Source organism: Arthrobacter sp. 05L421 (assembly GCF_056397785.1).
In genome coordinates this window covers 1-57,671 of the sequence record NZ_JBFTOC010000014.1, presented here as the reverse complement: position 1 = coordinate 57,671, position 57,671 = coordinate 1, and the positions used below count along the sequence as shown (strand labels likewise).

The window sequence follows — 57,671 nt, the reverse complement described above, 5'->3', positions numbered from 1 at the left end:
TCTCCCCCGGCGGTTCGCTGGGCGTCACGATCTTCGAGGAGATGACCACCCTGGCGCTCAGCACGGGCGCCATCAATCTCGGCCAGGGCTTTCCGGACGAGGACGGCCCCGTTGAGATCAAGGAGGCCGCCCAGGCCGCCATCGCCGCCGGAGCCAACCAGTATGCGCCCGGCAAGGGCATCCTGCCCCTCCGGGAGGCGATCGCAGTCCACCAGGAGCGGTTCTACGGGCTGACCCCCGATCCCCAGACCGAGGTCATCGTCACCACCGGCGCCACGGAGGCCATCGCCGCATCGCTGCTGGCGCTGGTCGGTCCCGGCGATGAGGTGCTCACGTTCGAACCGTTTTATGACTCCTACGGCGCCATCATCGGACTCGCCGGCGCCACGCACGTCACGGCCCCGCTCCTGGCACCGGACTTCATGCCGGACCTGGCCGCGCTCGAGGCCGCGTTCAGCAACCGCACCAAGGTTGTGCTGATCAACAATCCGCACAACCCAACCGGCGCCGTGTTCCCCCGCGAGGTGCTTTCGCGCGTCGTCGAACTTGCCGCGAAATACGACGCCGTCATCATCACCGACGAAGTGTATGAGCACCTGACCTTCGGTGTGCAGCACATCCCGCTGGCCACCCTGCCCGGTGCGGCCGAGCGCACGCTGACCATTTCCTCGGCCGGCAAGACGTTCTCCTTCACCGGCTGGAAGATCGGCTGGCTCTCCGGACCGGAGCACCTCGTGGCCGCCGCCCGGACGGTCAAGCAGTTCCTGAGCTACAGTTCCGGCACGCCGTTCCAGGCCGCGATCGCGGTGGGGCTGGGGCTCCCGGACGAGTTCTACGCCGGGATCGCCGACACGCTCCGGCACAAGCGCGACGTCCTCAGCGAGGGACTTCGCGCGGCCGGCCTCGACGTCCTGACGCCGCAGGGCACCTACTTCGTGAATGTGGACACCTCTCCGCTGGGGATCACCGATTCCGTGGAGCTGGCCCGCAGGCTCCCGGCGCTGGTGGGCGTCGCAGCGATCCCGGTGCCGGTCTTCTGCCACCCCGACGGCGCCGAGCGCACCCGTAGCCTGCTCCGCTTCGCTTTCTGCAAGCAGCTGCACGTCCTGGAGGAGGCCGCCGAGCGGCTGGCGACCTTGCGCGACAGGCTGTGAGCATGACCGGGCAGCAACCCGACGCCTCGCGGTTCCTGCGGACCACCGGGCAGCACGCCACGATCGAACCGGATCCCTTCACCGACGGCAGCTTTGTGCTGAGCATCGGCGGCGCTGAGCAGTCCCACGTCAACCTGGCCGATCCCGCGGACATCTTCTATGAATACCTGCGCAGGATCGGGCACGTGGTGGACCTCGCGGCGCCGTGGGGCGAGCCCATCAGCGCGCTGCACTTGGGCGCTGGCGCACTGACGCTGGCCCGCTACATCCAGGCCACCCGGCCCGGCTCGGTCCAGTATGCGGTGGAGCTGGAGCGGGAGCTGCTGGACTTCGTGCTGGCACAGCTGCCCCTGCCGGAGGGAACGCAGCTGCACCCTGTGATCGGCGATGCCCGCGACGCCCTCGGCGGGCTCCCGGCGGAACTGCGGTTCGACGTCGTGATCCTGGACATCTTCTCCGGGCCCGAGGCGCCGGAACACATCGCGTGCACAGAGTTCTACCAGGAGGCGGCGGCCAGGCTGACGCCGCGCGGGGTATTGATAGTCAACGTGGGCGACGAACCCGGGCTGACCCTGGTCCGAAGTCAGGTCGCGGCCATGCGCCGGGCCATGGCCGACGTCTCGGCCTTCGCCGAGGCCGGAATGTTCACCGGCCGGTACCCCGGGAACATCATCCTGACCGGGACGCAGGGCCCGTGGCCGGAGGTCTGGACGGCGGCGCTCACGGCGCGCGGCCCGCATCCGGCCAGGCTGCTGGCCGGCGTCGAACTGGACGTGCTGGCCGGCTAGTCCCCGACCTCTACGTCCGCGGCGTCCGCGGCTTCCACGCCTTCTGCAGCTTCCACGCCCGGCTCGGCGAACCACAGCCGGGTTTCGCCGTACTTTTTCTCGGCAAACCGTTCCATGCCCTCGGGCCATGCCGGCTCGGGGCTCCGGGAGGAGCGTTCCACCACCACGACGGCCCCCGAGCCCAGGTGCGGCACCAGCTTGGCCAGCACGGCAGCGAGTGCCGGCTCGTCCAGGGGGTAGGGCGGGTCCAGGAACACCAGGTCCCAGCGAAGGGCCTCGACGGTCCGGTCCAGGAAGGATTCGACCTTGGAGCGGTGCACGGAGACCACCTTGCGGCGCGTGACGGTGTTGACCAAGTCAGCGTTGCGCTGGCAGACAGCGGACGCCTTGGCATCGAATTCGACCAGGTCCACGGAGTCGGCGCCGCGGCTGCCGCTCTCCACCCCCAGCGAGCCGGATCCTGCGTACAGATCCAACACTCGGGCGCCGGCAATGACGTCGAAGGCGTCCAGCCGGGAGAACAGCGCTTCCTTGACCCGGTCCGTGGTGGGCCGTGTCAGGCTCCCGGGGACGCTGACCAGTGGGCTGCCGCCGGCCGCGCCGGAAATGATCCGGCTCATGGCCGAAGCCCTTGATGTGTGGTCCTAGCCGCGTTCAAGGAACGCCTCCTTCTCGGGGTTCAGGTATTCATCGATCGCGGCCGCGAGCCGGGGCTGGCCGGCCAATGTGGGATCGGCGGCCACGATCCGCTGGGCGTCCTGCCGGGCCCGGGCAATCACGTCCTCGTGTTCGAGGACGCGCAGCAGCTTCAGGGTGGAGCGCCCGCCGGACTGCGAGGCGCCCAGGATGTCGCCTTCGCGGCGGAGCTTGAGGTCCTCCTGGGACAGTTCGAAGCCGTCGGTGGTGGCGGCCACGGCATCGAGCCGGCGCCGGCTCGGATGGCCCGGCTCCAGGGTGGTGACCAGCAGGCAGGTCCCGGGCAGCCCGCCGCGGCCCACCCGGCCGCGCAGCTGGTGGAGCTGGGAGATGCCGAACCGGTCCGCGTCCAGGATCACCATGAGCGTGGCGTTGTGCACGTCCACGCCCACCTCAATCACGGTGGTGGAGACGAGCAGTTTGGTCTGATTGGCCGTGAAGGAGGCCATGGTCTCGGACTTCAGCGCCGGGTCCTGCCGGCCGTGCAGCGGCGCCACCGCCACCCCCGCGAGGGCCGGTTCGTCCTGCAAGAGTTCCACGACGCCGGTGACGGAGGCGAGTTCCCGCGAGCCGTTCTCGCCTTCGAGGTCCGCAGCGGACGGTGCGGCCTCGCCCGGGGTGAAGTCGCCGTCGTCGTCCGTGCCGATCTTGGGGCAGACCACGTAGACCTGATGGCCGGCGTCGATCTCCTCCCGCGAACGGGACCAGATGCGGGTGGCCCAGGCCGGGTGTTCCGCGAGGCCCACCACGTGCGTGGAGATCGGGGCGCGGCCGGCGGGGAGCTCATCCAGCACGGAGGTTTCGAGGTCTCCGAACACGGTCATGGCCACAGTCCGGGGAATCGGGGTGGCGGTCATGACCAGGAGGTGCGGCGGTTTGCTGGCCTTGGCCCGGAGGGCGTCGCGCTGTTCCACGCCGAAGCGGTGCTGTTCGTCCACCACAATCAGGCCGAGGTCATAGAAGGACACGTTGTCGCTGAGCAGGGCGTGGGTGCCGATCACGATGCCCGCCGTTCCGGAGGCCGCGTCCAGCATGGCCTGCTTCCGCGCCGCGGTGGGCATGGAGCCTGTGAGGAGGGTGACCTGGACGGCGTCGGGGCCCAACCCGCCGAGCATCCCGTCCCGGGAGAGCGGTCCGAGCGTGCGCCGGATGGATTCATAGTGCTGGGCGGCGAGAACTTCCGTGGGGGCCAGGAGGGCAGCTTGTCCCCCGGCGTCCACCACCTGCAGCATGGCGCGCAGGGCCACGATCGTTTTGCCGGAGCCCACCTCGCCCTGGAGCAGCCGGTTCAGGGGCGAGTCCTGGGCGAGCTCGTCGGAGAGCGTCTTGCCGACGGCGGCCTGGCCGGCGGTCAGCGTGAACGGCAACTGGCGGTCGAAGGCGGGCAGCAGCCCGTCCGGTGCCGGGCGGCGGGCTGTTGCTTCCTCGGCGCTGAGCTGGGCGCGGCGGCGGGCCAGGGCCGACTGGAGCACCAGGGCTTCCTGGTAGCGGAACCTGTCGCGGGCTCGCTGGAAGTCCGCCGGGGTTTGCGGGGCGTGGATCAGCCGGTAGGCGTCCGCGACCGGCAGGAACTTCTCCCGCGCCGCGATTTCCGCGGGCAGCGGGTCGCCGAGGGTTTCGAGATCCGCGGTGTCCAGCAGGGTCGAGATGACCTTCTGGATGGACCAGCTGGTGAGCTTGGCCGTGGCCGGGTAGACCGGGATCGGCATGGCGGCGAGCTTCTCCGGGTCGATGCCCGGGGTGTCGGGGTCCTCGTCGAGCAGCAGGAAATCAGGGTTGGTCAGGCCGAGGGATCCGCCGTAGCGGGTGACCTTGCCGGAAAACATGGCGCGCCGGCCCGGCTGCAGTTCCGCTTTGGCCCGGAACCCGTTGAAGAAGCTGACCTTGAGCGTGCCCGGCAGCGCTCCGCCGGCGTCGTCGGAGATCACGACGTCGGTGAGGGAACCGCGCCGGGCGCGCATGGATCGGGTGCTGTTGGAGACCACCCGGGCGATCAGGGTCACTTCCTCGTCCAGCGGGACCTCGCTGATGGGCGTCAGCTCGCCGCGGCTGAGGTAGCGGCGGGGGAAGTAGTTCAGGAGCCCGCCGACGGTGGTGATGCCAAGGTGTTTTTCGATGACAGCCGCCGAGCGTTTGCCGATGCGGCGCTCGAGGCCCAGTTCAAGTTCAGCGTGCATGTCCGTCGGGGTTTCGGGTTTCGGCGGCAACTGCGAGAGCATCGGAGGCAGCAGCGGTGGCGGCAACGGAGGCAGCAACGGTGGCGGCCTGTGGTTGCGGGTCGCGGGGCACTGCGAGCTCACTCACGGAAATGTCCGTGGGCTCACCCAGGGAACGAATCAGCGCGACCGCGGGTTCGGCATCCAGAACATGGACGTGAACGCGCCAGCGGTACTGCCCGGGGGCCTCCCCGGCCCCGCCGACCTGGCTCATGATCACGGAGTCGCCCATTTCGTCGAGCCGTTGGCGCAACATGGCGGCATCCAGGGGAGACAGGGAGATGGTGCACATGACTTCGACGCCTTCGTCGCGCGGCATGCCGACGTGGATGTGCGGGTCCTGGACGTCGTAGCCGTGCAGGCCATCCAGCAGTTCGCTTTGGAGCTCCTCGCCCAGCACAGCGGAGCGGAGGCAGTCCAGGATCAGGAGCATACCCACGCCGCCGGCGTCCACCACATGGGCAGCTTGCAGGGCATCGAGCTGATTCTCCGTGCGCACCACGGCGGCCAGGGCTGCCTCGACGGCGGCGTCCAGGGCCCGTCCGAGGGTCTGGTTGCTGTCATCGCCGTCGTGGGCAGAGTCCACGGCGGCCGCGGCACGGGCGGCGGCTTCCATGACGGAGAGCATGGTGCCGGGCACGGGATCACTCAGCGCGGACCAGGCCCGGATCTGGGCCCGGTTCAGGGCCGCGGCCAGCAGCGGTGAGCTGATCCTGGTGTGCCCGGCCAGCGGCTCGGCGGCGGCCGCGAGGAAGACGGCAAACAGGGTTCCGGAGTTGCCACGGGCTTGTTCCATGGCCACCTGGCCGGCCTGCGCCAGGACGGCGCCGACGTCGTGCGGGTCAGCGGCGGTGCTCGGATCCGTGTCTCCACCGACCACGGCGTCCGCGGCGTGCGCCGCGGCCCGGACGGTCAGGTAGAGGTTCGTGCCCGTGTCGCCGTCGGCAACCGGAAAGATGTTGATGGCGTTCAGGCGGTCGCTGTGGTTGCCGAGCGTGGTCTCCGCCTTGCTCAACCACCGCTTCATCGCTTGCGCGTTGGCGGCAATCTTAGTCTGCAAAGTGATCCCATCCCACAGCGTCAGCGGGACTGCCCGCGATCGTTACTCCCGTGCTCTCGGTTGGTGCAGGGGCTTCTACCGAGCCTATCGCAGTGAACCCGGGAGGGAGCTGAACCCCTGCGGGAAAAGTGGCCAGCAGTCCGTGGTCCTCGCCGCCGCCGAGAACCCAGGACATCGGGTCTGCGCCTAACAGCTCAGACGCCGGCAGCAGCGCAACGGCCAGCTCCTTCAGGGCGGCGGCGTCCAGGTTCAGCACGGCGTTGCTGGCGGCCGCCAAGCGGTTTCCGTCCCGGACCAGGCCGTCCGAGATGTCCATCATGGCCGACGCCCCGGCCTCACGCGCCAAAGGTCCCGCAGCGAGCGGCGGCTGCGGCCGGCACTGAATGTCCATCAGGGAGCGCTGCTCCGTGGTCAGGTCCCCCACGGGGACGTTCGACTCCAGCAGCGCCAGCCCGGCGGCAGCCCGGCCCACTGTTCCCGCCAGCGCCACGGCATCCCCCGGCCGGGCTCCGGAACGCAGCACGGCCTCCTTGCCGTCAAGGGTCCCCAGGATAGCCACGCTGACTGCCAGTTCGCGGCCGCGGCCGAGGTCGCCGCCGGCCACCGCGCAGGCCGGTGCCCCCAGCCCCCTAATCCCGGCCACGAGGCCATCCGCGAAATCTTCCACCCAGCGGACAAGGGTCTCCGGAGGCATCGTCAGGCTCACCACAAGGGACGTGGCCCGGGCGCCCATGGCATTGATGTCGCTGAGATTTTGCGCGGCGGCTTTCCAGCCGACGTCGTACCCGGTGGTCCTGTAGCCGTTGCTCCACTGGAGCCGGAAGTCCTGATCGGCCACCTGCGTGTCGATGCTCAACACAGTCCGACCGTCCGGCGCGGCGACAATGGCGGCGTCGTCCCCCGGCCCCAGCAGCAAGTACGTCGCCGCTTCCGGGCCGCCGGTGGGCCCAGTGCGCCCAGAGACAGCGAGCCGCGGGAAGATGCGCCCCAGCAGCTGGGACTCCGAGAGCCCGGCAACGGTCAACGCGGCGTCCGTCGGCAGGTGTTCGGGCACAGGAGATTCAGGCACAAGAGATTCAGGCACAGCCCTACGCTACCGCGAGGGGCTGACAGAGCCGGGCCGTGACTTCAGCTGCTGAATATTTCCTCCAGCCATTGTTCGCCCGTGGATCGCATATCGAACCGTTGCACGTATTCGGCAGCGGCCCTGGACTCTTCGGCATACGCTTCCGGGGAACTGTTGAGGGCCGAGACAAAGGCCCGGATCTGGTGCGGCTTCGAACTCGGTGGTGTAGGTGTCGACCTCACGCCGTGTCCATACGAAGTAGGCCGCATCTCTTGGGGCCGGCACTCAGCGAGCGCCTGGAGGACTTCATTTGCAAGTAAGGTCCCCGGCCGCGGAATCGGCGCCGAACCACATTCCGGCGGTGAAGGCGCTGTCATGGAGAACCAGTGCAGAGCCGCCCCCGTTAGCGATCTGGGCCGGTATGATGCTCAGCCGAAGGGTTCAAGTGCATGTGCTGGGCCCAGATGCTGCCGAAGGTCCTGGCCCGCGATCGCGTAGACAATCCGTCCGCCCACGGCGCCGTCGGTCGGCGGCGTTCCAAGGCAGCCGAGAATTTTGGCTTGACGGTCTTCTTCATCCTTGACGGCGGCCGCGAGCCCGGCTAGTGAAGGCTGAGCGCATTCTCTGTTGGATTCGAAGAATCATGAGCTGAACACCCCACGGGTATCGACCAGGAGCTTACCGGCCAGGACTTCGGGGGGCAGCGCACGGACGGCGTCATGGTCAACCAGCACCACCACCAGCGAGGAACGGCTGACGGCTTCCTCCAGTGGCACCAGCCGGACGTTGTCCTGTCCCTGAAGGCTCCCGGGCAGGCTGTCGATGTGTGGCTCGGCCACGTTAATCCGGATGCCTGTCATCGATTCGGCGATGGCCTGGGCAATTTCAATGGCGGGCGACTCGCGCAGGTCATCGATATTTGCCTTGAACGCGAGCCCAAGGAGAGCAACCTCGGCGTTCTTGGGCAGCTTGGCGAAAGCAGCATGCACCTGGTCAAGGACCCAGCGGGGCTTGTCGTCGTTGACGGTCCGGGCTGTCCTGATCAAACGCGACTCGGCAGGCGCCGCAGCGACGATGAACCAGGGATCAACCGCGATGCAGTGCCCACCGACGCCGGGGCCCGGTTGCAGGATGTCGACGCGCGGGTGGTGATTTGCCAGCCGGATCAGTTCCCAGACGTTGATGCCCAACTTTGCACTAATGACCGACAGTTCATTGGCGAACGCAATATTGACGTCGCGGTAGGAGTTTTCGACCAGTTTGGCCATTTCCGCGGTCACGTCATCGGTAATCAGTATTTCGCCGTGGCAAAACACCGAGTAGAGCTCTTTAGCAAGATCGGCGGCCCGGCGGGTGACCCCTCCAACAATCCTGTCGTTGGTCACAAGCTCAATCATGACTTTGCCCGGCAATACCCGCTCGGGGCAGTGGGCCAGGAGAATCGAAGGCCTGCCTTCGGCGCCGTCCAGCGACAAGTCCGGCCGGAGCGAGACGATGTACTCGCCCAGGTGGCGGGTTGCCCCCGGGGGTGAGGTTGATTCCAGGATGATCAGTTCGCCGCCCTGCAGTACCGGCGCGATCCCGCGCGCGGCCGCCTCGATGTAGCTCAGGTCGGCGCTCTTGTCAGCCGTGAACGGCGTCGGCACCGCCACAATGTACGCATCTGCGGCGGGCGTCTGGGTGGTTGCCTTGAGCCGGCCCTGGCTGACGGCTCCGGCGACGTGAATCCCGAGGTCCGGTTCAACAAAGGGGACGCGCCCATCGTTCACGGCGTCGACGGTCCGCTGATTGACGTCGACGCCGATCACGTCAAGGCCGTTGGTCGCCAGGATCGCGGCTGTAGGCAGCCCGATGTACCCAAGTCCAATGACGGCGATTCTCTGGAAGCTAGTCAATCTGTTGACCCCTATCAAAGCGTGATGAATTCACGTGGATTTTCGAAAATTTGGATCTCGCCGGCCCCTGCGGGTCCGTCGTCCGGCACGCCCGGGCCGTTCCCGTCGTCGGCGCGCATCTGGCAGTAGTTGAATCTGTCGGCGGAGTAAATGGAGCCCTTGGCCGCCGCGACGGACGTAAGGAAGGCCGTGTCCTCGCCGTGGCTCAGCGCCTTAAACGGGTGCGCCTCAAAGACCGCCCTGGGTGCGGTGATGGTGGATCCAGCCACCTGCCCGCTGAACCGGTGCTCCTGGTGCGCAGCACGGAGCACCGTGGCCCGGCTGGGCCGCAAGTGCGAGTAGTGGGACTGCTTCCCCACCACGTCCGCGCCGGAATAAGTGAGCGCATGCAGCAGATCAACCAGATAGTTGGGCGCGTAGTAGTCCTCGCCGTCCATCCTGGTCAGCACCACCCCCGTCGATGCTTCAACGCACCGGTTGAGGCACTCCCCGAGAGTCAGGGCGGCCGGGGCGGGAAGGACTTTGTATTTCGCCACGCCATAGGTGTGGGCCAGCTCAGCGAGCAGGCCCTCGGCGGCTGCGAAGCCGCGAGTCAGCAGGACGAGCTCCAAGTCGACGCCGTCCTGGCCGCCGACGGTCTGAAATATTTGCCTCAGCTGTTGCGGGCTTGTTGCGCTCACCAATGCACTGGCTGACGGCAGGCCGACCGGCCAGCATCGTTCCGGCGCGACCGCTTGAACAATGGCTTCTGCTCGGTGCGCGTACGTATGCTCGCCCCAAATCCGGCGCTGGGCCTTGTGGACCGCCCTTTCATTGAATTCGGCGTCGGACGTCAGCCTCCGCAGCAACCTCTCCGCCTCAGGCTTGGCCCCGGCAACCAGCACCTCGCCGTCCTCGAAGAAGCGCGATATCGCCGCGCTGGGCGTCGAGACCACCGGTGTTCCCGAGGCCGTGATCTCAAAGATCCGCCGGGCGCACATGCTGGGCGAATCGGTCACGGAATTTACATTCAAGAAGGCCTTGTACGCCCGGTAGGCGGTCAGCATCTGGGCGTAGCTCAATGACCCGACAACGTGTTGGTCAAACGGCTCAGGGAACTGATATTTCTTGTCGCCTCCCAGTTGGCGGGAGAAGATTTCCAGCTCGGCGCCGCCCGATCCCGCTTCAGCAATGGCTGCGCCCAGGAGCATGTCCATCTGGGCGCGGCGTTGCGGAAACTTGTGGGCAAAGTACATCCCCGCGAAAGCCACGCCACGCGAGTGCCATCCGAGGCCGGTCCGGACAGGGTTGTGAATGGCTGGCTGGGCTGCAAAAGGAAGGGTGTCTATCCGCGTGTGGCCCAAATCCCTCACGTAGTCAGGAATGCGGTCCGAATCACTGGTGAAGACGTGGTCGAACAGCTTGGCTGCGGGCAGAAAATCACCGTAATGGGGAGGATCTTCCTTATTCCAGAACACTGTAGGAATTCCCTGGGAACGGCACCAGTCCACCAGCCGGACCAGCTCGACACCTGGACCCGAAGAACCGGTGAGCTGATATTGCCAGGACCCGGAATTCCCGTTCCATGCAGATTCCACGAACAAGAAATCGATCCGAGTCTGGCCAAGTTGATCACGCCACTCTTCCCGGCGCAGTTCGACTAAATTCCACTCGAACCGCATAGCCGTGCGGGAGAAATCATCAAGAATCACGCCCGCGTTCAGGTCTGCGCGCCGCGGCCCCTGTACAGAACTGTAGTACGGCCTGAACTGCAACTGGCGGTCTCCGCCCCGCCCGGACCATTCGCCCGCTGAACCCCTGGCCCGCGGCCGTACAGCAGAGCTCAAATGCCGCAGAGCCTTTCGCGTGTCGCTGAGGATGCCCATCAGTCCGGGCTCCTACGGCAATTCGTTCCGTCTGCAGGCACTACTCGGTTCTCCTCAGCGATGCGCCCCTCCGGCCAAGGTGCCAAAGGAAATCCGTCACAGGGCCAAAAAGACCCTGGGCCCCCTACCTTCATCGAAGCTAGGAGGCTCAGGTAAAGGGAATGGCGGTCCAAGATGAACGAAGGCCAAACAACACCGGACCACTCTGCTGTTGGGAAAGTTTCTCCGCAGGGATCCGCCACCATTTCTTCCACTCGCCAGCGCGTGAAAGACTTTCAGCCGTGCCTCTTTCTGTCCCCGCGGTAAATACCGCCACCCGCCGGGTGCTCGCCTTCACCGCCGGGGGCGTCCTGCTGTGGCTGATCATCGCCGTTCAGCTGTTCATCAACGTGGATCCGCTCAGCGTGCACCGGACGGACGCCGTCATCATGCTGGGCGGCGCGGCCTCCGAACGTCTGCCAGTGGCCCGCCAGGTCCAGGCCGAATTTCACATCCCGGTTTTGGTGATCTCGCACACGGACACTTTCGGCAACCGTGAGGCGGATGAGGCTTGCAATTCAGCCGCCTTCCCCAACGCGGCTGTCATCTGCTTCCGCCCCCCGGACCTGGACACCCGCGGGGAGGCGCGGGCAATCTCCCGCCTGATCGAGGCCAATGGCTGGAAGTCCGTCACCGTGGTGACCTCCAGCTATCACGTCACCCGCGCGGGCCGTCTCATAGGACAGTGCACGACGGCGGAAGTCCAGATGGTTGCCTCGCATCCAAGTCTGGACTTGGGCCAATGGATCCGGCGCTTCGTCATCGAAACCGGAGGACTGATCGACGCTTCCTTGCGGCCGGAATGCGCCAATCATGGCGCATAAATGTAAGAATTGAACCTCGTCAGGTTGCAGCCGTCTGCCTGATCGACCATTCATTGAGCCGAGGAGGACGATACGTTGGAGAACCCTGCCGACGGCGCTCCCCCGCTGGTCGCGGCCCCGCGACACTTGCGCCGGCGCCGCCTGCACGAGGACATTCCAGATATGCTTCTGGTCCCGGATGCCGCGCCGCTTCCGCTGTCCGCGGTCCGCGCATCGCGTGAACCGACCACACAGCAGCAGGAAAGCGAACGGTCAGCGCCGGCCAAGCGGGCCGCAAATCTGGACCTCGACGACGCGGAAGTCGCCTACCGCCGCAAGCGCCTGGCGGCACTTATCGCCGTCGTCTTCGTCGCAGTCAGCGTCCCGGCTCTCGTAATCGCCTTGTTGCTGCTGGGCTGAACCTGCCCCGCTAGCCTTTACACACCACAACCAACCTTTTCTGGGGGATAGTCCATGCACAGCATCATGCCGATTTTCGGAACAAGGCCGGAAGCCATCAAGATGGCGCCGATCGTCAGTGCCCTGCAAGAGTCTCCGCACTTCCGCTGCATTGTGACAGTCACGGGCCAGCACCGCGAGATGCTGGACCAGGTCAACGAATTGTTCGGCATCGTTCCGGACCATGACCTCAACATCCTTCAGCAGCGCCAGTCGCTGTCCGCCATCATGACGCGCACCATCGACGGCTTGGAAACGCTCTTCGCCCAGTCGCGGCCCGACGCCGTGGTTGTCCAGGGCGACACCACCACGTCCACGGCTGCCGCCATCGCGGCGTTCTATCACGGCATCCCGGTGGTCCACGTCGAGGCCGGCCTGCGCAGCGGCGACCTGCTCTCCCCCTTTCCGGAGGAAGCCAACCGCAAGATCACCAGCCAGATCACCCGCCTACACCTGGCACCCACCTCCACCAGCAGGGAAAACCTGCTGAGGGAAGGCATCAGCCCCCAGGACATCGTGGTGACCGGCAACACGGTGATCGACGCCCTGCTCGCCACAGTGGACAAGCAGCTCCCCTTCACGGACCCCAGGCTGGAAGAACTTACCGCCAGTGGCCGACGGATCCTGCTGGTTACCACGCACCGTCGTGAGAACCAGGGCGAATCCATGCGCGGCGTGGGGCGGGCGCTGGCCCGGATCGCCGACGCCGAGCCGGACCTCGTGATCGTCCTGCCCGCCCACAAGAATCCCGTGGTGCGCGAGGCAGTGCTTCCCGCACTGGAGGGCAAGGCCAACGTCCTGGTGACCGAACCGCTTGCCTACGGCGAATTCACCCGGCTGCTGTCCGTTGCCCATGTGGTGCTGACGGACTCGGGCGGAGTCCAGGAGGAGGCCCCAAGCCTGGGCAAGCCGGTCCTGGTGATGCGGGAAAACACGGAACGGCCCGAAGCCCTTGAAGCCGGCACCGTGAAGCTGATCGGTACGGACGAAGAACGGATCGTCACCGAGGTGACCCGCCTGCTCCATAACCCCGGACATTTTGCCGCGATGGCAAACGCCGTCAACCCCTACGGGGACGGCAAGGCGGCCGCGCGGACCGTGGCAGCCATCGAGGAACTGGTGGGCGTGGGATCCCGGATTAGCGAGTTCACCGGCGGGTAAGCGCCAGTCGCAATATTGCGCCCACGGCAACGGGATGTCATCCGGGGAGTTAACACTGCGTTAACTGAGAGTGGCCACCACTATTCGGCGCCACGGTGCCCAAGCCCTTATGCTTGGACGCGGGGCAGCGCCCTCTGGCCGGTCCATACGGTTCCGGGGCGATCTCTAGCGATGCAATGGCTCACCGCTCCCGCCACCAGGATCGCTCGTAGAAGAGGAAAGACAAATGAGAGTTCAGGCAGTAATTCTTGCCGCCGGAATGGGAACGCGGCTTGCGCGCCCGCACCCGAAGCCCATGACGGAGCTTAGTGACGGACGCACCATCATGCACCAGCAGGTCCACAACCTGCAGAAGGCATTCGGCAAGGGGCTCCGGCTCACCGTTGCCGTCGGTTTCAAGCTCGAGATGATCCTCGAACACGTTCCGAACGCGTCGTTTGTGTACAACGAGAACTTTGATCAGACCAACACCTCCAAGAGCCTCCTGAAGGCGATCCGGAATTCGGCCAAGGGCGGCGTCCTCTGGATGAACGGCGACGTCGTGTTTGACCCCGACATTCTTCAGATGCTGGCGCCCTACATCAAGCGTGATGAATCCTTCATCACCGTTGATGTGTCCTCGGTTTCCGACGAGGAAGTCAAATACACCACTGACGCTGACGGCAACATCCTGGAGCTGTCCAAGACTGTCCCCGCCGACGTTGCCCAGGGCGAGGCTGTCGGCATCAACTACGTCAGCTCCAAAGACAAGAAGAAATTCCTCAAGCGACTCATCGAAGTCGACGACCAGGACTACTTCGAGGCCGCGATCGAGTTGACCATCAAGCAGGACGACGTCAAGTGGACCCCCGTGGACATCAGCGATTTCTACGCTGTGGAGGTCGACTTCCCGGACGACCTGGCCCGGGCCAACGCCAGCCTCTAAGGGCAACTCAGTAGTCCGAAGTTTGGCGGCTCAGGCGACTGACGCCGCCGCAAGCCGATCGAAACAGCAAGGGTTACATCAGCAAGTGCGACACCCGAACAACACGCCTGTATCACGGCGGAGGGCCCTCCGGTGGTCTCTGGCTAGTGCGGTAGGCGTCACTGTGCTGGGGGTTTCCGGATCAACGTCGGAATCCTTATCCAAATCCTCGGGCAACGCGCCGGCAATTCCGCAGCCGGCAGCACCGCTGTCAACACTGGAAGCCACCGTCATCTTAGGGTCCCGGTCCGCGCCTCGCCTGCCCTACCAGAGGCTGGCGCGCGGACCCGCCCTTGAGACGGAAGTCCGTGAGGACCTCTGCACCCGGGGCCGCGCTGTTAGCCGCCGACGAATCGGCCTGGCAACGTTCGGGCATCTGACGGACGCGCACGTTCTCGACGCAGCCAATCCCGGCAGGCTGTCCTTTCTGTGGCAATACTTTGACTTCGCGGACGGGTACCCTTCGTCCGGGAGGTTTAGGCCCCAGGATCTCCTAACGGTCCACGTTTTGGACGCGACGGTCCGCAAGCTCAACGCCGTCCGCTTCGGCCCCATCGGACAACGCGCTATTGACTGCTTAGTGACTACGGGCGATCTCACCAACACCTTTGCCCTCAGCGAACTGTCGGCCGCAGTCGGTGTTTTCAAGGGGGGATCCGTGACCTCACATCCCACCGCCGCCTACCGCGGCGTCCAGGATCACGGTCCGGCTCCTAGCGAGCTGTCGAAGAGCGTTTGGCATCCCGAGCCGGAAATTACCCTGGTCTCCCCGGATGATTGGAAGGCGCTTCACGGTTACCCTACCGTTCCCGGACTTCTCACGGCGGCCATCAAGCCGGTGAACGCGCAGGGTTCAGCTTTTCCGTGGTACATCGGCGTGGGAAATCACGATGAAGCCGGTCGGTCTCCTTCGGACCCGATTTCCTCCAAGGCGGAGTTCGTTGACACCCTTCGAGTCGGTGACCGGCTTCCGCTTAGGCTCCCGCAAGGCATGGACACCACTGACTTCTGGAAGGATGTCAATAGTTCCAATGGCGGCGAACGGCGCAGGCTTATCAAGTCAATGCCGTCCCGAACCGTGAGTGCCTCGAAACTACGCCGCCCGTTCACCAAGGCAGAGTTCATGGACGCCCTGCCGGCCGGTGAAACCAAGGTGCAGTTTGGATCCGGCCCTGACTCCGAGGCGACGCCGTACTACACCTTCGACCTCTCTCCTGACGTAGTCGGCGTCATGCTGAACACGGCGAGCCCGGACGGGAGCACTGTGGCCGTCCTGGATGCAGCCCAGGCCGACTGGCTTGAGGAACAACTCAAGGGTGTATCTGCGAAATCCTACGATTCCAAGGGCAGGCTTACCGCATCCACTGCCCATGACCGTCTCGTGGTGTTGTTCAGCCACCATCCGCTGTCCACCTTTGATAAGGAGGAGCAATCCTCCGACGGCGGCCGGCCGCCGTTGAATCGATCGGCACTCCTGGGGCTGCTGTCCCGCTACCCCAACGTGGTCGCCTGGATGAACGGCCACAGGCACAAGCACAAAGTGACCCCGCACCAAGCCAAATATGAATATGGTGGATTCTGGGAAATTACCACGGCTTCCCTCATCGACTATCCGCAGCAATCGAGAATTGTCGAGCTTATGGATAACGGCGACGGAACGCTGTCAATTGCGGCCACTTTGGTGGATCATTCGACGCCGGAGAGCGTGCGGCACGAGGGCGAGCAAACTGCCCAGTCCCTTGCGGCCCTGAGCCTTGAACTCGCCATGAACCGTCCAGGGCTGGACCGCATTGAGATGAGTGGCGGCATCAAGGACCAGAATGTTGACTTGATCCTCAAGAAGCCCTTCTAAGCTTCAGCCCACCTGGATCGGCCTGTCGCGGGACGCCGTGCCATTATTGACAGAGTGTCCATCGGGCGGCGCGGAGGCCGCACCCATCTACTTGTACCCAAAGACGGAACAACCGCCGGTTGGAAACAGACGAAAGAAGCGAATTCAAGAATGCCAGGTCGCAGAGAGAGCCAAGCCATAGCTTCGTTGAAGGCCGCTGCCAAGAGGAACCTGCGGCGCGTGTGGCGGGCGCTGCCGCCGCAGCATCAACAGCAGATCCGAAAGTTGGCCCATCCGGCCAATCTGGCAAAAGTCCAACGTGCGCTCAACGCGTCCCCGCTGGGCCTCTTGCAGCTACCACAGCTCTCCGTTGTGGTCCTAGTGGCAGACTACGCTTCCGATCCAGATAAGACGCTGAGAAGCCTGGTTGGCCAGAAACCCGCCTTGGAAATGATCGTCATTGATACATCGTCGGGCGGCGTGGGGAAGGGAGCAGTAGAGCCGTTCGTGAAGCGTGACCGCCGGGTAAAGTACCTCGCATTTTCCGGCGTCGGCGAGGAAGAAGCCCGCGCCCGCGCCGTGGCCTCTTCCCGGGCCCCGTACCTCATGTTCCTCACGGCGGGAGATGTGGTTGAAAAATACAGCTTGGACACCATGCTCCGCTCGCTGCGGGAGACCGGCTCGTCCTTCGCCGTCGGCATGACCGGAATCGTGAAGGGCAAAATTAGCTCCACGTCGCCGCGGCAGCAGAAAATCCACGCGAAACCCCGGCCCAGGGCCAGTTTTACGGACGTCCCGGAGATCCTCGTGGATGGCGCCCTTGCCAACAAACTATTCAGGCGTGACTTCTGGATTTCGGCTAGCGCCGACGTCCCAGTGGATCGCGAACACTGGCAGTACGAGGCCGTTGCAACCCTGTACACGCGCGCCAAGTCATTCGACGTTCTTAACCGCAAGGTCGTCAATACATCCTTGGACTCCGCTATCCGGCCCCCGTCCCGCGAGCTGATCTGCCAGCCGGGATACCTCGAAGACCGCCTGCACCGTCTCGAGTCCCTGGCCGCTGGAGTCCGCACGGTGTTGGCGCCCGATGACTATCGGAGTTTACTTTCCGAAGAACTGGGAAACGGGCTATTCCGGTACTACGAGGTGGTGCCCCGCACCGGCCCCGAGTACTGGGATTTGCTGCACGCCACCGTGCTGCGCCTTAGCGAAGGTCAGGAACTGGACTGGGATCTCATTCGGATCCACAACCGGCTGATCCTCTCCGCCGTCATCGCGAACAAGCGCGAGGACGTTGTCCGCATCTGCAATCACCGGAGCGACTACGCGTCCAGCTTCCCAACGCAGGTGACGGATTCCGGGATTCTCGCTCAGCCCCGGTATCTGGAGGAACTCTCAGCCTACGAACCCGGGCTCCTGTCCTGCCGCGATATTGACCTGCGCCTGGTCAGCAAGATGACCAGCTTCGACTGGCAGGACGACGGCCAGCTAGTAATCGGCGGTCACGCGTATATCTCCTCCGTGGACCCGAACAGCGGCAACCTCTCCATCCAGGCTTCCCTGGTCAACACCAGCTCCGGCGAGACTGTCCCCCTTGCTGTGGCGCGCCACTCGGACAAATCTATCGATTGGGAGTCCAACGACAACTGGACGTCCTACGCCGACGCGGGTTTCACTGCCACCATTGACCCGGCCGTGGTGCTTGAAGAGAAGGGGGCTGCAGTCCCCGCCAGCTGGCACGTTCTCCTGACCGTCAGTGCCGGCGGGCAAACGCTCTCAGCGCCTCTGACGCGCCGTGATCTCAACGGTGCAACTGGTCGGCTGCCCGTGGGGCCCATGCAGGACATCACAAGGTTGGCCGTGGAGATGCGCGTATCAACCACCGGCCTGACTTTGATTCCGGTCACACCACGGTATGTGGCTACATCCGTGGAGCTGGAGGGACGAACTCTGAAGCTCACCGTCGAGGCCCATGCGGCCCCTGTGGCCCCCAGGGTTTCCATGGAGAGCCGAAAGTTTGGCATCCGGAAGACTGCTACCTGCCAGGACGTGGCCGGGAACCGAGCCGTCTACACCATCGACATCCCGGCGCTCGCAACAGCAGCCGAGGCAACAGTCGAGTACGAGTGGCAGCTGCGTCTGGACAACGGACTTAATGCGCCTCAGCCAGTGGCGTGGCAGGGCGGCACCCACGAGCTCGAGGCCCAGTCCAACCAGACCCGAAGCCTCAGGGTGGGACTGACAGGTTACGGGTTCATCACCGTCCAGGAGCGCAAGAGCCGCATTAGTGCGTCCAAAGTCGAAGTTTCACCCGACAAACGCATCCTACGGATCGAAGGCACTGCAGATCTGCCGATGACCCCGGTCCCCCGCCTTGTCCTCGCCAGCGGGAAGGCCGTCATCCCTGCGACTAACGTCATCTTGACGGTCCGCACCAATGGGGGAAGCAACGTCTTCACTGCCGATTTCCTGTTGCCCCAGCGGCCCTGGGGCGGCGACGAGGTAATGCCGGAAACCGGGGCCTACAGCGTGCGTCACGTCCCGCCCGGGGTCGCCGACCACCTCGGGTACTGGATCCCGGCGTCGCCCGGACTACAGTCGCAGATGCCCGCGCGAATGGAAGCGGACCGGCTCGAAATCGGAGTCAGCCGCACGCCAGGGAACGGTGGGCTAACTATCCACCTTCGCCCGCCTTTCGCCGCTGATGAGATTGGCAGATTCGCCCAACAAACGCTGCGCACGCCGGCAACCCTGGCCGGAAGCGCGGAGCTCAAGGACGCCGTCCTGTTCATGTGCTTCGGTGGGCGCCGCGCCACCGACAGCCCCCGTCGCCTCCTGGAGGAATTCCAACGGCGGGGAACCCCGTGGCCCATGTACTGGGCGGTCGCGGACCACTCCGTGCCCATACCTGCCGGAACCTCACCGGTGTTGATTGGTTCCAGGTTGTGGTACCAGCTCTTGACCGAGACCCGGATCCTGATCAACAACAACAACTTCCCGTTCTACTTCCGCAAGCGCGAGGGGCAGGTCTACATCCAGACATGGCACGGCACTCCGCTTAAGAAGCTGGGCAACGACGTCGCCCGGACCAGCTTCTCCCTGTCCTACTGGAACCTCATGTGGCGGGAGGCGGAGTACTGGGATGCCCTCTTGGCGCAGAACGAATACGCCGCCGGGGTCCTTGCCAACTGCTTCGGGTTCGAGGGACGGGTTGTGGCCGAGGGCTATCCCCGTAACGACAGCCTCGCCCCCGAGCGGATGGAGCAGAACCGGGCCGGCATCCGCGCCAAGCTCGGAATCCCCGACGGCAAGACTGCGATCCTTTATGCCCCCACCTGGCGCGACAATGCAAAGAACGCCGCACGGCAGTACGAAATGGTCACCTACCTCGATTTCGAAAAGGCCCAGAAGCAGCTGGGCAGCGATTACGTGCTGCTCCTGCGCGGACACCACAACATAGCTGGCCAGCGGCAGACGGCGGCAAACAAGTTCGTCATCGATGTGACCGAGTACCCGGAAGTCAACGACCTCTACACGGCCGCGGACATCTTGGTGAACGACTACTCATCCGTCATGTTCGACTTCTGTGTCACGGGCAAGCCAATTATCTTCCTGACACCGGACATCGCGCAGTACCGGGACGAGACACGCGGCTTCTACTTCGATCTTGAAGAAATGGCACCGGGTCCCCTGCATAACACCACGGAGGAAGTCGTCCAGTCCATCAAGGATATTTCTGCCGCTTCCAGCCTTTACGCCCTCAAATACGAGGCATTCGTCAAGATGTTTGCCCCGCACTGCGACGGTGAGGCTACAAGCCGGGTCTTTGATGCGCTATGGCCGGACAAGGAAGCCATCGGCATCACCGCAAGCCCCGACTGACCGAGCGACCGGCACCTCCCGAGTATGCGATCGGCAGCCCCTCAGCTGCGTGGATCAAACCAGCCACAGCAAAGCGAGGTCCCCGCACACGCCTGACCAGGTGGATGTGTCCCAAACGCACTGACAGATTCCGCCGCCGCCAACGGGGACTCGGCAAGCAAAAATCAATCGATTTTGAGACAATCAACAAAACCACCAAACGGCCCCCGAATAATCAAACTAAAGTGTCACCAAGAAACTGGGCAGGTTAAGTCACTGAGCGTGCGGGTGATTTGGGAAGTCTTTTTAGGAACTGGGTCATAATTGACTTATGACACAAAAGTGCCTATAACATAATTTGTTATATTTTCACAAGAGTAATTTAGGAAGAATATGTCCTCTACATGGTCATTGGTTACCACAGTAAAAGCACCTGATGAATTAGTAGAAAGGTTCATTCACCATTACATAAGTCTCGGCGTTACAAAGATGTATATTTTTCTAGACTCACCAATTGATCAAAATATACATAACAAGTTAAATGATGATCGAGTTGTTTTCTTCTTATGTGATGATAAGTTCTGGAAAGAAAGGGAGCATTTTCACCCATTAAGATACAAAAAGGGTGAGCGCTCCGATTATGTCGAATATAGGCAGTATCATAATCTGCTTCACGCATCATCGATCTGCCGAACCGAGTGGCTGTTACATGTTGATATTGACGAGTTGCTCTTCCCAATGAATAGCATTGAAGAAGAGTTGTCTTACATTCCAATCAATGTATTCTCTGTTCTAATTCGTCCTCTAGAAGCTGTTTATTTGAACAAAGAACCGGAGTCACTCGCTGATACACTTGACACTAGATACTTCAAATCAAGAAGAAAGGTCGACTATAATTTCTGGAACGGGATCTATCCAGACGTAGGTATGAAAAATAAATCTGGATTCTTTGGTCATGTCACCGGAAAGAGTTTCATCAGAACATCCGAGAATATTTTCAGGCCGTCATGCCATTTGCCAGTTCCCATGAATGAAACTTTCTCACATGGGTTCGTGTTGAATTCAATGTTTATATTGCATTTTGAGGCAATGACAAGGCCACTGTTTGTGCAAAAGATGATCAATCGCGCAGGTAAGGTTTACAACACCCCGTTCCTAGATGAGGTGTCTAAGATCAGAACCAAGTACCTCACAGATCGTTATGTAGAGGGCGGCGAAGAATCCCTTCGTGAGGCGTATTTAGCGATGCACGTTTTTGATGAAGAAAAAATGTCGAAATGTCTACAGGCTGGATTTGTTGTTAACATTGATAACCAGCAGGTTACAAATGCGAATGTCATTAACTCTCATGGCGACATCTTGAGCTATTCCGTTCAGGAGGATATGGTTAAGGCGGTACCTGAAGCGGTGCTGGATAACGCTAGTTATATCCCCATCAGGATTACTGCCAGTTATGATAGCTCTGAATGTTTCATATCGTTCATTCAGAATGGCAAAGCCAGTTTTATCGGCTCGGATAGAGACGGTGTTCCGCGGAAGTCCAGGGGAAATATTGCTCAGGTCTTCGGACTAAGCAAAGACAAAAGCGCGCTTATATCTATTAAATTTGGCTTTAATGGCTTTAAGAATGAGGATAGCAAGAGCCCTCGCTTTCTCACTGCAAACAAATCAGGTTCAGTTGCGTTCGCTAGGGAAGTTATAAAAGATTGGGAGAAGTTTACTATTAGTTAGCCCTAGGTCTTTCATCCCTTTTTTACTTACTCCTTAAGGCGGCGGCCGACGCTGTCACCAGGATCGTCAACCTACCTGAATACCGCGTAATGTCCGCGACCGTTCTGGACGACGGCCGGCGCCGGGTCATTGACGAAACCGACCAGCTGCCTGGCTGCCCACCTGCAATGTCGTGGCGACGCGGCAGAAGGAGCGGCGCTTCCAGCGAATCCGGGGACATCCTGGCCGCCGGCGCCGTGGAATTGCTCTGATCCAAGTACCGCTGGTACTGCGAGGAACCCAAGTGTTCACGGCTCTCGCTCATTCGAATCGACCGCCCAGGTCCAGCGCCGTGCCCGCTCCACCTCCCGGCCCCGGCACCAACTCGTTGATTCGGTCGTCAGTTTCGCGGGCCGTGTCCGAGACCGCCGCCGCGTTTACGGTGACCTTGTGGATGGTCAGCGCCGCGCGACCGAACCCTGCCTCCTGACCTTGCCTGAGGTGGACGGGCTGAGCGCGAGGATGCTTGGCACCGACGAACACCGGCTTCGGTCCGTGCGGTACTTCCGTGATCCTGAATCCAGCACATGGATCAGGCACGAGCCGTGGATTACCACCCATCGTGGACCTGGACACCGGCCAGGCCCGGGCGTGTTCCATGGCAGGTACCACTGAGGCTTCGGCGACTGGCTCTTCGCCGCCCCCCTCGCCCGGCGGCTGGGCGTGGAGGTCGTAGCGATCGCCCCCCGCCGCGTTCAGGAAGGCATTGAGGATGTTGCTTCCCGGCACCGCCGTTGCGGTCGATCACTTCCACCTGGCCTCACTGGCCAGCCAGGCCGTGACCGTCACCCGGCAGGACCTGTCCAAACAGGTAAAAAGGCCGCCGCGGACGCGGGATCCACAAGGCCTGGGCGCACCGGCGGCTGCTCCTGCGCGCCGGCGACACGCTCTCTGAGCCGGTCGCACACCGTCTGGCCGAGGTCTTCGCCGCCGATGACGCGGCCGGCAAGCTCCAGGCGTTTGGACGGTCAAGGAGCAGTGCGGATACTCGCGGCTACCGGAACGCCGGGAACACAAATCGGCTCCCATGAGAAGTGCCGTCCGGATGGCGGCATGACTCTCACCCGGGAATCCGGCTCTTCACGCTCTTTCGTGTCCCGTTTGGTGACCGGCTGCCCCTCGAGATCGCGCGGCTCATACATCTACCCGTGAAGTGGTTTTCCAGGTCCTTTCGGCCAGTTTCCTGGCGGCTGTGAGGGTGGCCCGGGTGTGGCCGTGGCCGTCTTGGGTCATGAGCCTCACAGGTCACCAGTTTGGAGGCGTAATGCCGACATAGTTCGCGGCTTTCTTGGCGCTGTCGAGCCGGGATGAGTCACCGAACTAGGCACGGATGCACGGACCGGTTGCCGGGGCAACGCCAGGCGGGGAACGGATCAGGCGCCTCATCGCCGTAGAGACGCTCCCAACACTGGCATGTATGGGAGCTGAAGCGCTCCATCCTGGCCCGGCACTCCTGCAGGCAGCGAAGTACTCGGTGACTTCCACGGCCAGCGCGTCCAGGTCCACGTGGCCGTCCCAGAAGTCTCCCCCTCCCCCGGGCCGCGGCCTTGATCGCCGAGGCCTGGCGGGTGTGCTCGGCGACATCGCGGGTGTGCTCGGCGACCACAGCCGTCAGGGTCGTGGCGCCCACCGGTCAGCGGCGCCGGAACTGCGGCCAGCCGCTGCGAGAGTCTCGCCGGCCCGGCCAGCGTCGGGTCGACCGAGGAACGGCTCAGATGCTCTGTTCCGTCATTAAAAAACTCCCGCACCGCGATAGGGTGCCGTGCCGTGATTGCCGAGTCGATACCTGCCACTGCTCGCGCGATCCGGACAGGCTTATCCTCATCCCGCATGATAGTTCTCCTCCTCGCATCGAATACCTGCGATGGGACAACCCGTCGTTGCCGGCTCTCCGCGGTTCGTGGTGAATTCCACTGCGCGACGGATGATCAGACCGCTGTTCTGGCGGCGCTTCTGAGCATAATGCGGGTCGTGTAGTTCCGGCTATTGACGAATCCCCGTCCGGTTCGTTTCAGGTGCTTGATGGCGGTGTTGTTGGCCTCGACTTTTGCTGTGGTGGCGCCGGTGACGATGAGGACTTCGATTTCCTTCCACCAGCGGCAGACGGTGCGCCAGAGCCTGGTCGTCTCGGGCTGGGCGGCTTGTTCGACGAGTTCCCGGAGCCTGGTCTTCGCCGCGGCGGCGTCTTTGAGTGAGCCGGTGCGCAGCAGGGCGCGGAGCTGTTCCTTGACGTTCCAGGCCGCTTGCAGCTTGCCGGTCGGATCATCGAGGTCGAAGACTTGGCTGAGCCGGTCGCTGGCGCGGTCGGAGAGGGTGTCGCCGGCCCGGAGCAGCAGCCTCCGGTTGGCCCAGACCGGGTCGGCGGTGCGTCCGCGCCGGCCCTTGGTTTCCTGGGTCAGGCGCTGGCGGACTTCGGTGAGCATGTTGTTCCCGAGCAGGACCAGGTGGAAGGCGTCCACCGAGACGGCGGTGCGGGGCAGCCACATCCGCAGGGCTTTCCGGAACGCGGCCGACGGGTCAATCGCGACGACCTGGACACCGAGGCGCCACTCGAGCGGGCGCTTGAAGAGCCACTCCCCGACGCCCTTGTGGTCGCGGCCGTCGACCACGCCGAGGACCTGCCCGGTGTCCAGATCCACGATTGTGGTCATCCATGGCTCGAAGCGTGTCCAGGCCTTGGTGGCGGGGTCCTTGAAGAACCGGACGGAACGGAACCGGTGTTCGTCGATGCCCAGCATCCGTGGCCGCAGCTTGTCCACGTTCGGAAGCCTGGTGGCCGCCATGGTCAGGGCCCGCTGGACCAGCCACCACGAGACCCCGTGCGCGGCCGCGGTCTCGGTGGCGGCGCGGCCGGAATCAATGACAGCGGAGACGAGCATGTTCCGCAGCCGGACGATGGAGCGGGCCAGGCGCGGGACCTCGACGGTGGCTTCGAAGAACGTCCCGCGCGGGCATGCTGTTTCGTCGCAGAAATAGCGGCGCTTGGACCAGATGACTTCCACCGGCCCGGCGACGGGAATGTCGCGGACCCGCTGCCGGCGCCGTGAATGCCGGCGGGTGCCGATCACACCGCAGTCCGGGCACCCGGATTCGACGGTGCTCTCAACGTGGATCCGGCGCTGGCCGAAGCCCAGAATCTCCGTTTCAAGAACGCGGTAGTCGGGCAGGTTGAAGATGGCGGTGGCAGCGTCAGGGCACCGGGAAGTAAGCTCGGTCAAGGCTCGTAGTCCTGTCATCGATGAATGCGTCAAGAACATCCATCACAACAGGGCTACGGGCCCCACGCGTCTAAAGACACGAGCCCGAATTCACCACCAACCACGGAGAGCCTCGTTGCCGGTCCACCAGCCGAGTCACCAGGCCGGGCATCCCACCCGGGAGAACCGTCATGCGCTAACCCGAGCGGCCCGGCCGCGACCTCCCTCACGCGCCCGCAACTGCTGAGGAAGCGTCGGAAACAGCTCCCGCGCTTGTGAGCCGTCCGTTGCTTGCCCGGACGACAACCAGTGCTGCGCACCGTTCTCCTCCGGCCATCAATTCCCCCAATTGGGTCTGCCAGGAGGTACTCAAGAGCTACAAGCCCAATTGCCGCGTCCAAGGACAAAAGGAACGCCGACCAGGTCAACTGATCGGCGTTCCTTTTTTGCTGGTCCAACATCGTCCTGCCGGGCGGCCAGTGCTCCCTCAAGGCGGCAGAGGGACCTAACTGACTGACTTCTCCGGGATCGAGTTAATCATAGTTCTCCACTGTTGATAGATTGCATCATCACTGTAGTTTTCGACCATCATTCGGCGACCCTCGCGCCCCATGGAAGCAGCTTCGGCGGGGTCTTTCAGCAACGTGACCACTGCGTCCGCAAAGGCCGAAAGATCGCGATCCTTGATCAGGAACCCATTACGTCCGTCATCGACTAGGGAAGCAGGACCGTAGGGGCAATCAAGGGCCACCACTGGGGTTCCAGCGCTCAAAGATTCGGCGATGGAAAGCGAAAATGCCTCATAAGTGGACGTCATGAGCGAACAAGCGGATGCAGCAAGCACGCGCCGGGAGTCAGTTGTGTAGTCTTCGAGAAACACGCACTCGGCCAAGCCCAGTTCAGAAATAAGGTTCACATAGTTCTTCTTCTCGCCGCCCCTGCCGTAAATGCGAAGGATGGCCGTAGGGACTTGGGACCTGACCAGCGCAAATGCCCGTATAGCATCATCCACGCGCTTTTGCGGGTGGAATCGTACAAGCATACTCACGTCATGAGGCTTCTTTTCAACTGACGGCACGGTTCCAACATCGCAGAAATTCGGTATCACCGAAATCTTCTCTGCATGACCGAAGTCAGCGATAACGTCGTCACGCTGCTGATCGGTCAACACGACTACCTGGTCAAGATCACCCATTTTCGAAAAAATCAAGCGATGATCGTCCTTCATTGGACTACCGAATTCGAAAGGAGCGAGGAAATGGTTTATGTGGATTTGATACAACCGGCTCGCCAAGCCCTTTTCCATACCCATTACTGTGGGAGCGCTTCCAGGTCCATCGCAGATGAAGATAGGCATGCTGGCTTCTTGCCGCGCCAGCCTATTCAACCAGTCGATCCGCCACTGCCTGTTGTTCCTGAAACTCTGCGTGGGTGATCCATCACGGAAATGAAGGTTTAGAGCGAAAGGTACACTCGTGTCCATGTTGAGATGTGTTGTCAGATAGCAGAAACCATCCGGGGTGAAATAGCGCTCTGCGATTGGCTTACCTGATGCGCGATCAATTGTCCACTCACGAATTTTGAACCCCGACGAATGGAATTGCTCGCGGAGGCTTAGTTGGTCACTAGTATGTCCGAGCTGAATGTCCTTCGACGGACTCGTTGAGTTCCAGTTAATAGGGCGATTGAGGGTATTTAGCGAGGAGTAGTACTCATGAATGTTCGTAAGTCTGACACGCGGGGACATCCGGCCCTGTGCAATTAGTGCATCTACCTCGGCGGCGTACTCAGGGTTGTAATCAAAAGTTACCAAGTGAGCTTGGTGACCTTTGGATTCAAAAACCCGGGAACGATTGAGCATAGCAGTGGTCATTCCGCCTTTTCGGGCATTGATGTCGAATACGACCATAAATATAGATTGCACTTATTGACCTTTGGGCTTTAAGTCTGAAGACTTACTTCAGTTACGGAAATTGATAACAGTCGGCAATGTCATTTTAGTACGGCACCATCCACGACGGCATCAATAATTCTGTTTGAGGCGTTGCCGTCCTCATAAGGCGCGAATTTTTTCAAAAAATTCGAGTACAGTTCCGCATACTCATGTGTCCAGACCTTCCGGTCGCGAATGCTCCGTGTGAGTTCTCTTTCATCATAAACGAGCGGACCTGGAGCCGATTCTTCATAGGGAAAAAGCCATCCCCGTTCATTCTCGTACAACGAATAGTCCGGAACATAGAAGATCATGGGTTTGCCGGTCACCGCATAATCGAAACGAATCGAGGAATAGTCAAACACGCCGATGTCCGAAGCGACACAAAGGTCAGCGGAGTCCGGATAAGCGGTGACGTCGATAATACGCGCGGCGCCGCGGTTCACAGGACCGGCCTTAGCGCTGTATCTGTGGCCCCGCATCAGCAGCACATAATCGGGTCCTAGGTCCTCGGCGACTTTCCTGGCGTCGAAAAGGTCCTTAACAACGGTCTCAGTGGTTGCCTTTTGGTCCGACTCCCGCCAAGTTGGTGCGTACAGAACAACAGTCTTGTAATCGTCGATCCCCAAAAGACCCCGCGTGGCGGCGGCTGTCCGGGCGGCATGAGGCCCCTTGAACACGTCGTTCCTGGGATAGCCGAGTTCGACCACCTTGCCCCTGAACCCGAATTCGTTGACATAGAGCTCTGTAGCCTTGGGGCTCTGACTGACGATGTGACTCCATTGGTCGTTCTTGACCTCGATCCGTTGGGCGATCCTTTCAGGGCCAGCACCGAGGCTGAGCCAGCGGGAACGGCCCATCCGTTTGAAGGGGTGCCCATGGAATGTCTGGACCACCGTCTGACCCGGCCGCCTGAGCTTCCACCAGTCGGCGTCGTTGTTAGAGAAGGTGTAGGCGGCCGTACTCCGGGCCTCATACCAGGCTTCCGAACGTTTAACCACCGGGATACCGCCCTCAGGCAGCGAGACTGAGAAGTCCGAAACCTCCCAGTACAGCTTCGCCTTAGGCCAGCGGCGTCGTGCCTCCTTGTGCAGCTCAACCTGACTGTCGTTGGCGACCTCGCCGAAGTAGCACCGGAAGAAGAAGGCATCCGGATCCAGCGGGAGCACCGGGTCTTCGACGTGGCGCTGGTAAAGCGCCAACTGTCCGCGCTGGCTCTTTTCCTCGACTGTGAGCACCGGTTGGAACGTCACCCGGAACGTACCAGTGTGGCTGGCGCCTAGGTGCACCGCGACGCGGCTGCAGTCCAGGCGGTTGCCTCGTGCCCCAAGTTCGGGCGAGGTGCGTGTGATGGCGGAATATGACAGGTCACCGTCCGTCGAAGCAACGCGCCGTAAGTAGTAGCGCCCACTCGGCGGAACTTGGCGTTTGCGGCCCCAGTCGGAGACAGAGAGGCCGAAGGTCAGCTCGTATAAACCCTTTGCCAGTGGTTTCACGGCAAATCCGGTGAAAGTATGGCGGTCACTGGCCAATTCAAAGGCAGGCAATGCATCCGGAGAGTCAGTCCTGACGTCGAAGACGAGAGACGTGAGGCTAGCATCGAAGCGCACATCGACGACTTCGGTCCACAACGGATCGTCCGTCAGAGTGAGGTTTCCCTGGCTGGTGCGGGTTAGCCTTAGGCTCCCAGCGACTGCGGGAAATTCTCGGCCGGCGTCAGACCCGCCGTCCACGGACCAGCCGATGCGACGCGTTCGTCCGTCTGAAGTGACGGCGTCCACGACCCAGTGATGCAAACCCGACTCCGGCCACTCCCCTTCTGGGACATCGATGCTGACGTGGAGCCCGTTCTCGGTGTCCCTCACCAACTCCGACTGAACCGATTGCCCCCCTGAAGTCAGGCGCAAGAAGTCGAACTGCAACTGGGGGCCGAACTCCTGCAGTGAGACCCGCAGAGTGCGGTCCTCCAAGCGGGCGTCTGTTGCCCAAATGGCGCTTCGACGAAGCCGTACCCGCAGGCCGTCCGCCTTGGTGACCTCCGGAGAGATCCAGACCTGATTCTTGTGTTCTCGGGCAAGCGGTGTCTGCAAGATCCTGAAGTGATGCTGTCGCATGATGGCACAACTACGCTCGGCTTCGGGGCTGCGGAGCGTCAATCGGACGGCGTACGTCTGGACAAACCCGGCCCGATCCGGAAGTTCGGTCTCGTCGATAACCCCCTCGAAATCAATGCTCGCCACGAAGCACGCCTGAGCGTAGCTGTTGTGAGGGTCTTTGGCGAGTTGATCTATGCGCGGATCCACGGTTCGTTCTAATTTCGCCGGATAGACACGTCCTCCCGGTCCGACAAGTTCCAGGCCAATCTGCAAGTTCTCCGGATCCGCAGGGAGACCTTCGATGTAGGCGGCGCCCTCAATCAACAAGGTCTTTTCATCCCCCGCCCAGTGGACCGCTGTAAGGACCGAGACGGCGGGAAGGGACCCATAGGGCCGCAACAGCGTGTCGTCTGAAAGATATGGTGCGATTTCTTCGATCAGCGGGGCGCTATAGATTACCCCTTCAGCTGTCCGTTTCAGTGGCGCAAAAGCGAATGCAGGTGCATTGTGTTCAAGGACGCGTGCCAATAGCTCGAACTGCCCAGCGGCTACAAGCTTCAGGACAATCCGATCTTGCAGTGAGAGGCCGAACCAGGACTGCTTGTTAACCCCTTCAAGTATTTCTCGGCAGTTCTTCTGAGCCAGTAGCCGGAGTTCCGGGAAGTCGTGACTGACCGCCAAGAGGGCGCTCTTAAGGAGGACGTGCTCAAGAAAATGCGACTCGAACTCCTGCCGTCCCTCCAGGTGCTCAGCCAGTTCTCTTGTCATCGATCGCCAGCTTGGCAGGATGCCACGCATGCGCTCGACCAGGATCTGCTCGTCCGCCTGCTTTTCGCGTTGGGTCCAGAGACGCCAGCGGTAGACAACGTCCGGGAGGAGGTCGAACGTTCCGGTTTTGAACGCGGTAAGCATGGGCCGGTCGCTTTCGAAAGCGCGGCTGGCGTCAAACCGAAGGGCGTTAGCGTCCCAGAACGATGTGCGGAACACTGTCCCCACGGCGGTCATGTGGCGCAGTGCAACGGGCGCCTGAGGCAATGTCTGGCGTGAGCGTACCGAATGGTTCAGCAATTCCTGCCACGGCACGGGCAGCAACTTCTGGCCTTGGAAAACCTGAACCCCAGCGACCGCGAAATCCGACTTCGATTTCGCCAAGGACGCTATCAATCGTTCAAAGCCGTCGTCCGCGACCATGTCGTCGGAGTCCACAAATGTGATGAATTCGCCGCGCGCAGCAAGGACGCCTCTGTCCCGCGCTGTTCCGGGGCCGGAGCGTTCCTGTCGGATTAGCCGGACACGGGGGTCTTGGGCCTGGAAGCCTCTGACGATTTCCGCAGAAATATCGGTGGATCCGTCGTCAATGACGATCACCTCGATATCCGGATAGCTCTGGGTGGTCAGACTTTCCAGACAGTCGCGGATGTAGACATCGGCATTGTGCATCGGTACCACGACGGACAACAGGCCCCGGACATATTGACGTACAGATGCCCCAGTCCCTGCCCCGGACGCAGGTCGGACTGTTAGATTCAGGCCGCCCTGGGTCCTTGCGGCCAGTGTGACGTCCACCCGCCCGTTGCCCAGGAAGGCCCGGTCGCGGGCAAGGTTGCGCCCCACACGGACCACGGAGGCTGCCGCTTCCTTCCCCCCACGGGAGACGCACACCAACTTGTAGTCGCCCGGACCGGGGACCGGGAACACTACTTCGAAGTGCCCGTCGGGAGCGGTCCGCACCGACGTCGGCAGCACCGTGATCTTTCCCTGCAGGTGCACGCTGGGCGCCGACATGGCATCCTGCGTCTTCACAACCAAACGCATTGACGTGCCCTGTGGATCTAGTGTGAGGGAATCGACCAACAGGATTGCGTCACTGTCGAGAAGGCTGAGGTTGCCGGCAGCATTTGCGCTGGCCACAAGCGGTCCATCCCCCGGATACACATGGCTGCCCGAGCTCGAGGAGGAAAGCCCCCATCCCAGGGCGCGTTCGACGCCGGCATCTGTTACGGCACGAAGCGTCCACTGCGGAAACGCAACTCCGTCGCCAGCACTTTCCGCCAAGTCCAGAACTGCATGACGGAGTCCGTCCGGTCCACTGGTCACAGAGGCTTGGGCAGTCAGCGAACCCATGCGGGCGACCACTTTGGTGAACCGCAGCTTGTCATCAGTTTCGCGTAGCTTGAGCGCAATTCGCCTTCCGGAGATCTCAATACCCTCAGCCACCACGGCTGCCCGCCGCAATACAAGTCGGAAGCCAGCGTCAGCTGAATACTCCGGGCTGGCAAGAAGATCGCCCAGGACACGTTCGGACAAAATCGTGCGCATCACTTGCCCGTAGGACCGCTGCTGGAAGGGAACCTGACGGGTCTGGCTGGCGACCCTGAGTTCCACAGCAAAAGTCCAGACTGCCAGGTTGCCGCTCCGAGACACTTCGGCGAATGCTGCTGCGAGTCCACATACGTCAATCGCCGCCTTGAAACTGGCCTCGCCGTAATATCCCTTCGGATCTTCCCCAGCAGTACCGGACCTAGGATTGTTATCCCGCACAACCGTCAGAGTCTGGCTATTCCCGGCTTCATCGGTCAGTACCAATGCAACGTCGAGGGTCCCTGGATCGGAGGGAAGCCCAGCGATGTAAGCGGCCCCGACCACTTCGAGGCTGCCGTCGTCAAGCCACCTACATGTCTCCAGAACGGCTGTCTGGGACGTTGCCTCAGGCCTGATGCGAACTCCCGAGGAGTCCTGCGCCGGGCGGACCCGGCTCGCGGTCGGCAACGCCAACTCCCCGTCGTCGTGCGCCGGTTTTACGGGCAATTTCGCAGACGGGAGCACTCCCGCGGTGACGAGGTCCCTCACTTCGTCCCACAGGTCACTTGCCGCCAATCCAATGGCGGCCTTTATTCCCGGGTCCGTCAACCCAAAGTTGGGTGCGTCCGCTTGCGCCTGGAAGAGCCGGCACTGGTCAGCAACCGCAACTCTCAACCAGGGATCGCCAGATTCCGCCGCCGCCGAGATGTCCAGCAGCAAGGGACCGCACAGCTCCGCAAGCTGCCACTGGCGAAGCCCGTCAGGATCGTCCTTCATCGCCGTAGTGCGCTCGATCCATTCCCGTGTTCGCAGTCGAGTGGACTGAAGCGGCGATCCACTTAGCGATTTAACGGGTTCAATGCGTTCCAACAACTATCTCCAAATCAAGGTGCACGTTCTCATTCGGGGCAAGTAACCCAAGTCAGCTTCCCAAGACCGACTCCGCCATCTGGAGTTCGTCCTGAGCGTCACGGCTATCCATCACTGCAACACTCAGCGGGTCCATTTTGCGGACGTCAATAACGTGACCCGTCGTATTGGTGATGAGAACGTCCAGCGACGTCCGAGCCACTTCGCCAGAGTCCAGCAGTTCGGCAGCGGGTTCCGATCCGAAGGCGTTGGTACGCATCGGGGTGGCTGTTCGCTCGGGGTTCACGCAGTTAACCCGGATCCCCTCATGGGACCACTCATCGGCCAGTGCCTGGGTGAGGTTGACCGTTGCCGCCTTCGCAGAGCTGTAGAGACTGTAGCCCGCCCGCCCTCGGGTGTAAGAGCTCGAGGTAAAGAGCAGCAGCGCACCCCGAGTCTTCGCGAGTTCATCGTGAAAAGTCTGGGCGATGAGCATCGGAGCAATGTAGTTGACTTCCGTCGCGAGGTAGATCGTTTCCTCGGACGCCTCAGCTAGGGCCCCCATCGGAAGGACACCGGCGGTGTTGACCACGTAGTCAATGCGGCCGGTCTCGGCCAGCACTTGGTCGCGCGCCTTCACGAGATCTGCTCGACGATTCACGTGTGTGTTTGTCAGACTCCGGGAAAACACCTTGACGGTGGCGCCATGTTTGGTCGCCAGAGCTGCAATGTCCGCCCCAATCCCGTAGGACCCGCCCAAGACCACCAGGGTCTTACCCCTCAGTTTGTCGCTGAACTGGAGGGCCGTGTGCTGGAGGCCGTCGTGGGTGCGGGCGAGCTGAAAGAGTTTGTCTGCCAGATAGATGTCAATGGGCTGCGTGATCTTCATGTTCCGTTCATCGCCCAGAACCACCGCGATGGGGACGTCCGGCAGGTAACGCAAGACAACGGTGCAGTCGTCGGTGGCTTTGAAGTCAGGGTCTTTTTGGGCCACCTCGTAAGCCTTCTTGATAGTGGAGAGGTGGAATGCCTGAGGCGTCTGGCCTCGGCGGAGGTAGCCCCGTGGCGGTACCTCACGGATCTTAGCCAGATCTGACGTCTTGCCCTGCATCGAATCCTCTTGGGAAACGACAATGATCGTGTCGGCGGACGGAATGGCCACGTCCACAGCTTCGTGATCGTCCAGGGCGGCTATGACGTCCGAGATGATGCGGACGGAGACCAGTGGCCGCACGGCGTCATGGAAGATTACGTTGACGTCCTGATCGCCGATTGCGTCGAGAGCCAGCTTCGTGGTCCCGTTCCGCTCTGCTGCGCCTTCCAGGATGGCGGTTACTTTGGTAAAGGACGATTTTTTCACCATGGCGCGGACGTTGTCGAGATAACCGGGGGTCATCATGACTATGATCTCGTCGACCAAGTCACACTCTTGTGCCACGGCCAGCGTGTGCTCCATGATAGGCCGGCCGGCTATTTTGACCAGCTGCTTTGGAATAGTCAATCCAACACGGTTGCCAACGCCACCGGCCAGAATGACCATGATATTTCGTTTACGTTCCACAAGTTTCCCCTGGTTTGCTTCTTGTCGCGTCCGTCAGTCTGCCAACCACCGAGCCAGGTCACAGCTTCCGTCATAGCAACGCCAGCCATCGACTGGGCGCCATCTGCATAATCTTGCGCGAACGGGCACCTGATGCAGCATAACTTGCCGCGCAGGCGCCCGCGCTCCAACCATCGAGTTTACGGCAACTGGACTACCGCATTGACCATGTTGTGGTCTGAAGGGATGGTCCCCACGAAGTTGCCTGCAGAATCGATGTTGATCACTGTCTCCCACTTCCCCACCCTCATCTTGGAGGTAAAGATGTAGTCGAGGTATGTCCCGTTCCCTGTTGTGTTGCGCGCCCTAGCTTTGCGCTCGAACCCGTTGAAGCTGTCGTAGTTGGCTCGAACCCGCTGTTCAGCGGTCGCCGCCGATGACGGGGCATCGTTCTTGTATGTGTTGCCCAGCGGGTCAACATATCCGGCCGCAATCATCTTGTCGTACGGAGCGTTTGAGGGTTCCGTCCACTTGTGGGAATTGAAATCGCCCACCATAAGTACGGGCAGTTTAGTTGTGTTGAGGCGCGCTATAGCGGAGACTATGGCCGAAGTCTGCGACTGCCTCAGCAGGTAGTAGGCACTGGCTTTGCTTGAGTCCAACTGGGTGTCACCAAAGAAAAAGGATTTCCCGGTGGACCGTTGGCGCAGGATCGCCCAAGCGAGGTACCTCGTGTTGTCCGCCGAGCTAATCTTCGGAAGCGCAACCGAGCCCTGCTTCATGAGTTCCAGAGTGCCCTTGTTGTAGACAATCTTGGTTCCCTGCGAGGCCCCTTTATCCGCGAAAACACAGTTGGTCGGCGAGACGTCATTGACGCAGTTATTGCGTTTGGCGTTGGCCAACTGGTAATTGACTCCCCGCTTGTACAGCCTCTCCTGGAGGTCCTCGAACTGCGTCAGTCCGCCGGCACGTGTTTCGTTCTTCAGCCAGCCTTGGGAGGCCTCCTGAACCCCGACGACGTCCGGCCGCTTGGACACGATGCTTGACACCACTGCATCCCTGCGACCGGCCCAGGACAGCTCATTCGCCAATCCGTCAAAGCAGTTGTCGCATTTGACGTTGTAGCTCGCTACCGAGAGTGGATTCGTAATGGGTGGCAGAGTAGTGACGGCGAGCGTCTTGGCCGCGACAGCCGCGGAATACGCACTCAGGCTTGCCCCGTCCAACGTGATGACGCGGACTTTCGCGTAGTACTTGGTGTTCGGCTTCAAGTTCCTGATTTCTCCCGACGCGGAAGAGAACCTGAAAAACGTGGCGCCGGACATGTCAGCGTTGGGCGAGATGGAAATCCGATATTTCGGCGCTCCAGCAACGGCGTTCCACTTATAGGTGAGGGCTGTCGTGCCCTGAACGGACGATCTAAGTCCGGTCGGAACAGCGTATGTAGTGGCCGTAGCAGCCGGCAGTGGCATAGCAAGAAGTAGGACCAACAGCGCCACTGGCAAAATACGCCAACGCCGGGCGGAGCGAACTAAGGACAGGGCAGGCATTGTGGCCAAGAGTAACCTCGCGAGACGCTGAATAAGGCTGGTGGGCTGAGAGACTTTCGAAGTCTCGCATTAAATCAGCACAATCCCTAACCCGAGCCTTCGACACGCCGAAGGCAAATATCAATTCGCTACGGAGAGGCTCAGGTTGCCATGGGCGGTTCCATACAAATGCACCATGCTATCCATGACGGGAAGCACACTGTGCTCGGGTTGCCCGACCCGTGCCGTGATGTATTTCCTGTCCATGTATGTCGCCAGGAAAAAGTCATGCGTGCCACGACGCATCGCATTTAGCGCCTCAGTAGACAACAATCCCCGGAAAAGCCCCGGCTTCGAGTAAGCCGTCTCGATCCGCCGATCACGCTGGAGGGAAACCGCTACCACGCCATTGCCGTCTCTGTGGCGCAATTCACAGACGAGGTCGGGCATTTCAAAGCGACCGATCACCGATGATTCAAAGAGGAGCTCCAGGCCCTCGTTTTCGATGTACCGTCCACCCCAGAATGCGGCAGCAAACCGCGGATCCGCCTCGTTGCGGCCTAGGTCCACCAACGCCTCTGCGTCCTGTCGTCGCACTAATGCAGAGCGGCTACGGTACGGCTCGGGCAGCCGGTCTTCGACGTTCTCGGGAATGAACCGTGCAATGAAGTCCCCGTGAGCCTCGAGCCATTCCTGTCGTCGCTTTGCGGAGTAACGCTCAAAACGGCCGGGCGTATATATCTTGAGGCATTTCCTTCGGTATAGGCCGGCGAGAACGTCCGCCGTAACGTCAGGGTCAAGATCGGCAGCAACGACTTCGGCGCAGATGACTGCCACCGAGCCGGTGTACCCGGCCGGATCAAACCCGCCGGAGCTGATGTTCTTTCCGTCGTCTCGATTGCGCAGGAAGTAGAGAGTTTCGCCGCCCAAGACCGAGATTCGTTTCGCGGCGAGGTAGGCCGCCGCGTTGAAGATTCCGTCCTCGAGGCGAACCTTCTCTTCAGGAAAGCGGATGTCGTTATCGGCCAGCAATGAGCGCCGGTAAAGCTTTTGCGGGGCAAGCGTCTTGAACGCCTTAGGCAAAGCAACGTCTATGTCAGTCTTGATGTAAAGCCAGGGAGGGACAATGCGGCCGTGAGTTCCTGCCATTGACGGAATGACGACGTCGGAACCGTGAGCGTCGGCAAAGGCAACCAGCTGCCTCAGCGCTTGCGGAGCAAGTACGTCGTCGGCGTCGGCGAAGAACAAGTACCTCCCCGTCGTGCTTGCGATGCCAACGTTTCGAGGCTGACCGGGCCAACCGTGATTCTCCTGGTGGTGCACCGTCACGTTGGCGTGGCGCGAGGCGAACTCATCCATGTACGCCGATCCGCCGTCGGTGGATCCGTCGTCCACAAGGAAGACTTCAAACGCGTCTGCACCCAGATCCTGCGCCGCAAGCGAATCGAGCAGTTCACGGAGATACGGCATGGCATTGAAAATGGGGACGACAACCGAAACCTCGGGCACGTCTTCGGAGGATTCGACGTCGGCGTGGGGGCCTTGCGGCATGGTCTTGGTGCTCCTTAGCAACGATTGATGGCCGGCGCGCCAGAAAGTCCGATACGCGCCAACACTGCGGCGGTGGCCGGCTCCGCCTGCGATGCCGCCCCAAAGAATAACCCTAAGCCATCCAGGCCGCCTTCGTAGGCGTCCAAACACAGATTACGGGAGACTCACCGTGGCGTAGACCATATTGTGGTCAGAGGGAATCTGACCCACGTAGTTACCCGAGCTGTCCACGTTGGCAACGGTCTCCCAGGTTGGCACCCGCATCTTGGACGTGAAGATGTAGTCAATGTACGTTCCGTTGGTTCCCGGGGCACTTGCCCGGGCCAGCTTTTCAAATCCGTTCCAGCTGTTTATGTTCCGGTTCTTCGTCTTCTCCGCTGTCGCGTAACCGCTCGGCAGGCTGCTGCCATAGGTGTTGCCGAGCGGATCGACCAGGCCGGCAGCGGTGAAGACGTCGTAGGGTGCGTTCGACGGGTCCAGCCACTTGCTGGAGTTCATGTCCCCCACCATGAGGACCGGTAGATTCGTCGTATTCTGCGCCTTGATGACCTGGACGATGGTGCTGGCCTGTTGGCGCCTCAGCTCGTTGTAACCGTCTGCCTTGTCCACCTCGAGGTGGGTGTCTCCAAAGAAGAAGTGCTTACCGGTGGAGATCTGCTGGACCTCGGCCCACGCAAAGTACCGCTGGTTCTTTTCCGGAGAAAGCGAGGGCAGAAGCTTAGAGCCCGAGCGAATGATCCTGACCGCAGCAGGGTTGTAGAAGATCCTGGTTCCCCTGGTGGCGCCTTGATCCTTGGGAACGCAGTCGGTCGGAGTGTGCGGATCGACGCAGTTGTTGCGCATTTCATTTGTCAGCTTGTACGTGGCGCCGGCAGCGCTGAGGCGGTTTCGGAGGTCTTCGAACTGGGACAGCCCGCCGTCGGGGGAATCGATAAGCCATCCCTGTGACGCTTCCTGGATACCCATGATGTCCGGGTGCTTGGACACTATCGTGCTGACCACCGCACCGCGCCGGTCAACCCAGGGAACCTCCGTGGGCATCTGGTCTTCGCAGTTGGCGCAGTGAATGTTGTAGCTCGCCACTGACAAGGGGTTCGTTACGGGTCCAAGGACCGGCGCCACCGCCGTCTGGATCCGGACGATCGGACTGTACGCGCTGATGTTTGTCCCGTCCGCCTTGATGGAGCGAACCTGGGCGAAGTAGGCGGTCCCGGGAGTTAGGCCCCTGATGTCCGCCGATAGTTCTGTGAACCTGTAGTACACAGCTTTACTCATGTCGGCATTGGGACTCCACGCCACGCGGTAGCGTTCAGCAGCCGGGGACGCTACCCAGGCCAAGCCCAGAGCGGTGGGCGTTTGGAAGGACATCCGGAGACCGGTCGGGGCGGCGGGTGTCGCGGTGCCCGTCTTAGCCGACACTGCCGCTGAGTAGGCGGTCAGCGCCGAGCCGTCGGACTTTAGCGACCGGATCTTGAAGTAGTAAGTGGTACCCGGTTTCAGTATCTTCACCGTCCCAGATGTAGAGGGAAACCGCCAATACAAGGCACTGCTCATGTCCGCATTCGCCGACACCATGACGCGGTACTCAGCCGTGCCGGCCACGGCACCCCAGGACAGCGAGATTGATTCGCCGGTCTGGCCCGTCGCCTTCAGGCCGGCGGGCGGAACCGGTGCCGCAAGTCCTGTTGCAGCCGATATCGCAGGCGAGTAGCCCGTCAAGGACGAGCCGTCAGACTTCAACGACCGCACTTTGAAGTAGTACTTCGTCTGCGCCTTCAGCAACTTAACCGTTCCCGCAGTGGACGGGAATCGCCAATATAGAGCGCCGCTCATGTCCGCATTTGACGACACCATGACCCGATACTCAGCTGTGCCTGCAACGGCACCCCATGTCAAGGAGACGGAGTCCCCGGTCTGGCCCACCGCTTTCAACCCAGCGGGCGCGGCTAGCGCCGTCAGATTTGACGCCAGCCGCTCAACTCTGGAGCCGGACGTAACTGTGCCAGTCAAACTCGAATCCGACGAGAATTGGGGCGCGGTGACAGCCAAAGCCAATGCTGCCAGCGTGGCAACCGCAGCAGCGATCTTTCCGGTCCGGCCTACCAAGAGAGAAGACATTAGAGGTTCCCATCAGGTCACAACTACGGCGACAATCCTTGTGCTCAGGACTATCGGTCGCTCCCGGGGGGCGGTTAGGCACAAGGTGGGCGCATCCGGCGGCAAGTCAAGCCGTCCCGGAGGTATCCGCATGTTGCCCTAAAGTGCAGAGGCTCAGAGTCTCTACACCCGATCGTCGGAATGCCGGCGTCAGCGCCAGAAACCGCGGGTATCGATGAGGCGCTTGCCTTCAAGGCTGGCCGGCTCGATCTCGCGGAACTTGTCGTGATCCACCAGGAGCACCACCACCTGGGCAGCCTCGATAGCCTTCTCTGTGTCCACGTGACTTACGTTCGGCAGCTCGGCCAGCACCTCCGGCAGGTGATCCTTGTGCGGTGCCGCGACCAGAATCTCGGCACCCGGATGCTGCACAGCCACACGTCGGACGATCTCCACGGCCGGGGACTCCCGGACGTCGTCGATATTTGCCTTGAAAGCCAGGCCCAGGCAGGCAATGGTGGGACTGCTGATCTCGCTGACGGCCTTTCGGACCTGTTCCACGATGTAGCCAGGCTTGCCGTCATTGACTTCCCGGGCGGTCCGGATCAGGGTCGAATTCTCGGGGTCGGCAGCCACAATGAACCAAGGGTCCACGGCGATGCAGTGGCCGCCGACGCCGGGGCCCGGCTGGAGGATGTTGACGCGGGGGTGATGATTGGCCAGGCGGATGAGTTCCCACACGTCGATATTGAGGTTGTCGCTGATGACAGACAGCTCGTTCGCAAAGGCGATGTTGACGTCGCGGTAGGCGTTCTCGACCAGCTTGGACATTTCTGCCGTGGCGGCGTCGGTGAGGTGGATTTCACCCTGGCAGAACACCGCATACAGCGCCGCGGCGGCCTCTGCAGCCTCGGGGGTGAGGCCACCCACCACGCGGTCATTGGTGACCAACTCGATCATGATCCGGCCCGGCAGCACCCTTTCAGGGCAGTGTGCCACCAGCAGCTTCGGTTTGCCGTCGTGGCCGTCCAGGCTGAGGTCCGGGCGCAGTCCCAGGATCAGCTCGGCCAGCCGGGCTGTGCTGCCGGGAGGCGACGTGGACTCGAGGATCACCAGTTCCCCGCCAGTCAGCATCGGGGCGATGGCCCGTGCAGCTGCGGCGATGTAGGACATGTCGGCGGATTTGTCTGCCTTGAACGGGGTGGGCACCGCCACAATGTAGGCATCCGCGGCGGGGGTCTCGAGCTGAGCCCGGAGCCGGCCCTGGCTGACGGCGCCGGCCACGTGGACCCCAAGGTCAGGTTCCACAAAAGGCACGTCGCCGTTGTTGATGGCTTTCACTGTGCCCGGATTGACGTCGACGCCGATCACTTCAAGTCCGTTGGTGGCCAGGATGGCAGCCGTGGGCAGCCCTATGTAGCCCAGGCCGACGACGGCCACCGTCCTGATGGGAGCCTCAGTCTCGGCAGTCTTAGATGTCAACATGTTCATTTAACTTTCCGTAGAATTTCACGTCTCCGGACGCCAGCAGTTCTGCGTCCTCCACCTGCCAGGTGTGCCCGTCACCGGTACGGACCTGGAAGTAGTTGAAGCGGTCCGCCGAGTAAATGATCCTACCGGCGGCATGGGCGGCACGGAGAAATCCTGTGTCCTCGCCGACTGTGACGTCCAGGAAGGGGTGGTCGGTGAAGACTTCCCTGCGGGCCATGATGGTTGGCCCCATGACGAAGTCGGTGAACCGGTGTTCCCGGGCCGCAAACCGCAGGATCGCGGCATTTGTCGTCTCAAGGTGCATGTAATGCGCCTGTTTCCCCACGACGTCGGCGCCTGAGTAGGAGAGAGCATGCAGCTGGTCGCTGAGATAGTGCGGGCCGTAGTGGTCGTCGTCGTCCATCTTCGTTAGGACCTGCCCGCTGGCCGCTGCGACGCAGCGGTTCAGGCACTCCCCCAGCGACACTTCCCGCGGTGCCTCCAGGAGCACGACATTCCGCAGCCCGGAGGCTTCGCACAGCTCTGCCAAGCGTTCGGCAGAGAGCTGGAAGCCGTGCGTGAGCAGCACCAGTTCCGGCTCCACGCCGCGCTGTCCGGCCAGGGTCCGGAAGACACGTTCCAGGTTCTGGGGCCGGATGGTCGGCAATAGTACAGACAATGCGGGCTGTGCCACGGTGGCCGCAATCCCCGGCACGGCGTGCTCCAACACCGTGGCGGCCCGGTGGGAGTAGGTGTGGTGCGCCCAGATGGTCCGCTGCGCCAGGTGGGCCGTGCGGTCATTCAGTTCCGGGTTGGAAACCAGCGCCCGGGTGAGGTGCTCGGCTTCCCTGCGGGTGGCGGCCACAGGTACGGCTGCGGGGGTGAAGAACGCTCCCATGGCCCGGCTGGGCGCGGTGATGACCGGAGTCCCTGATGCCGAGATTTCGAAGATGCGGCGGGCGCACATGCTTGGCGAGTCCACAACCGAATTTACGTTGAGGAAAACCTTGTAGGCCTTGTAGGCGGACAGTGTCTGGGCATAAGTCAGCGAACCGACGACGCGCGAGTCCAGCGGCGCCGGGAACTGGTACTCGGCGTTGCCGCCAAGCTGGCGTGAGAAGATCTCCAGTCCCGTCCGCATCCGGGCGGAGGCGTCCAGCGCACCGCCCAGGAGGAGGTCCATCTGGGCGCGGCGTTCCGGATACTTATGAGCGAAGTACATTCCCGCAAAGGCGACGTCGCGCTGGTGCCGGCCCTGTCCGGGCCGCACGGGATTGTGGATGGCAGGCTGAGCCGCAAACGGAAGCACCGCTACGCGCTCATGCCCCAGATCCACGGTGTACTGCGCAATGCGGCCGGAATCAGATGTGAAGACGTGGTCAAACAGCCGGGCCACGGGCAGGAAATCCTCGTAATGCGGCGGGTCTTCCTTGTTCCAGAACACCGTGGGGATTCCCTGCTCCCGGCACCACTGGACCAGCGCGCGGAACTCGTCGCTGGGCCCGTTGGGGCCAGCTAGCTTCCCGCGCCACAGCCCACCGTTTCCCGCCCAGGCCGATTCGACAAACAGGAGGTCCACGGCGCCGGATGCCAGGTCGCTGCGCCAGGTCTGCGGGTGCACGGCGCTGGTGGTCCACTCGTAGCCGAAGGCCAGCGCGGAAAAGTCGTCCAGGATCACCGCGGCGCGGACGTCCGGACGGGATGGCTGTTGTTGCGGAAGGGCGGCCGGCATCAGCGAGAGCCGTCGTTTACGCCCGCGTCCGGTCCAAGCCGCTTCCACGCCCTGGACATTGCGCGGCGCGGCGAAGCCCTGCTCGATCCGCTGACGGGACCGCCATGACTTGAACTGCGCAGGACCGCCCCTGCGCAGGTGCCACAGTCCGGCCCGGATCTCCCGCAGACCCGCCATCAACCTCGACTCCGACGCGAGGACCGTCCGCGAACCTCGGTGGCCACAAGATTCGCTTTTGCGTCGTCGAGAATCTGGGCGGCCGAAACATTGTTGCCTTTGGACAGGTGGCGGGTGAAGTCCTGATAGGCCTTGATGGCCACTTCCGGCTCATCGTCCATGATGAGATCGCCCTTGTCGAGCCAAATCACCCGTGTGCACATTGCCTTGATAGTGTCCAAGCTGTGGCTGACCAGGAAGACGCAGCCTGCCTGCTCACGGAGCTCGGCCATCCGCAATTTGCTGCGGTCACCAAACTGGGCATCGCCGGTATTGAGTGCCTCATCCACCAAGAGAATCTCCGGATCGACGCTCGCTGCGATGGCAAACCGGAGGCGCGACGCCATCCCCGAAGAATAGGACTTCATTGGTAAGTGAATGGACTTCTCGAGTCCGGACAGTTCGACGATGCTGCTGAACTTTTCGTCCACCTCTGCCCGGCTCATGCCCATGGCAAGGCACCCCAGGATGACATTTTGGTCACCGGACAGGTCCTGGACCAAGGCTGCGTTCACGCCGAGCATGATCGGTGTGCTGGATGCATACACTGCGCCCGACGTCGGCTTGGATTGGCCGCTGATGATCTTCATGAGCGTGCTTTTCCCGGACCCGTTCCTACCAATAATGCCCACTGACTCGCCACGCTCCACCACTAGGGAGAGCTCATTCAGGGCCTGCACGGTCACCATGTGGGGTTTGTTGACGGCACGGCGCAGGAGCCGTGGCTTGCTCGGCCCCGCGTCCTCGTCAGAAGCGGCGCTCGAGGCTACCCGATAGCGCATCCGCACGCTGTCCACCACCACGCATGGATGTCCCTCGATGAAAATTTCCTTCTCACCCGCGTCCATAGGATTCCTCCCCCTTCCAGAAGTACACAAGTCCGACAGCCAGCGCCCCCAGGGCCCAGGCAGCGAGTATTGCCCACGACTGCCACTGGGGAACCCGTGAATAGAGGACGCAATCCCGGATGATGTCAATGACGTTGAACAAGGGATTGAGCTTGATGACGGCTAGCATCTCGGGGTGGGTCACAAAGCGTTCGTAGGTATAGAAGATCGCAGATCCGTACATCCACGCCCGCAGCGCGAAGGGAAGCAGGTGCGTGACGTCGTGAACGCGGGAGATAATCCGGGCAAGGATGAGGCCCATGCCAAGATTGAAGAGCGATTGCAGCAGGATGGCCGGTACCACCAGTACCCACAGCCACGTGATGTTCTCGGCTGGCGGCAGCACCACGACGATCAGGAGCATGGCCAGGATCAGGGGCACAGCGGACAACAGCTCGCGAACGTTCGCGCCGATGGGAAGTGCGGCGCGCGGGAAGTTGAACGCCTGAACAATGGATTTATTACTCCGGATGGAGCGCGCGCCGGACGTGATGGCCCCGGAACTGAACTGGAAAACGAAGATGCCCACCACGATGTAGCCCACGAAGTTCTCGACACCCTTGCTGGTTTTCAGCAACAGTCCGAAAATCAGGAAGTACGTCAGCCCGTTGAAGATGGGGTTCAGGAGCAGCCAGGCGCTGCCGAGCCGGTCGCGGCGGGTGCCGCTTTGAACGCGGGCACGGGCATCATAAAAAATGAACTGCCGGAAGTCCCACAGCTGAACCAGGTAGTCCAGGAAGCTGGGCCGCGAACCGACACGGGTCAGCCGCCGCATGTCCACGGAGAGGGGCTGTACAGCCACCGGCTCCGGGTCTATTGCACTATCTGCGGACACTAGTCGATCTCCTCATGTTCATGGTGCAGCCCGGCGTAACGCGCGGCCAAGGCCTTGGCGTTGGCAGCCCAGGTCCTCTCGGCCAGAACTGCGGCCCGGCCTGCGTGCCCCATCGACGCCCGTCGGCGCGCATCGAGAAGCAGCGCCGAGATCGTGTGTGCAAGCCGGTCCGGTGACGCGGCAGGGACCAAAAGCCCGTTACCGCCGTCGTCTATTATCTCCCGAAGTGCGGGCAAGTCGCTTCCAACCACAGGCCGCGCACTCGCCAGGGCCTCTATTGGCTTGAGCGGGGTCACCGCGCGGGTCACGTCCAGATCCTTGCGCGGCACCACGAACACGTCCAGGGCCTGATGATAAAGCGGCGTCTGGTCCCGGGGTACCCTGCCCGTGAAGATTGCCCTGTCAGCGAGTCCGAGTCCCTGGACCTGCTTCTGCAGAGCGGGGCCGGCCACACCGTCGCCAACAATCAGCAGGCGCAGCTGCGGAAAGTCCGGCGCCAGGAGTGCGAAGGAGCGGACGAGGTCGTCCAGGCCTTCATACGCGACAAGGCTGCTGACGGTGCCGATGTAGAGTCCGTCCTCCGGGAGGCCGAGTTCGCGGCGCGCGGCGGCGGCGTCACGCGGCTGCTGGAGGAAGGCTCCGCCGACGGCGTTGGGAGCGATGATGATCTTCTCGCCGGGGATGCCAGCGGCCACTATGTTGGCCTTCATCGCCTGCCCCAGCGTCACCACCAAGTCGGCGTCCTGCATGACTTCAGTTTCCCGAGCTTGGAAAAGCGCGTACTTCTCGCTGTCCAGCGCCTCAGGTCCCCGTGTGGCGGCCCAGGTGTCCGCCAACTGGCCGCGGACCTCGTACACCCACGGAATGCCCAGAGCCTGGGCCACGGCCCGGACCACCAGTCCGTTGACGAAGTGAGTGGTGGTGTGCAGGACGCTGGGCCTGAATTCCAAGGCCACCTGCAGTAATTCCTCGGCCTGTTGCTGGAGACGCGCGTCCATGGTCTGCGCCAGCCGCGCCGGGAGGAGGCGCCGGTAACGGACGCCATCCACCACGTCGCTGGCCTGCGCCAGGAATTTGCCCACCTGGACGGGGTACCCGAGCCGTGTGACGGCCAGGACGTCCCAGCCCGCTTCCCGCTGGGCCACCATGATGGAGTGGGACCGCTGGGCGTAGCCGCTGGCGGTGTGGGGCAGCGAATTTGTGAGCAAATGCAGGACCCGGCCGGGAACCGGCGTGAACCCCTGCCGCTGCAGCGAGGGTGCCGCGCCTGCGTAGACCGCGGCCTCCCCGGCGAGCCGTGCCTGCTGCCGCCGTCCTGCCGGGCCGGAGCCGTCCAGGGCGGTGACGGCTCCGCTGAGGTTCCCGTCATGCCACAGCCTGCGGGCCCGTACAGCTTTGAGGCCGGGAGCGTTCCCGGCCTTGGCCAAAAGTGTGTCTGAAATCGCCGTCAGGCCGGCGGCTAGGGCAATGTCGGCCAAACGCCGGATCTGCTCCCCCTTGACTTCCCCGCGGACGGCAAGGTCGAGGCGGCGCTTGACGTCGGCGTCGTCCCCGTTGCTCATCGATGCGAGCAACACTGGCACGGCCACCGAGTTCTTCGGGAAGACCGCGGTCACCACCCGGCCCAACGGGCGTACGACGGCGGGAAGCCGCCGCGACGCCTGCAGGTACAGAAGGAACGGGTCGTCAACGAGGTGTTGGCTGATAACGCCCACGGCAAGCCGCGCATTTTTAACGTGCTGGATCATTTGCCGGTGACGGTTTCCGCCAGGAGCTCTGAGATGAGGTCCATGTAGCGGTCGGCGAGCTGCCCATACTCCGCGTTGGTCTTGACCCACTGACGACTGTCCCCGTTACGCACCAGCCGGCTCCGATCAGCGGCGAGCTCGCGCCACAGATCCGCCATGGCCTCTGGAGAGCTGGGAACGATGTCCCCGGCCTCGGCGTCCAGGACAATCCGAGCCGCTTCGCCGCGCACCATGGCTGTTACGTGCCGCCCGATGGCCAAGACCTCATAGGTCTTTGACGGGACGGTGGTTTCGAAGGATTTCCAGTCGTCGCGAAGGGAGACGAGGCAGGTATCGGCTGACGCATAGCGTTCCAGCATGGCGTCCCCCGTCATGGGGGCATGAAAAGTGACTGGGGCCTTCAGCTCCCGCGCCAACTTCTCCAGCGCCGGCCGCTGCGTCCCGTGGCCCACCATGTGCAGGTGCATGGAATCACCCACGAGGGCACTTGCCCTGATGGCCACATCGAGCCTCTGGCTCTCGCCATGGTTTCCGAGGTAGAGGGCCTCGAACACGTCCCGTTCGGGTTCCGGCGGACCCACCACAGGGATGGAGTCCAAATGGACGCCGTTGCTGACGGTCGCCACGTTTCGGACACCGCGAGCCCGCAGCGTAGCGGCGAATCCCTCCGTCACAGTGACCACCAGGTTGGCGCGGTGCTGGACAAAATCCACCACGCGCTCAACCACGCTTTTCACGCTGCCTTGGACCAACCGCGCATCACGAGCCAGGTCCGGCCAGGCATCCCGCATTTCCACGATCAGCGGCACGCCGCGGGCCCTGGCCAGGATGTATCCTGCAGCGAGCGAAGGCAGCCCGGGCGCCGTAACAATGACGACGTCCGGTTTCCGGACCATGAATCCGCCCGGAATGGATAGTGCGGCCGAATAGCACTGGTCCAGCAGGCGTGCAGCCCGGGAGTTGCCGTGGCGAAGGTACGGCACACGGAGGATCTTCTCGGTAAATTGCCCTTTTTGGAGGCGGAACGGCTGCCCCGCCATTCGGCGAGGCAGGTCCCGCCGGCCGAACGGATAGTGCGCCACCGGCGTCACGACGTCGACGTGCCAGCCTGATCGGGAAAACTCCTTGATCATGGCGCTCCAGCGGCGCTGGGGCGGGCTCTGCTCCGGCCAGTAGGAATGCGTCAGCAAAGTGATGCGCAAGCCCTCGGCCTGCGTCTTCTGGGGAGTTCGTTCAACGAATTCAGGGCACATATCTAGAAAGTTACTTTCCCGCCTTGGCGGAACCGACTGGGCTCCTGCCGGCAAGGAATCGGAAGTACAGCAAGCCGGCACCGAGCAGGATCAGGACCGTGACGAGTTGAACGCCCAACGGGCTGCCGGTAGCTACTGCCACGGCGGCCTGGACTTCGGACTTCACCATGACGGGCGGCTCGGTGGGCGTTGCGATGACCGCGGGCGCCGTCGAGGGAGCCGTCTTTGGGGTGGCGGAGGGCGTCGCCGAAGGGGTCGGCGTTGCCGACGGGGCTTCTCGCACTGGCGCCGGAGCCACAGGTGCGACGACGGGCGGCGTTTCGATCGCGGGCGCGGGCGTCACGACGGACGGAGCCGGCCGCACTACGGGCGGGACGGCCGGCGCGGGGATGGGCACTACGCCGCCGGTGCCGGGGTTAGTCACACCGCCGCCGGTTCCGGGGTTAGTCACACCACCGCCGGTTCCGGGGTTAGTTACACCACCACCGGTTCCGGGGTTAGTCACACCACCACCGGTGCCAGGATCAGTCACACCACCGCCGGCTCCCGGATCAGTCACCCCGCCACCGGCTCCAGGATCAGTCACACCGCCACCGGCTCCGGGATCAGTCGTGCCGCCGGTGCCCGGATCGGTGGGCCCGCTGGGAGCGGGAGCGGGCGAAATTGCACTTTCCATGGGGCCAGGAATCACCAAGTCATCCGCGTTGGCGGCTGTCGCCGTGCCCATCGCCGCGACAGCCAGGAGCATTGCTCCCAGCCCGACACGTGCGGACTTCAGTTTTTGGCTGCGCGACGTCATCGACAGGCCCTCCCCCAGGTACGAGAATTCATCAAGTGTGTGCGGTCGTGGCCATCACAAACGTCATTGTCGGCAAAACCCCAGCGGTGCACGGTCCCCCCAGTCTACTTGACCGAACGCCGGGACTGTTCACCTCAGTGCCACCGGGCCATGATATAGGGCAGGCAGAGCCGGGACCATACCGCCACGCGGGCCGGGATAAGCTGGATGAATGCTCCACTTCAGACGGTTCGTTTCGGCGCGCCCTTCCCTCGCCGTTGCGGCCATCGCAGCCGGCCTTGCCCTGACGTCCTGCTCCCCGGTGGTCGACGTCACGCCGGCCAAGGACGCCGCGAACGCGGCCTGCGCGCCCATGATGCTGGCGCTTCCAGACGCAATCGGCGACGCCAAGCTGCGCAAGACAAATGCCCAGGCCACGGCGGCGTGGGGCGATCCATCCGCGGTGATCCTTCGCTGTGGAGTCAACGTCCCAGGACCCACCACGGATCGTTGCGTCAGCGTCAACGATGTCGACTGGGTCATCAAGGAGGGCAACCCCGTGTGGACGCTGACCACGTTCGGCCGCGAACCGGCGACGGAGATCCTGATGGATCCGAACAAGATCAGTTCGGCCACCGTGCTGGCAGACCTCTCCGCCGCGGCACAGAAGATCAAGGCTACCCGGAAGTGCGTGGGCCAGGCGGACCTGCAGAACCTGCCGACCAGCAAGTAGGCCGGGCCCGGGGGTGGGCCCACGCCGGCTGGGTTCCCTGGCCGAAGCGGAGCGAGGTTAGGGCGCCGGTGGGGCCTAGCGCAGGCCGGTCTTGCGATGCAGTGCGAGGTGGATCAGCTCGTCAATCAGCGCGGCGTAGCCCAGGCCTGAGGCCTTCCACATCTGCGGGTACATGCTCTTGGGCGTAAAGCCGGGCATCGTGTTGATCTCATTGATAATCAGATCGCCATCTGGCGTGTAGAAGAAGTCCACCCGGCTCAGTCCCTCACCGCCGACGGCGTCGAAGGCGACGGCGGCCAGTTCCCGGACCCGGGTGATCGCTTCCTCGGGCAGGTCGGCCGGGCAGCTGAGCGCCGCGGCGTCGTCCACATATTTGGCGTTGAAGTCATAGAACTCGTGCCCGCCGCCTGCCACGGAAATCTCGCCCGGCATGGACGTCCGGGGACCATCGGTCCCCCTGCCCTCCAAAACGGCGCATTCAATTTCGCGTCCCGTGATGCCGGCCTCGATGACCAGCTTGGGATCGTGCTCCCGCGCTGTCTCGATTGCGGCGTCCAGGCCTTCGAGGGAATCCACCTTGGAGATGCCCATGGAGGACCCCGCCCGGGCCGGCTTGACGAACACGGGGAAGCCGAGTTGGTCCACGCGCTTGCGGACGGTCTCCGGGTCATTGCGCCACTGCCGGTCGGTCACGGCGATGTACGGTCCCACGTGGAGCCCGACCGATTCAAAGACCACCTTCATGAAGTGCTTATCCATGCCGACCGCGGACGCGAGCACGCCAGCGCCCACATAGCGGGTGTCGGACAGTTCCAGGAGGCCCTGGATGGTTCCGTCTTCGCCGAAGGGCCCGTGCAGCAGCGGGAAGACGACGTCGACTGCGCCGAGCTCTTCTGGGACCGTGTTCGGGGCGGCCACGATCAGCTGGTGCGCGCCGCCGATCTCCGCCAGTGCCACGGTCTGTGCCGACGGCACCACCTCGGGCAGCGAGGAGGCGGAGAGCGACCACGCGTTGGTATCGCCGGACACCAAAACCCATTGGCCGGTCTTGGCGATCCCGATCGGGATGACGTCGTACTTGTCGGTGTCGATGGCGCCCAAAACGCCGGCGGCCGTCACGCAGCTCACGGCGTGCTCGCTGGAGCGGCCGCCGAACAGCACCGCCACCCGGGGCTTGGGCTGGGCCGTACGGCCTTCTGTGGTCATGATTTCCTCTGACACTCTCAGTGATCGCCTTCGGGTTTCAGGTCCCGGGACAGCAGCAGCGGACCCAGTTCGTCGACGGACAGTTTTCCGGCCAGGACTGCGACGACGGCTGCCGTGATGGGCATGTCGACGCCGAGTTTCCCGGCAAGTTCGTGGACCGCTTGGCTGGACTTGATGCCTTCAGCCGTCTGCTTCATTTCGGCCGTGACTTCTTCGAGGGTCAGACCCTTGCCGAGCAGCCTGCCGGCTGTGTGGTTACGTGACAGCGGGGAGGAACAGGTGGCCACGAGGTCACCCAGACCGGCCAGCCCGGCCATGGTCCGGGCCTCGCCGCCCAGGGCGAGGGTCAGCCGGGAGGTCTCCGCCAGGCCGCGTGTGATGACGGAGGCCTTGGTGTTGTCCCCCATCTTCTTGCCCTCGCAGATTCCCACCGCCAGGGCGATGACGTTCTTGACGATCCCGCCGATTTCGACGCCGATCACGTCCGTGGTGGTGTACGGGCGGAAATAGGGCGCCGTGCAGCTGCGGGCGATCCATCCGGCCGTGACCGGATCCGTGCAGGCCACGACGGACGCGGTCGGTTCTTCCCTGGCGATCTCCATGGCCAGGTTGGGCCCGGATACCACGGCGACGCGGTCCGCCGGCAGGTCCAGCTCCGTGCAGATGACCTCGCTCATGCGGGCGTCGGTGTGGAGTTCAAGGCCCTTCATGAGGGAGACCACAATGGCGCCGGGCGCCAGATGCTCCTTCCAGGCCTGCAGTTGTGGCCGCAGTGTCTGTGCCGGGACCGCCAGGATGACCAGTTCCGCGCCCGCCAGGACCTCGGAGACGTCCTTGGACGCGGTGATGCTGGAAGGCAGCGTGATGCCCTTCAGATACTGCTCGTTGCGGTGCTGGTTGTTGATCTGGTCCACAATTTCCGGACGCCGGCCCCAAAGGCGAATGCTTCGTTCGACCCCGGAGGCCGCGGCTGCGTCTGCGACCACCTTGGCGAAAGTGGTACCCCAGGAACCTGCCCCCAAGACGGCCACCGTGCTGGCCGAAGTTTCTCGTTCAGAGTTAACCGTCATCCGGCGCTGTCCCCAGTGTTCTCGTTTGATGCGCCCCCCTCTTGGATGGCACTGCCTTCGGTGCCCCGCTCGATGAAGCGACCCTGCCTGGACTGCTTATGGGCCGCCGGGTCCCACCGCTCCGCGGGCGGCTGTTCGCCGCGCAGTCCCGCCAGAAGGCCGGTAATGGCATCCATGATGACATTCGTGGCGGCGGCGAGCGTCGCTTTGTCCAGCGGGCGGCCTGCAAAGGCGCTCAGGTCCACGGGATCTCCCACCACCAGGCGGGACGTCTTGCGGGGGAAGATGTAGAAACGCTTCGCATACCGGGGGAAGACCTCTTGGGCACCCCAATGGGCTATGGGCACCACGGGAATACCGCTTTCCAGCGCCATGCGCGCGGCGCCAGTGTGCCCCCTCATCGGCCACAGTGCCGGGTCTCTGGTCAGGGTTCCCTCGGGGTAGATGATGATCGCCCCGCCCTCGTTCACGATCTCCTTGGCGAGCTGCAGCGAACGGTTCGCCCCCGCCGTCGAGCGTTCCACCGGGATCTGCTTGGTGGACCGCAAAACAGCACCCAGCACGGGCACCTTGAAGAGACCGGCTTTCGCGAGGAAGTGCGGCATCCGTTTCTGGTTATAGAGCATGTGCCCCACCACCAGCGGGTCAATCTCGGTGCAGTGGTTGGGTGCGGCGATGAAACCCCCGGCAGGAAGCTTCTCTAGGCCTTCCCACTTCTTGTTCATCAGCAGGTTCATCACGGGCCGGACGATCCCGGCGACCACCACAAACGTGGCGTGGCTCTTGGCCGATTCCTTCACCTGGTCCCCGCTACTTGGCTGACGTGATGTCGAAATCGGCGCCGAGGCCCGCGAGCTTCTCGGTGAAGCGCTCGTAACCGCGGTTGATGATGTCGATTCCCGTGACGCGGGAGGTACCGTCGGCCGCCAGCGCGGCGATGAGATGGCTGAATCCGCCGCGCAGGTCCGGGACGTCGATGTCGGTGCCTGTGAGCTGCGTAGGTCCGGAGATTACGGCGGAGTGCAGGAAGTTGCGCTGGCCGAAGCGGCACGGCACGCTGCCGAGGCACTCGCGGTGGACCTGGATGTTGGCGCCCATGCGGATCAGTGCTTCGGTGAAGCCGAACCGGTTCTCGTACACGGTTTCGTGGACGATCGAAACGCCCTCGGCCTGGGTCAGGGCGACGATGAGGGGCTGCTGCCAGTCCGTCATGAAGCCGGGGTGCACGTCCGTTTCGAGGACCAGCGGGTTGAGCTTGCCTCCACGGTGGTAGAAGCGGATCCCGTCGTCGCCGATGTCCATGCCGCCGCCCACCTTGCGGTAGGTGTTCAGGAAGGTCATCATGTCCCGCTGCGTGGCGCCTTCGACAAAGATATCGCCCCGGGTGACCAAGGCCGCGGACGCCCAGGAGGCGGATTCGTTGCGGTCCGAGAGTGCCCGGTGGTTGTACCCGCCGAGGTCGCGGACGCCTTCGATCCGGATGGTGCGGTCAGTCTGGACGCTGATGATCGCGCCCATCTTTTGCAGGACCGCGATGAGGTCCACGATTTCCGGCTCGGTGGCCGCGCCGGAGAGCTCGGTGATGCCCTCGGCGCGGGTGGCGCTCAGCAGGACCTGCTCGGTGGCGCCGACGGACGGGTAGGGCAGCACAATCTTGGCGCCCTTGAGCCCGTTGGGCGCGGAGATGTGGATGCCGCCGGGGCGCTTTTCCACCACTGCACCGAACTGGCGCAGGACATTGAGGTGGTAATCGATCGGACGGTCGCCGATCTTGCAGCCGCCCAGATCGGGGATGAAGGCCTCGCCGATCGCGTGGATCAGAGGCCCGCACAGCAGGATCGGGATGCGAGAATCGCCGGCGTGGGCATCGATGGCCGTGCTGGAGGCGGTCTTGGCGTCCTTCGGGTCCAGCGTCAGGTCGCCGGTCACAGGGTCCTTATCAACCCTGACGCCGTGGAGCTGAAGCAGGCTCGTGACAACCTCGACGTCCTTAATTTCAGGCACGTTGCGCAACACCGATGGCTCGTTGCCCAGGAGGGCAGCAACCATGGCCTTGGGGACAAGATTCTTGGCCCCGCGAACGGTGACGCGGCCAGTTAGCGGGACGCCTCCGCGGATTGTCAGAACACTACTCATATACCGGTTTCCTCACGACTACTCGCCCCCAAATCCTTACAAAGGCTCCAGCTAAGCATAGGAGCATCCGTTACCGATCTGAAATACGGAGCGGTTCGATAAGCCTCACATTGGCCCTGCCTGCGCCGACGGCGCCGCATGCGCGGCGCCGTCGGTCATACTACGGTCCAGGCGTCGCTCATGTGGTCCAAGCCGCCGGTCATGTGGTCCAAGCCGCCGGTCAAGTGGTCCAAGCCGCCGGTCCGGCGCGCGCCCTCGGGGGACCAGACGCGGGGTGAACGACCCACAACGGTCCGGCTGGACCGCGGTGTCAGCGGGGGTCGCCGCCAAGCAGACGGGCACGCTGCCGTGCATCCCCTGCCGCTGCACTGGCCGCCGCAGCCAGACCGAACGCACCGTCCAGCACCGCCCGGTCCGCAGAAACGGAGGACCCAAAGGCGGCGAACTCGGCCGTGTGATGGGCTGCGCCGCCCACATCGTAGCCGAGCAGCGGGTGGATGCTCGGCACCAGTTGAGAGACATTGCCCATGTCCGTGGAAGCCACTGGTGTGGCGTTGAAGATGACGTCCCTCCCCCGGACGGCCATCGCCTCGCGGTATGCCTCGGAGAGGAAACTGTCCTGCCTCAGCTCGGCATACGCGTTACCGTTAGGCGTGACCTGAAGTGTGGCGCCACTGGCAAGAGCGCCGGCTTCAAGACAGCGCCGCACTTTTTCCTCGATCACCCGGAGTGTGGCAATGTTCTGCGAGCGCATCTCCACGCTGGCCCGGGCCCGATCAGGGACGACGTTCACGGCGCTCCCGCCCTCCGTGACGATCAGCGACACGATGGAGCCCGACGGAAGCTGCTGCCGGCCCAGGGCAATCGCCGTTTGGGCGACCACGAGTGCGTCCAGCGCGTTGATGCCTTCGGCCGGCGCCGCTGCAGCGTGTGCCGGACGCCCCTCGTACAGCACATCCCACATGGACATCGCCAACGATGAACCGCCGATGACGTCCTCGGCGCCTGCATGGGCCATCATCGCCAGAGCCACGTCGTCGAAGAAGCCCTCCTCGATGAGATCCACTTTGCCTCCGGTCGTCTCCTCGGCGGGAGTGCCGAGCACCTTGACGGTGATGCCGAGGTCGTCCGCCACGGCGGCCAGCGCCAGCGCCGCCCCCACGGCACTGGCGGCGTTCACATTGTGTCCGCAGGCATGTCCAATGGCCGGCAGTGCGTCGTATTCGACGCAGATAGCCACCACGAGCTCACCGTTTCCGTACCGGGCACTGAAAGCGGTCGGAAATACAGGCTGGGAGCTGTCAAAGCTGAAGCCGGCGGCGCGCAACAGCACGGCGACCCGTTTGGCGGCCCGGACCTCTTCGCCCCCGAGTTCCGGATCGGCGTGGATCTCATGGCTCAGACGAAGAATCTCGGGCTGCCAGCGTTCCAATGCCGCGGAGATTCGGCCGTGGATCCCAAACCCGGAAGCAGGAGCACGGCCTGCCGGCGTCAGCGCAGCAGGGTTCATGGCAGGACCTCCGCTGACTGACGCTTCGGGTAGCGTGCGGAGGCTGCCGCCGCGATCAATGCTGCTATTGCGAGCGCTCCCCAGATGGACACGAGGCCACCCTCAGTGATGCGCCCGGACTCCGCCAACGACGAAGAGAGGAGCTTGACGACGGCGGCGCCCACCGCAATGCCGACCGACAGGGCCAACTCGTTGAGTCCGGCCGCCGTCGAGGTCTCCTCCAGTGCCACACCCTCGACAGACAGCGAACGGGTCCCGGCCTGGTACATGCCGAGGCTCAGGTTGAACATGGCGAACCCGAGGCAGTACCCGGCCAGGGAGGCGTGCGCAGCGATCATCGCCACGAAACCACCCGCCAGCAGCAGGCCCGCGAAGACAAGCGTGGCGCGCTCGCCGAACACCTTGAGCGCCCGCGCGGTCAACATCGAAGACACGAATGAGAGCACAGATGCAGCGGCAAGGACAATTGCGATCATAAGTGGGGTGAGAGCAAATCCATAACCGGTCTCGTCGGGGTTGGCGTGCAGGAAGATACCGTTGGTCCCGAAGTAGCTGATGGACGCGAAGCCGAAGAAGAAGGTGGCCAGCGAGACTGTGCGGATACGCGGGTTTGCAAGCATGCGCAGATCCACAAACTTCTTGCCGCGCTCGGGGCCCCGGGCGTCTATCAGAGCCCAGAAGGCCAGCAGCGCCAGTCCAACCAGACCGGATCCGAGCGTCCGCGCATCGAGCCAGCCCCAGTCCGGCCCCATCGAAAGGGCGACGACGAAGCCGATCAGGCCGACGGAACAGGCCAGCAGGGGCACCAGAGCAATTCCCTCCCGGCTGGGAGTTCCGGCGTCGGGCAACAGGAAAGAACACACCAGTGCCACGACGGCGAACGGAACTGCCACCCAGAAGCCGAGCGCGGGGTCGCTGACGCCCACAATCCCCGCCAGCAGCCCGCCTGCACCGACCATGATCATGAGCATGCCTATCATCACGCTGACTCCGGTGCGGGTGTGAGCGGGGCTGCTGACCCGCAGGATTCCCATCATGAGCGGGATGAATCCCACGACGCACGTGAGCAGCACGACGCCCACGGTCACGGTCCCCAGAGACGGCCAAAGTGCCATCATGAGCACTCCCGCAGCGACGACCGCTGTTGACCAGCGGAGCAGCAGCCTGTAGCCGTAGCTGTCTCCGAGCCGGGAGATGATGGGCGTGAGCACGGCGAAACTGACGTTGGAGATCAGGAAGATGCCGTTGATCGTCGGATCATCTATCGACAGGACGGGCCCGAGGGCGGGCAAGATGGGGTTCAAGTACCCCTGGGTGACGCCGCTGAGTGATTCGATCAAAGCCATCGCCACGACCATGCCGGTAATCGTTCGACGGGTGATGGCCGCCGTCACCGGTGGGGCTGTCTTACTTGTCATGTTGCTTCCTTGGGATTCGGGACACCTGACTTGGAGTGATGCGAGTCACAACGTTAGCTTCGGCCCCATCCATAGCCCCCACATTGCTCTAAATCCCCAATGCATCAAGAAATTTGAAAGAATCAGCCATGATCTCCGAATTGGATCTCGAAATCGTAAACGCTCTCCAGATCAACCCAAGGGCCGACTGGGCCCGCGTGGGGGACGTCCTCGGCCTGTCCGGACCCACCGTCGCCCGACGCTGGAACGCGCTCGCGGAACACGGACTAGCGTGGATCACCCCGTCTCCAGGGCCTCGGTACCTCAGTGCGGGCTGGTCAGCTTTCATCTATCTGTCCTCAGTGCCGGGCGAGCACGAGGCCCTCATCCACCGGCTCTGCGCAGAACCCGCCTTCGGGACGGTATCCCTGGTATCGGGAGCCCACGACCTGTTCGTGGACTGCTTCGCATCCAGCCATGAGGAACTCATGGCGATCGTCACGGGCGCTTTCGCGGACCTACCTGGGGTGACGCGCAGAGAGGTTGTCTTCGTCACACAGCTCTATAGGCAAGCCTCGGAGTGGCGCAGCGGGACCCTGGAACCAGCGCGGGCGCGGCTCATGGCGAAGGAGTCCACTCCCCCACCGCCGGCCTACGCCCCTGACCGGATGGACGCCTCCCTGCTGGAGGAGCTCGCTCGCGATGGGCGGGCCAGTTGGGCAGAGCTGGGCGCTGCCTCCGGCGTATCGCCCCAGACGGCCCGACGTCGGGTGGAACGGTTCCTGGCGTCCGGCTACATGACGATGAGGTGCGATACTTCCGTCGCCGGCCAGCAGGGCCTGCGGGAGGTGAGCCTGAGTCTCAACGTACCTGCTACCCATGTGGACTCCATCGGCCGATACTTCGCCGGACTGCCAAGTTGCCGCTTGAGTGCGCAGGTTCTAGGTGCCCAGAACCTTTTGGTGACGCTGTGGGTCCGCAACTATCTGGAGGTCCAAGGGCACGAGCGTGAGCTGGCAGCCCGGGCGCCGGGAAGCACTGTGATCACCCGGCAGGCGGTGGTGCGCACCTACAAACGGCTCGGACATCTGTTGGATGAGTCAGGGCGCAGTCGGAGCGTAGTCCCGCTGCCCCTGTGGCGGACGGACTAGGTGCACGCCTTGCATCGCCACGATGATCTGACACCCCCCGACCCCGGCGAAGCAGGGCGCCGCCGACCCAGGCGGCGAAGTCGGAGCTCAACCCTGCACGGTCCGAGCACAGGCAAGAAGGGCGGATTCACCACGAAATCCCTAGCCTCCGTGCCCACGTCCAAGGCCGTCCGCTAGCAACAGGGATTTCTCAACGCAATTGGCAGGCGGGCGGAACTATGCGGCAATTATTGTCAGAGGTCCCTGGAAAACTGGATTCATGGACGGCAATCAAGGGCCCGAAGTGGTTCCGGCAGGAGACGGCGACGGCGACCTCAGTCGTGCCGGGCGCGGTACGGCCACCGGCCAGGGCACCATGCAGACGTCCGTCGCGGGCCTGCTGGCCGCAGACCACCGCCGCAGGTCAGTCATTGCCGCCGCCGCCCGGCTGGCCACCCTCCCACCGGCCGCGGCCAGTGCCGCGATCATCGACCGGATCCGGGAACTGGAAAACGAGAAGTGCGCCGCGTCCGCGGAGCAGGCGCGGCTGGCTGTGGCTTTTGATCTGCTCCAGCGCCGCGCGCAGGCCGCCGCCGGGATCCCCGCCGAGCAGCTCGGTGCCGGGATCGGAGCGCAGATCGCCCTCGCCCGGCACGAATCCCCCGCCAAAGGCGGCCGGCTCCTGGGCCTGGCCAAGGCCCTCGTGGCCGAGATGCCGCACACCCTCGCCGCGCTCGAATCCGGGCAGCTGAACGAATGGCGCGCCACCCTGCTCGTGCGCGAAACCGCGTGCCTGACCGCCGCGGACCGGTCCGCCGTCGACGAACACCTCGCACCCGACACCGG

At 63.0% G+C, this 57,671-nt stretch carries 40 protein-coding genes and 2 pseudogenes (1 of these 42 running past the window's edge); 16 read left to right on the top strand and 26 right to left on the bottom strand.

Going from position 1 to position 57,671, the window contains the following annotated elements; translation table 11 throughout:
- Nucleotides 1-1,154, top strand: the 3' portion of a protein-coding gene (locus tag AC1DKQ_RS15925) for an aminotransferase class I/II-fold pyridoxal phosphate-dependent enzyme (protein WP_476919556.1). The gene continues 58 nt to the left of window position 1, outside the view; the window shows 1,154 of its 1,212 coding nt (coding positions 59-1,212); its start codon lies beyond the left edge, outside the window; the stop codon is at nt 1,152-1,154.
- 2 nt (nt 1,155-1,156) lie between these two features.
- Nucleotides 1,157-1,942 (top strand): spermidine synthase, encoded by a 786-nt coding sequence (locus AC1DKQ_RS15920; RefSeq protein WP_476919555.1) that lies wholly within the window; start codon nt 1,157-1,159, stop codon nt 1,940-1,942.
- On the opposite strand, the gene rsmD is transcribed toward AC1DKQ_RS15920, so the two are convergent.
- From rsmD to thiL, 4 genes are read right to left on the bottom strand one after another with little or no spacing between them, the layout of a single operon-like run.
- Entirely contained in the window at nt 1,939-2,562 is a 624-nt protein-coding gene (gene rsmD, locus AC1DKQ_RS15915; RefSeq protein WP_476919554.1) for a 16S rRNA (guanine(966)-N(2))-methyltransferase RsmD, read from the bottom strand. The two genes, AC1DKQ_RS15920 and rsmD, sit on opposite strands and share 4 nt — an antisense overlap.
- Nucleotides 2,563-2,586: 24 nt before the next feature.
- Nucleotides 2,587-4,815 (bottom strand): ATP-dependent DNA helicase RecG, encoded by a 2,229-nt coding sequence (locus tag AC1DKQ_RS15910; RefSeq protein ID WP_476919553.1) that lies wholly within the window; start codon nt 4,813-4,815, stop codon nt 2,587-2,589.
- Nucleotides 4,805-5,881 (bottom strand): DAK2 domain-containing protein, encoded by a 1,077-nt coding sequence (locus tag AC1DKQ_RS15905; protein ID WP_476919573.1) that lies wholly within the window; start codon nt 5,879-5,881, stop codon nt 4,805-4,807. The genes AC1DKQ_RS15910 and AC1DKQ_RS15905 overlap by 11 nt, the downstream gene beginning before the upstream one ends.
- 22 nt (nt 5,882-5,903) lie before the next feature.
- Nucleotides 5,904-6,968, bottom strand: a complete 1,065-nt coding sequence (thiL, locus tag AC1DKQ_RS15900; RefSeq protein ID WP_476919572.1) for a thiamine-phosphate kinase — start codon at nt 6,966-6,968, stop codon at nt 5,904-5,906.
- A 461-nt stretch (nt 6,969-7,429) separates the two neighbouring features.
- Here thiL and AC1DKQ_RS15895 point away from each other — a divergent pair, with 461 nt between their 5' ends.
- Nucleotides 7,430-7,585: a hypothetical protein gene (locus tag AC1DKQ_RS15895; RefSeq protein WP_476919552.1), complete on the top strand. Its 156-nt coding sequence runs from the start codon at nt 7,430-7,432 to the stop codon at nt 7,583-7,585.
- Between the two features lie 36 nt (nt 7,586-7,621).
- Here AC1DKQ_RS15895 and wecC (AC1DKQ_RS15890) read toward each other — a convergent pair whose 3' ends face one another.
- Nucleotides 7,622-8,875, bottom strand: coding sequence for a UDP-N-acetyl-D-mannosamine dehydrogenase (wecC, locus tag AC1DKQ_RS15890; protein WP_476919551.1), 1,254 nt, complete (start codon nt 8,873-8,875; stop codon nt 7,622-7,624).
- A gap of 14 nt (nt 8,876-8,889) precedes the next feature.
- A complete protein-coding gene (locus AC1DKQ_RS15885) occupies nt 8,890-10,125 on the bottom strand; it encodes a glycosyltransferase family protein (RefSeq protein WP_476919550.1) in 1,236 nt (411 codons plus the stop codon).
- A gap of 896 nt (nt 10,126-11,021) precedes the next feature.
- Here AC1DKQ_RS15885 and AC1DKQ_RS15880 point away from each other — a divergent pair.
- From AC1DKQ_RS15880 to AC1DKQ_RS15840, 9 genes and pseudogenes are all read left to right on the top strand, one after another.
- Nucleotides 11,022-11,603 carry a YdcF family protein gene (locus tag AC1DKQ_RS15880; protein WP_476884782.1) on the top strand — a complete coding sequence of 194 codons (582 nt, stop codon included), beginning with the start codon at nt 11,022-11,024 and terminating at the stop codon, nt 11,601-11,603.
- A gap of 75 nt (nt 11,604-11,678) precedes the next feature.
- Nucleotides 11,679-12,002, top strand: coding sequence for a hypothetical protein (locus AC1DKQ_RS15875; RefSeq protein WP_476884781.1), 324 nt, complete (start codon nt 11,679-11,681; stop codon nt 12,000-12,002).
- Between the two features lie 54 nt (nt 12,003-12,056).
- Entirely contained in the window at nt 12,057-13,202 is a 1,146-nt protein-coding gene (wecB, locus tag AC1DKQ_RS15870) for a non-hydrolyzing UDP-N-acetylglucosamine 2-epimerase (RefSeq protein WP_476919549.1), read from the top strand.
- A gap of 226 nt (nt 13,203-13,428) precedes the next feature.
- On the top strand, nt 13,429-14,127 hold the full coding sequence (locus AC1DKQ_RS15865; protein ID WP_476884779.1) for a phosphocholine cytidylyltransferase family protein: 699 nt from the start codon (nt 13,429-13,431) through the stop codon (nt 14,125-14,127).
- Nucleotides 14,128-14,212: 85 nt separating this feature from the next.
- Nucleotides 14,213-16,018 (top strand): TIGR03767 family metallophosphoesterase, encoded by a 1,806-nt coding sequence (locus AC1DKQ_RS15860; RefSeq protein ID WP_476919571.1) that lies wholly within the window; start codon nt 14,213-14,215, stop codon nt 16,016-16,018.
- Between the two features lie 150 nt (nt 16,019-16,168).
- Nucleotides 16,169-19,882: a bifunctional glycosyltransferase/CDP-glycerol:glycerophosphate glycerophosphotransferase gene (locus tag AC1DKQ_RS15855; protein WP_476919548.1), complete on the top strand. Its 3,714-nt coding sequence runs from the start codon at nt 16,169-16,171 to the stop codon at nt 19,880-19,882.
- 390 nt (nt 19,883-20,272) lie between these two features.
- Nucleotides 20,273-21,592, top strand: coding sequence for a glycosyltransferase family 2 protein (locus AC1DKQ_RS15850; RefSeq protein ID WP_476919547.1), 1,320 nt, complete (start codon nt 20,273-20,275; stop codon nt 21,590-21,592).
- 89 nt (nt 21,593-21,681) lie between these two features.
- Nucleotides 21,682-21,843 carry a hypothetical protein gene (locus tag AC1DKQ_RS15845; RefSeq protein ID WP_476919546.1) on the top strand — a complete coding sequence of 54 codons (162 nt, stop codon included), beginning with the start codon at nt 21,682-21,684 and terminating at the stop codon, nt 21,841-21,843.
- Nucleotides 21,844-22,331: 488 nt separating this feature from the next.
- Nucleotides 22,332-22,526, top strand: a pseudogene (locus AC1DKQ_RS15840) (hypothetical protein); the annotation flags it as partial.
- 1,033 nt (nt 22,527-23,559) lie between these two features.
- Here AC1DKQ_RS15840 and AC1DKQ_RS15835 read toward each other — a convergent pair.
- From AC1DKQ_RS15835 to AC1DKQ_RS15805, 7 genes are all read right to left on the bottom strand, one after another.
- Complete coding sequence (locus AC1DKQ_RS15835; RefSeq protein WP_476919545.1) at nt 23,560-24,849, bottom strand: ISL3 family transposase; 1,290 nt, start codon at nt 24,847-24,849, stop codon at nt 23,560-23,562.
- 484 nt (nt 24,850-25,333) lie between these two features.
- Complete coding sequence (locus tag AC1DKQ_RS15830; RefSeq protein ID WP_476919544.1) at nt 25,334-26,737, bottom strand: glycosyltransferase; 1,404 nt, start codon at nt 26,735-26,737, stop codon at nt 25,334-25,336.
- Between the two features lie 83 nt (nt 26,738-26,820).
- Nucleotides 26,821-32,028 carry a bifunctional glycosyltransferase/CDP-glycerol:glycerophosphate glycerophosphotransferase gene (locus AC1DKQ_RS15825; RefSeq protein ID WP_476919543.1) on the bottom strand — a complete coding sequence of 1,736 codons (5,208 nt, stop codon included), beginning with the start codon at nt 32,026-32,028 and terminating at the stop codon, nt 26,821-26,823.
- 52 nt (nt 32,029-32,080) lie between these two features.
- The gene (locus AC1DKQ_RS15820) at nt 32,081-33,568 is read right to left on the bottom strand and encodes an SDR family NAD(P)-dependent oxidoreductase (RefSeq protein WP_476884772.1); all 1,488 of its coding nucleotides are present in this window, start codon (nt 33,566-33,568) and stop codon (nt 32,081-32,083) included.
- Nucleotides 33,569-33,747: 179 nt separating this feature from the next.
- Nucleotides 33,748-34,872, bottom strand: a complete 1,125-nt coding sequence (locus AC1DKQ_RS15815; RefSeq protein ID WP_476884771.1) for an endonuclease/exonuclease/phosphatase family protein — start codon at nt 34,870-34,872, stop codon at nt 33,748-33,750.
- A 345-nt stretch (nt 34,873-35,217) separates the two neighbouring features.
- Entirely contained in the window at nt 35,218-36,627 is a 1,410-nt protein-coding gene (locus tag AC1DKQ_RS15810) for a glycosyltransferase family 2 protein (RefSeq protein WP_476919542.1), read from the bottom strand.
- A 153-nt stretch (nt 36,628-36,780) separates the two neighbouring features.
- Nucleotides 36,781-38,244 (bottom strand): fibronectin type III domain-containing protein, encoded by a 1,464-nt coding sequence (locus AC1DKQ_RS15805; RefSeq protein WP_476884824.1) that lies wholly within the window; start codon nt 38,242-38,244, stop codon nt 36,781-36,783.
- Between AC1DKQ_RS15805 and AC1DKQ_RS15800 the strand changes: the two genes are divergently transcribed.
- Complete coding sequence (locus AC1DKQ_RS15800) at nt 38,180-38,338, top strand: hypothetical protein (protein WP_476884829.1); 159 nt, start codon at nt 38,180-38,182, stop codon at nt 38,336-38,338. The genes AC1DKQ_RS15805 and AC1DKQ_RS15800 overlap by 65 nt on opposite strands.
- A gap of 596 nt (nt 38,339-38,934) precedes the next feature.
- Here the strand turns inward: AC1DKQ_RS15800 and wecC (AC1DKQ_RS15795) are convergent.
- The 7 genes from wecC (AC1DKQ_RS15795) to AC1DKQ_RS15765 form a co-directional block, all read right to left on the bottom strand.
- Entirely contained in the window at nt 38,935-40,215 is a 1,281-nt protein-coding gene (gene wecC, locus AC1DKQ_RS15795; RefSeq protein ID WP_476919541.1) for a UDP-N-acetyl-D-mannosamine dehydrogenase, read from the bottom strand.
- Complete coding sequence (locus AC1DKQ_RS15790) at nt 40,196-42,103, bottom strand: glycosyltransferase family protein (protein ID WP_476919540.1); 1,908 nt, start codon at nt 42,101-42,103, stop codon at nt 40,196-40,198. Before AC1DKQ_RS15790 ends, wecC (AC1DKQ_RS15795) begins: the two co-directional genes overlap by 20 nt.
- Nucleotides 42,103-42,990, bottom strand: coding sequence for an ABC transporter ATP-binding protein (locus AC1DKQ_RS15785; protein WP_476919539.1), 888 nt, complete (start codon nt 42,988-42,990; stop codon nt 42,103-42,105). The genes AC1DKQ_RS15790 and AC1DKQ_RS15785 overlap by 1 nt, the downstream gene beginning before the upstream one ends.
- Nucleotides 42,977-43,831 (bottom strand): ABC transporter permease, encoded by an 855-nt coding sequence (locus tag AC1DKQ_RS15780; protein ID WP_476884766.1) that lies wholly within the window; start codon nt 43,829-43,831, stop codon nt 42,977-42,979. Before AC1DKQ_RS15780 ends, AC1DKQ_RS15785 begins: the two co-directional genes overlap by 14 nt.
- A 32-nt stretch (nt 43,832-43,863) precedes the next feature.
- Nucleotides 43,864-45,612, bottom strand: coding sequence for a glycosyltransferase family 4 protein (locus AC1DKQ_RS15775; RefSeq protein ID WP_476919538.1), 1,749 nt, complete (start codon nt 45,610-45,612; stop codon nt 43,864-43,866).
- Nucleotides 45,609-46,814 carry a glycosyltransferase family 4 protein gene (locus tag AC1DKQ_RS15770; protein ID WP_476919537.1) on the bottom strand — a complete coding sequence of 402 codons (1,206 nt, stop codon included), beginning with the start codon at nt 46,812-46,814 and terminating at the stop codon, nt 45,609-45,611. Before AC1DKQ_RS15770 ends, AC1DKQ_RS15775 begins: the two co-directional genes overlap by 4 nt.
- Before the next feature lie 61 nt (nt 46,815-46,875).
- Nucleotides 46,876-47,316 carry a hypothetical protein gene (locus tag AC1DKQ_RS15765; RefSeq protein ID WP_476919536.1) on the bottom strand — a complete coding sequence of 147 codons (441 nt, stop codon included), beginning with the start codon at nt 47,314-47,316 and terminating at the stop codon, nt 46,876-46,878.
- 559 nt (nt 47,317-47,875) lie between these two features.
- Here AC1DKQ_RS15765 and AC1DKQ_RS15760 point away from each other — a divergent pair.
- Nucleotides 47,876-48,376 carry a DUF3515 family protein gene (locus AC1DKQ_RS15760; RefSeq protein ID WP_476919535.1) on the top strand — a complete coding sequence of 167 codons (501 nt, stop codon included), beginning with the start codon at nt 47,876-47,878 and terminating at the stop codon, nt 48,374-48,376.
- 75 nt (nt 48,377-48,451) lie between these two features.
- Here the strand turns inward: AC1DKQ_RS15760 and AC1DKQ_RS15755 are convergent, their stop codons facing one another.
- The 6 genes from AC1DKQ_RS15755 to AC1DKQ_RS15730 form a co-directional block, all read right to left on the bottom strand.
- Nucleotides 48,452-49,582 (bottom strand): D-alanine--D-alanine ligase family protein, encoded by a 1,131-nt coding sequence (locus AC1DKQ_RS15755; protein WP_476884761.1) that lies wholly within the window; start codon nt 49,580-49,582, stop codon nt 48,452-48,454.
- Between the two features lie 17 nt (nt 49,583-49,599).
- The gene (locus tag AC1DKQ_RS15750; RefSeq protein ID WP_476884760.1) at nt 49,600-50,652 is read right to left on the bottom strand and encodes an NAD(P)H-dependent glycerol-3-phosphate dehydrogenase; all 1,053 of its coding nucleotides are present in this window, start codon (nt 50,650-50,652) and stop codon (nt 49,600-49,602) included.
- The gene (locus tag AC1DKQ_RS15745) at nt 50,649-51,452 is read right to left on the bottom strand and encodes a lysophospholipid acyltransferase family protein (protein WP_476884759.1); all 804 of its coding nucleotides are present in this window, start codon (nt 51,450-51,452) and stop codon (nt 50,649-50,651) included. The genes AC1DKQ_RS15750 and AC1DKQ_RS15745 overlap by 4 nt, the downstream gene beginning before the upstream one ends.
- Before the next feature lie 10 nt (nt 51,453-51,462).
- Nucleotides 51,463-52,788: a UDP-N-acetylglucosamine 1-carboxyvinyltransferase gene (murA, locus tag AC1DKQ_RS15740; RefSeq protein ID WP_476884758.1), complete on the bottom strand. Its 1,326-nt coding sequence runs from the start codon at nt 52,786-52,788 to the stop codon at nt 51,463-51,465.
- 310 nt (nt 52,789-53,098) lie between these two features.
- Nucleotides 53,099-54,298, bottom strand: a complete 1,200-nt coding sequence (locus tag AC1DKQ_RS15735; RefSeq protein WP_476919534.1) for a M20 family metallopeptidase — start codon at nt 54,296-54,298, stop codon at nt 53,099-53,101.
- Nucleotides 54,295-55,716, bottom strand: a complete 1,422-nt coding sequence (locus AC1DKQ_RS15730; RefSeq protein WP_476919533.1) for an MFS transporter — start codon at nt 55,714-55,716, stop codon at nt 54,295-54,297. The genes AC1DKQ_RS15735 and AC1DKQ_RS15730 overlap by 4 nt, the downstream gene beginning before the upstream one ends.
- A gap of 128 nt (nt 55,717-55,844) precedes the next feature.
- On the opposite strand from AC1DKQ_RS15730, the gene AC1DKQ_RS15725 reads away from it, so the two are divergent.
- Nucleotides 55,845-56,846, top strand: a complete 1,002-nt coding sequence (locus tag AC1DKQ_RS15725; RefSeq protein WP_476919532.1) for an Lrp/AsnC family transcriptional regulator — start codon at nt 55,845-55,847, stop codon at nt 56,844-56,846.
- A gap of 259 nt (nt 56,847-57,105) precedes the next feature.
- A pseudogene (locus AC1DKQ_RS15720) lies at nt 57,106-57,671 on the top strand (HNH endonuclease); the annotation flags it as partial.

What these genes read in the sequence shown, in the direction of transcription:
- AC1DKQ_RS15920 (WP_476919555.1), top strand. Translation starts at nt 1,157, where the DNA reads ATGACCGGGCAGCAACCCGACGCCTCGCGGTTCCTGCGGACCACCGGG.
- rsmD (WP_476919554.1), bottom strand. Translation starts at nt 2,562, where the DNA reads ATGAGCCGGATCATTTCCGGCGCGGCCGGCGGCAGCCCACTGGTCAGC.
- AC1DKQ_RS15910 (WP_476919553.1), bottom strand. Translation starts at nt 4,815, where the DNA reads ATGCACGCTGAACTTGAACTGGGCCTCGAGCGCCGCATCGGCAAACGC.
- AC1DKQ_RS15905 (WP_476919573.1), bottom strand. Translation starts at nt 5,881, where the DNA reads ATGAAGCGGTGGTTGAGCAAGGCGGAGACCACGCTCGGCAACCACAGC.
- AC1DKQ_RS15895 (WP_476919552.1), top strand. Translation starts at nt 7,430, where the DNA reads ATGTGCTGGGCCCAGATGCTGCCGAAGGTCCTGGCCCGCGATCGCGTA.
- wecB (WP_476919549.1), top strand. Translation starts at nt 12,057, where the DNA reads ATGCACAGCATCATGCCGATTTTCGGAACAAGGCCGGAAGCCATCAAG.
- AC1DKQ_RS15865 (WP_476884779.1), top strand. Translation starts at nt 13,429, where the DNA reads ATGAGAGTTCAGGCAGTAATTCTTGCCGCCGGAATGGGAACGCGGCTT.
- AC1DKQ_RS15855 (WP_476919548.1), top strand. Translation starts at nt 16,169, where the DNA reads ATGCCAGGTCGCAGAGAGAGCCAAGCCATAGCTTCGTTGAAGGCCGCT.
- AC1DKQ_RS15845 (WP_476919546.1), top strand. Translation starts at nt 21,682, where the DNA reads ATGTCCGCGACCGTTCTGGACGACGGCCGGCGCCGGGTCATTGACGAA.
- AC1DKQ_RS15830 (WP_476919544.1), bottom strand. Translation starts at nt 26,737, where the DNA reads ATGGTCGTATTCGACATCAATGCCCGAAAAGGCGGAATGACCACTGCT.
- AC1DKQ_RS15815 (WP_476884771.1), bottom strand. Translation starts at nt 34,872, where the DNA reads ATGTCCGGCGCCACGTTTTTCAGGTTCTCTTCCGCGTCGGGAGAAATC.
- AC1DKQ_RS15810 (WP_476919542.1), bottom strand. Translation starts at nt 36,627, where the DNA reads ATGCCGCAAGGCCCCCACGCCGACGTCGAATCCTCCGAAGACGTGCCC.
- AC1DKQ_RS15800 (WP_476884829.1), top strand. Translation starts at nt 38,180, where the DNA reads ATGTCCGCATTCGCCGACACCATGACGCGGTACTCAGCCGTGCCGGCC.
- wecC (WP_476919541.1), bottom strand. Translation starts at nt 40,215, where the DNA reads ATGAACATGTTGACATCTAAGACTGCCGAGACTGAGGCTCCCATCAGG.
- AC1DKQ_RS15790 (WP_476919540.1), bottom strand. Translation starts at nt 42,103, where the DNA reads ATGGCGGGTCTGCGGGAGATCCGGGCCGGACTGTGGCACCTGCGCAGG.
- AC1DKQ_RS15785 (WP_476919539.1), bottom strand. Translation starts at nt 42,990, where the DNA reads ATGGACGCGGGTGAGAAGGAAATTTTCATCGAGGGACATCCATGCGTG.
- AC1DKQ_RS15775 (WP_476919538.1), bottom strand. Translation starts at nt 45,612, where the DNA reads ATGATCCAGCACGTTAAAAATGCGCGGCTTGCCGTGGGCGTTATCAGC.
- AC1DKQ_RS15760 (WP_476919535.1), top strand. Translation starts at nt 47,876, where the DNA reads ATGCTCCACTTCAGACGGTTCGTTTCGGCGCGCCCTTCCCTCGCCGTT.
- AC1DKQ_RS15755 (WP_476884761.1), bottom strand. Translation starts at nt 49,582, where the DNA reads ATGACCACAGAAGGCCGTACGGCCCAGCCCAAGCCCCGGGTGGCGGTG.
- AC1DKQ_RS15750 (WP_476884760.1), bottom strand. Translation starts at nt 50,652, where the DNA reads ATGACGGTTAACTCTGAACGAGAAACTTCGGCCAGCACGGTGGCCGTC.
- murA (WP_476884758.1), bottom strand. Translation starts at nt 52,788, where the DNA reads ATGAGTAGTGTTCTGACAATCCGCGGAGGCGTCCCGCTAACTGGCCGC.
- AC1DKQ_RS15735 (WP_476919534.1), bottom strand. Translation starts at nt 54,298, where the DNA reads ATGAACCCTGCTGCGCTGACGCCGGCAGGCCGTGCTCCTGCTTCCGGG.
- AC1DKQ_RS15730 (WP_476919533.1), bottom strand. Translation starts at nt 55,716, where the DNA reads ATGACAAGTAAGACAGCCCCACCGGTGACGGCGGCCATCACCCGTCGA.
- AC1DKQ_RS15725 (WP_476919532.1), top strand. Translation starts at nt 55,845, where the DNA reads ATGATCTCCGAATTGGATCTCGAAATCGTAAACGCTCTCCAGATCAAC.